Below are 57,671 nucleotides of genomic sequence, written 5' to 3'. Positions count from 1 at the left end.
CAAGGTTGTTCATTAATGTGCGATCAAAGTCTTTGCCAGTAGCGGCATCTTCAATTGCTTGGCGATATAATTGTGCGGTGCGCGCGACATAGTAAAAAGATTTAGTACGACCTTCAATTTTTAATGAATCAATCCCCATTCTGGTTAAACGATCCACATGTTGAATAGCCCGTAAATCTTTTGAGTTCATAATGTAGGTGCCATGTTCATCTTCAAACGCAGGCATATACTCGCCAGGACGACCAGCTTCTTGCAGTAGCACTATGTCGCTACTAGGTTGGCCCGAACCTAATGTAGGGCTCTCAAACTGTACGGTTGGAGCCACAGGGATGATATCGCCAGTCTCTGTTTGCTGTGCTGGGTGCACATCGTATTTCCAACGGCATGAGTTGGTACAGGTTCCTTGATTAGGATCGCGTTTATTCATGTAACCAGAGAGCAAGCAACGGCCAGAGTACGCCATGCAAAGTGCGCCATGCACAAACACTTCTAATTCAATATCTGGACAACGTTGGCGAATTTCTTCAATTTCATCCAATGATAATTCACGCGATAAAATGACTCGCTTGATGCCTTGTTGTTGCCAGAATTTAACCGATGCCCAGTTAATCGCATTTGCTTGAACCGATAAGTGAACCACTTGTTCAGGAAACGCTTCGCGGACCATCATGATAAGCCCAGGGTCAGACATGATCACCGCATCAGGTTTCATCGCGATCACCGGTTGCATGTCTTTAATATAGGTTTTTAGCTTGGCATTATGTGGGGCAATATTACTCACCACATACAATTTTTTACCGAGGGCGTGAGCCTCTTCAATACCGCTGGCAAGTGTCTCCATTTTGAAATCATTATTTCTAACTCGTAAGCTATAACGAGGTTGGCCTGCGTAAACAGCATCAGCACCATAAGCAAAGGCGTAACGCATATTTTTAAGCGTACCAGCAGGAGATAATAATTCAGGTTTAAACATGTTTTTTGACCTAATTGAACATTGTGTGATGAAAGGGTCGAAGCTTACTTAAGGATATTAGCGAGGACAAATATAGCCTTGGTATTTGTGAGGTTGGTTGTATTTTTATTGTATCGAAGGAATTTATAACTGTTAAATCAGCACAGAAAGATATAAATAATTGAGTTGTCGTCAGTTGAGTAATCGCAAACGTTATCGGTTTGGGTATATAATCCAACATTAGAGACTATTTATTTATGGAGAACCCATGTCTACGGAACATCAACTCTTGGTTGGACTATTAAAAAAGCTCAAAGATGATGCTTTAGTTTTACCAACATTACCTGAAGTGGCCATGCGTGTTCAAGAAGTGGTATCTCGTCAAGATTCGAGCCTTAAACAAGTAGCAGATATTATTGGACAAGATGCGGCTATTTCAGCCCGTATTATTAAAGTGGCAAACAGCGCTTTATATTCTCGTGGTAATAAAGCAGAAAGCATAAATGCCGCCGTTAATCGTATTGGTTTAGTGCAAATTAAATCCATTACCACGTCAGTTGCCATGGAACAGCTCTTTATCTCAACCAACGAAATGGTGTGGGAGGTGATGGATGAGGTATGGAAGACCTCTATTGAAGTGACAGCTTCATCTTGTGCGATGCTTGAAATGTATAACAAACGTCATCCCACTAAAAAACTAGACCGTGATACGCTTACCCTTGCGGGATTGGTACATAATATTGGTGCATTACCAGTATTAACCGAAGCAGAAGTTCACCCAGAATTGTTTAGCCGAATTGATGACTTACGAAGTCTCGTACGTAAAATGCAGGGGCCGATTGGTCGTGCGGTATTAAAAACGTGGGACTTTGCCCCAGAAGTTATGGAAGTGGTGGAGCGTTGGGCTGATCTTCATTATATGCCTGAAAAAGTGACTTATCTCGACTTTATTCGTTCTGCGGCATTTTATACTGGTGAACTTAGAGCCGGTGAAGAGTTAGAAGAAAGGTTAGGTGTCTTTGTCCTACGAGGTTTACCTGTAACACCAGAAGATCTTGCTAGTGATGAGTTTATTGATATGTACCATTCAATTAAGCAAAGTTACGAATAATGCTATGTTAAGTGAGTTTCACGGATATTAATCAATGAGTTAACATTAAATGATTAATATCTAAGTGAGATTTTTTTGATGTTTAAATAACCGATGACTAAAACTGTAACATGATGAATACTTAATGAATTATTTGCTAATAACAGTGTTATTTATGATTGTGATTATGCTGTGCACCATTGCATTTCTCCATTGGCGTCAGCATCGTTTTATTAAACAATTAACTCACTCGTTAGAATTACAATTACTCAATCAAGATTCATTTAACATAGATTCTCCTGCCAAATCGTTAAAACCGCTCATTAATGTCCTCCATCATTTACATCAATCAAGCCTATTTAGCACCGAACGAGATAAGTTAACCGGATTAGCTAATCGTGTCGGCTTTAAACGTAAAATGTTGTCAAAAATGCCTATTTCAGAAGGTATGTTAGTGCTGGTGGATATTCGACAATTTCGTTTTGTGAATGATTTATTTGGTTTTTTATTTGGTGACAAATTGCTGAAAGCTTTTGCCAAGCGGATAGATAACCTGAACTGTAAAGCACAGTTCATCGCACGTATGAACGGTAATGAATTTTTGTTGTTTTTCCAGCAACCGTTGACTGTCGAGCAGTTGCAAACGATAAAAAATGATTTACAAAGTCCATTTGAAATAGAACAACAGCCAATCAGTATCAAAATGCAGCTCGGAGTATTGTCGCTCAATGAGCATCATGCCGATGTCAGTTTGATGCTGCGCCGTTTAGATTTAGCACTGAAGAAAGCCAAAGCATTAAAACAGCCGATTGCTTTTTACGATCAAGATGATGATAAAGCACAATACCGAGAATTGTTGATTATTAATGGCTTGCCTAAAGGGTTAAAGCAAGGTCAATTATTTATGGTATTTCAACCAAAGCTAGACATAAAAAGCGGCCGATGTAAGCAGGTTGAAGCGTTAATTCGTTGGCAACATGAAGGCTTAGGATTAATTTCTCCAAATGAATTTATTCCATTAGCGGAACAGACTGGAATGATCGATATTCTGAGTAGTTGGGTGTTAGATAACGTATTGGCTCAACAAGCCAAATGGCGAAATATGGGGGTTTACGTTAATGTAGCCATTAATTTGTCATCTACTGATTTAGATAATCCAAACCTTGCTGCCGATGTCGCCACCAAACTATCTCAGTATCTGGTTCCTGCCGAAACCATTACCATTGAAATTACTGAAAGTGTGTTAATGAAATCGCTCGAGCAAACGATTGTTACCTTAAATCAATTACGTGATATTGGAGTTAAACTTGCGATTGACGATTTTGGTACTGGTCATTCTTCTTTAGCTTATTTGCGTCATTTGCCCGTTGATGAAGTGAAAATTGATAAAGCTTTTTTAGATGAATTTGAAACATCTCAAGCGGCGAAACAAATTGTTAAGACCAGTATCGAGCTGGCTAAAAATTTAGGTTTTGAAGTGACGGTTGAAGGGGTTGAATCTAAGTCTGTTTTAGATAGGTTACATCTTTTTGGAGTAGACACTATTCAAGGTGATTACTTTGCTAAACCATTGACAGCCAATGAGTTTGAACATCTTTATCCGCAACTTAATTATCAAAAAATTAATAATCCACACTTTAGTGATCCTAAAAGTTAATTTCTTCAACGTTAAATGTCGTTGTGTCTGATGGTTAATTACTTAAATCCTGCTGATAAATGAGCGATTAATTCTACAGGCATAGGTGCAAGTTGACGCTTCTGGTTCATGCAGACCATTTCAATTGTAGCGGTTACTGCAGGTTTTTTAGCATTAGGCCGCCATATTTGTTGTTTCCATACGGTACGATATTTACTTTCAAAATAAAATTGTGTGCGCACATCAATAATATCTGCAAACTCAACCCCATCGTGACATAACATATCGCTGCGATAAACGGCAAAACCCAATTGTTGTTGCTGCCAAAGTTGGCTGAGTACATCTGCGCCGATGACATGTTCACGCGCACGCTCGAAATATTTTAAGAAGTTAGGATGATATACCACACCAGAAAAGTCGGTGTCCTCATAATAAATTTGTACAGAAAAAGAGTGAACTGGGCTGTACTTGTGCTCTACAGAGGGGTGACTCATTACACTATGACCTTATATTATTGATATTGTGGTTATGTCGTTAATCATTTGAAGGCAGAAGCAGCTGTTGGTACTTACCTTGTCTTTGTAACGTTAGCAGCCCTTTGTCGAGTAATTGGCTAATGTGCTCTGCTTGAGGGTTAAGTTTAGAAAATGCGACGAAAATTTTACTGGTATGATTATTAAACTTAGCTTTTATATTACGGCTAACACCCATCTGTTCGATGTAAACATCAGCAACAAGGTCATACATAATGGCGGTATCAATTCTGCCTACTAATAATAAATTGATTAATTGGCGCTGGCTATTTACCGTGATGACGTGTAACTGCAGCTGTTCAACAAGCGTCGTAAATTCGTCGCCGTACTCATAACCACTCACAATACCAATCGTGCTTTTTATTGGGATCTGCCATTTATTATCCGCAATGGTAGGGTGTTCTTTGGCAAAGAAAAAAGAAGCTGTTACTGTAAACAAAGGTTCATTACCGAATATAAATCGGTTAATAGTGCTTTGCTCTTTTGTCACATTAAAAACGCCATCAACCGAACCTCGCTCGGTCATAATCAAACCACGAGTATAGGGTACGACAATAGTAGAAACGTCAACATCAACTTGCTTAAAAGCCTGTCTAATAAGGTTATGGGAAATACCATTACCCACTTCATCGGCAAAAGGAGGCCAACTATCTTCTGCCGCTAAAGTGATTTTTAGTGGTTCTGCCACGGCGATGGTCGAGTTAAATGTATATAAAACTCCCACTGATATGAATATCAATTGGATGAATAAACGAGCTCGTTTGGGCATGGGAATGTAATCAAAAATTAGTTTTTTGTAACGTATTAACGACATATAATCCTTTATAGAAGTGTCCTGCTACGGCCCAGCAAGAATAACACTTTTGCAAATAAAGTGATATTCCCAATCATGTGAGCCCTCTCATTATTGATTTAAATAATAACAATGTAATGCGATATGAATAAGCATTTCACAGGTAATTATCTGCCTTGAAATGAATGTGTCTTCGCATCAATAACGAGAGTTTAAGGCACCTTATTAGGGTTAGTTTAGAATACAGATTGATAGGTAACAGCATCGTTAGTGAAGGTTATGTGTGTTTGCAGACGTCGCAGTAAGTCGTTAACAGTTTGGGTGCTGCTTATGCATGAATCGCTAATAAGTTACCGCTCTCATTATTCGTTTTCAACTTCAACATATTCACATAAGGTTAACTTGTTATGTAGAAGACATACTTCTAATTGAGTGACATCAAGAGCATGACTGAATAAAAAACCTTGAACTATTTTACAATTATACTGTTTCAATTTAAGCAGCTGAGCATGAGTTTCGACGCCTTCTGCAATGACATCTAATTTCAGCTCATTACCTAAGGTAATGATGTTTCGTAATACTATATTGCTGGTTTCTTCAGGCAAAATACTGCTTAAAAACCCCTTATCAATTTTTAAAGTATCAATGGGGAACTGGGTCAAATAGTTTAATGACGAATAACCTTTGCCAAAATCATCTAGGGCAATACGTACGCGTAATTGTTTGAGTGCTAATAGAACGTCTTGTGCTGTTTTTAAATCTTTAATGAGTAATGACTCGGTTATTTCAAGTTCAAGATGATGAGCCGGGAAGGTGGTTCGTTCTAAAATGGCAGCAATGTCATCAACAATAGTCGGTTGTGATAATTGTACCGGTGAAATGTTAACCGAAATATTGCCTCTCAGTATCCCTTGTTGAAGCCAGCGATATCCTTGCTGACAGGCTTGTTCAAGTACCCATAATCCAATATCGATAATTAAGCCACTGTCTTCAGCTTGATCAATAAAGCGGCTAGGAGAAATCATCCCGTGTTGAGGGTGATTCCAACGAAGTAACGCCTCTAAACCGACAATCTCATGTGTATCAACGCAACATTTTGGCTGGTAATGCACTTCAAGTTGCGCATCTGACATGGCATTATTTAGCTGATCTTTAATCAATAATCTTTCTAATAGTGCCGTGGATAATGTTTCGTTAAAAAAGTAACTTCCGTTTCGCCCATTTTGTTTAGCTGCGTACATGGCGGTATCAGCATGTTTTAATAATGTTTTGGCATCTTTACCATCTTCCGGGAAGCATGCCACACCAATACTGGCAGAACTGTTTAGCCAATATTGATTAATTTGATAGCCTTTGTTGAGCGTTTGACGAACTCGTTCAATGATATTAACTAAATCTCGGTTCACGTCGGCCGCAACTTGCTCGTATGGAATGATTAAGGCAAATTCATCTCCGCCGAGTCGAGCCAATACATCTTGTTGGCTTAAACAATGCTGAAGCCGTTTACCAACTTGGATAATGAGCTCATCGCCTACGTCATGGCCCATAGAATCGTTAACTTCTTTAAAGTGATCTAAATCGATAAACACCACAGCGGCGGTGTTGTATGGATTAGACATAAGTAATGACAGTTGTTGATTAAAATGAAACCGGTTTGCCAATCCCGTTAAGCTGTCAAAGTTAGCCCGGCGACTGAGCTCTCTCATTTGTTTGATTCGAGATAACGCAAACAAAATCATAATCAATATAATCATGGTGCCCGAAGCAATTAATGCGTAATACCACCAGGCTTTTTTTATGTTAAATGCAAATTCTGCCTGTTGGTTGCTCCATATACCGTCGCTATTGGTGCTTTGTACTTTAAACACATAATCACCAGCGGCTAAATTAGTGTACATCGCCCGAGGTAATAATGTGGTCAGCCAATCCTGATCGAACCCGGCTAACATATATCGATATTGATTCCGTTCAGGGGCAGTATAGTCTAATGATGCAAATGAAAACTGGATCATGTTGTTGTCGTAATCAAGTATCGGCTTCGGGGGAGGGTTATGGCTGTTAATATTAATATACGATTTATTGGCTATTTTTGCCGAAGTGATATGCACCGGAGGCGCAAAATCATTTTGGCTAATAGTGTCGATATCTATCTGTATCACCCCTTTATTAGTACCTAATAGTAACTGGTGTTGATAAATGGCTATTGCGGCTTCATTAAAGGTTAAGTTGTCGGTGTTAATCACGCTGGGATAAACACTTATTTTAGCGGTTTTTGGGGTATATTTGATCAACGTATGCTGGCTCGTTAGCCATAAATTACCTTGGTCATCACCAATGACGGCTTTTAAACGGTTATCTGGTAGGCCTTGCTGACGTGTAATGTATTCAATGGTAAATCCCTGAGGTACATTTGATGTTGGAATTATTTTTGCTAACCCGAGACCTTGGGTTGCTGCCCATATAATGCCTTGTTTATCTTGGTAAATACCGCCTATTCGGATGTTCTCTCTTTCATTACCTAAGCTTAAGTGTGAGGTGATATCCGTTTTAGGATCGATAATGAAAATACCATTGGTGGTGGCTAACCATAACTCACCTTGGGTAGCGATTAAACTGTCGAAGGTGAAATTCCCACCTGAAGTATAAAGATTATCCGCATCGTTAAAATAATGTTTTATTAAACCTTTTTGCGGGTTAAATAGCATTACGCCAGCGTCTAAATAGCCAGTGATCCACACATTGCCTTCTTGGTCTGGGTCAACAGTATAGAAATCAGTATTAGGAAAGCCATAGGGATTATTCACTTTATTACTAAAGTGTTGCACAGTGTCAGAGCGTTGATCATAAAAACTCAGGCCTTCAGCGTCAGAAAACCACAGATTATTATCTTTGTCTGTTGTTACGTTCCAAATATTGTTTATTAATGATGGAGTGGTTTTATCTTTTAAAGGTCCTAATTCAACCGTTTTATTATCGATGTTTATCTTATCGATACCCTTATTTGTTGCTACCCAGGCATCACCTGATTGCGTTAAGGCTATTGCGTAAACATTGCCTCCTGATAGCTCTGATTGGCTGGCAAGGGGTTTATACAGTCGACTTGATTTTTTCAATGGCGTGTAAAAGGCCGCACCTTGGTTAGTCGCAAACCAAATGATTCCTGAATGGTCGATAAATACATCATCAACATCATTGGTCGGTAATGATTGTTGATTAAACGTTTGTGAGGTTAACCAGTCAAAATGTTCGGATGCGACAGTTAAATTTGCCGCACCTTTATCGGTACTAATCCAGATATGTTGATCGTCTTCAATCGCTATGCTGGAGATGTAGTTACTGGGAATTTGTCCAACCTTTGGTTGTTTTGGACTAAAAAAATGCTGGAATGTGTTGTCGTTAGGCATAAATTTAATTAAGCCAAAATGTTGGCTACCAAACCAAAGTTGACCATGATTATCTATTTGACTCGTCAGAATGTAATCATTAAATAAATCTGCCGTAGTAACGGCTGAACCTGTAGTGGATATTGCTTGTGCTTTATCTGATTGATATAGCTGCATTGTTGTACTGTTGGGTTCTAATAATGCGAGACCATGGTCGGTCCCTACCCAAATACGGTGTTGAGTGTCTTCAACTATGCTGTAAATAGATGTTTCTACAGGAGTATCTTGTTGGTTTAAATATAATGGAACCGAGATAAAATCGGTTCCATGCTCTGTTTTATATTGTAACCCACTGCCAGTACCTATCCATAGCTGGCGTTTTGAATCCAAGTATAAACGCATTATCCAATTGGTGTTTTGAGCGAAAGGCTGTTGTGAGGTGGGGTAGATGTTAAGTTCATCATCGACGGTGAGTTGATTAAGACCGTCTTCAGTAGCAAACCAGATATTGCCTTGGGCGTCTTCGATAATATCTGTCACAAAGTTATTCGATATATGTCTTTTGGATCCCGGTGAAAACTGAAAGTTTATAAACTCTTGGCCATCATAACGGCTCACACCAGCATCGGTTGCAAACCATAAAAATCCGTTTTTTTGCTGATAGATAGAGGTGATCATGGTTGACGGTAAACCGTCAGCAATATTGAGCCTATCTATTTGAAACTGTTCTGCGTTTGTGGCTGAAATAAAGGCAACTGAAAGAAGTAAGCATAACAGCGAGCATAACCATCTTTGGAAAAAGAACACCATCAGAGACCTTATTATTATTTTTATGAAAAACTGATTTTGATACCTATAATAACAGGATGATATATTGTAAATACAGTCACTATTTTACACAACAAAATAATAACATTGTTTGTGAATTTGGGATCTACTCATCTTCCTCTCATCAAATTTAAACCGTATTGATGAGAAGAAACTTGTGTAAATGAAGGCTTAATGGCTGAGGAATAAATCAAACTAATTTCTGTTGGTATCTATCTTAGCGATATTTTTGTCGTATGTGTTAGCTTTGTCGCTTGTGCTTAAAGTGGGTGATTATTGTCATTGTTTGTATTTAAATAAGAAGCGAGGCATCGATTGCGGTGAAGTGCTGGGCTTGATCGGTTAATGATTTTGCAGTGAGGCGCTCAACACTTAATACATGGGTGTAGCATGTGGTCGTTTGATTGATTTTTTTGAGTAACAAATCGAAATCACCATCACCAGACAGTAAAATAACCTCATCTACCGTGGGCGCTATCTCTAGCATGTCGATGGTAATCCCAACATCCCAATCTCCCTTGGCGGAACCATCACTGCGCTGGATATAAGGTTTGGTTTTAACCGTAAAACCAATATGTTTTAGTGCATCTTGAAATTTAACCTGACCGTCATCGGCTGGTGCTATAGCGTAAGCTATTGCGTGGCTAATAGTGCCCTGTGCCGCCAAATGTTTGTATAAAGCTCGGTAATTGAATGAACGGCCAAAACCTTGCTTACAGGTGTAATAAATATTTTGCACATCTACAAATACGGCAAGCGTTGTCATTATTACACCTGTGAAGATTAAGGCTGTTGCGCTTTTTGAGCGGCAATGGCGTCATTAAGTTGTGCTTCAACAAACCCTGGAGAGTGAGTTGACGAAGAAATAAGTCGGTACATTGCGGGTATCACCAATAGGGTGACAACGGTCGCAAATGCCATGCCGAAGAATATCACAGTTCCTACCGCAATACGGCTTTCACTCCCCGCGCCGGTTGATACGATTAATGGTATGGCACCAATAAGGGTGGTAAAGGCTGTCATTAAAATGGGTCTTAAGCGACGAGCCGATGCGTCAATAATGGCATTGTCGAGCGATAAGCCTCGGTCGCGTAGCTGATTAGCAAACTCAACGATTAATATACCATTTTTAGTTACCATACCAATCAACATGATCATGCCAATTTGGCTATAGATATTCATCCCTTGATGAGTGAGCACTAAGCCAATAAAGCCACCAAAAATCCCCATGGGAACGGTAAACATCACCACTGCAGGATTGATAAAACTTTCAAATTGAGCCGCCAATACCAGATAAGCAATCAGCAGTGCTAAAGCAAATACAATGAGCACCCCAGCTTGGTTCTCTTTAAAGTCTTTTGACTCACCCGTGTAGGCAATTGAAATATCGTTTGGCAGTAATGTTATTGCGCGTTGTTCTAAAAAGTCGAGTGCTTCGCCAAGGGTATAACCTTCGCCTAAATTTGCCTTGATGGTGATCGATTTTTGCTTATTGGTATGACTTAATCGTTGCGGCGAGGCAACTTCTTCAACTTTAGTGACGGTATCAAGGGTGATTAATTCGCCTTTGCTGCTTCTAAAGTAAATCTTACTGAGGTCTGTGACGCTGTTAAAGCTGTTTTCATCACCGCGAAGGTACACATCATATTCTTCGCCACGTTCAACAAAGGTTGTTTCACTGCGGCCGCCCAACATGATTTCTAAGGTTGTCGCTATTTCTGAAACGCTAATGCCTAACTCTGCAGCTCGTTGCTTGTCTACCGTCACAACAAGTTCTGGTGTGGTCTCTGCGTAATCTAAATCAGCCCCGTCCAGCATAGGGCTTGCATCGGCTTCTTGTTGTAGTACTTGAGCCCATTTAAATAACTCAGAATAGTCAGAGCCGCCCAATACAAATTGAACCGGTTCACTTGATTGGCCTCTAAATCCTGGCAACATTGGCCGTACCATGACATCTGGAATGTCTTTTAACGTTTGGCTGATTAACGCTAACGCTTGTTTAATATCGGTATCACGATCTTGCCAGTCTTCTAACTGGATAATCGCAAATCCGGTTTGATCTCCCGCTCGACCGCCAAATGCTGGCGCTTCAACGCTAAATGATTTCACTACTCCTTGACCCAATAGTGGCATTAATCGGTTTTCAACGATGTCCATATTGGCAACCATGCGATTATAACTGGTGCCTTCGGCGCCTTTAATAAACGCAAATAATACCCCGCGGTCTTCTTGTGGTGAGAGTTGAGAAGGGACTTGTTGCAAGAGTAAATAGCTACCACCGATGCAGGCGATAATAATGAATGGTGCTGCCATGCGCCAGTGCAATGCCCATTTGACCATACTACGATACCGTTGCTCTAAACGATTAAAGCCATTATCGATCGCAATGTTAAAACGATTTTTCTTCACATTGGCTTTTAATAGTTTACTGCTCATCACTGGGGTAAGGGTAAGGGCGATAAGGGATGAAAACAGCACCGACATTGCCAGCATCACGGAGAACTCAGTAAACAATAACCCGACCATGCCATCCATAAATGAAATAGGTAAAAATACCATCACCAGTACTAGGGTAGTTGATATCACAGCAAAACCGACTTCGCGAGTCCCTTTATAGGCCGCAAGTATCGGTTTTTCACCTTGTTCAATATGGTGGAAGATATTCTCAACCACAACGATGGCGTCATCAACCACTAGACCAATGGCTAGAATAAGCGCCATTAGGGTTAATAAGTTAATGGAGTAACCTAAGCTGTATGCCGCCATAAATGCGGCAATTAATGATACTGGTACTGTGACTGCAGGAATGAGTGTTGCCCGTACTTGACCGATAAAAATGTACAGCACAAGAATAACCAATACCCCAGTAATGAATAGGGTGTTGTAAACCTCATTAATCGAGCGCGCAATAAACACATTGGCATCATAATCGACAACCAACTGCGTTCCTTTTGGCAGAAAACTCTGCACTTTGTCGACTTCTTGTTGTACTTGCAATGATATATCTAATGGGTTGGCATCAGATTGCGGCACTATGCCTAGGCTTAGGTTAACGATGCCGTTACTTTTAAAGGTCGAGTTTTCATTTTCTGCCCCAATGAACACGCTAGCGACATCTTTAAGATAAATAGGCGTGCCATCGTCAGCAGTGTGGACAACTAAATAGTTGAAGTCTTCTGGGCTGTAATATAGCCGTTTTGTTCTGACTGACATGACGGTGGTGTCGTTACGGACTTCGCCACCGGGTGTTTCAAGATTTTCGGTATTTAACGCACTAATAATGTCGTTGGTAGTTACATTTCTACCGGCCATTAATTGCGGTTTTAGTTGTACATACATGACTTTGTATAAGCCACCAGAAATATTGACTGAGCTCACCCCAGTAATTAAGCTAAATCTGTCCTCTAATACCCGCTGGGCGTAATCAGTGAGTTGAGTACGATCCATATTTTCAGAGCTTAAGTTGACGTAAATCGACGGCTCACCAGTACCATTATCTTTAGATACAATCGGATCATCAGCTTCATCGGGTAAGCGACGTTGTGCTTTGGCAACGGCATCTCGTACGTCACTGACGCCTTCGGTTAAGTCCCAACCTAGTTCAAACTCGATTGAAATACGTGACATGCCATTTCGAGTGGTTGAGGTGATTTCATCAATACCGCTGATGCCAGTTAATTCATCTTCAAGGCTCTTGGTGATTTTACTTTCCATAATAGTGGCAGATGCACCGCTATAAGTGGTCATGACGGTCACTACCGGATTTTGTACGTCGGGCATTTCTCTAACCGACAGTTTAGAGAACGACACTAAGCCAAAAACACACAGTAATAAACTTAATACAATCGCAACTACAGGGCGCTTTACCGCCGTATCACTTAGCCACATTATTTTTGCTCCTGTTTAACAGGGCTTGTTTGAGCTTGCTTAGCTAAGTCTTTTACTTTGACACCATCACGCATATTTACCAGCCCTTGAACGACGATGTGGTCGCCGATATTTATGCCAGATTCCAGTAACACTTGGTCGTCAATTCTGGCGCCTAACATCACTTCGGTGCGTGTGGCGATATTGTCCTGGTTGATTACGTAGACATAACGTTTGGTACCAGAATATTCAAGTGCTTGTACCGGAACAATAGGGGAAGACACGCTTGGAAATACCAGTGTCGCTGACATCATCATACCGGGCTTTAATTGACCCTTTTGATTATCAAACTGACTACGAATATTGAGATTGAGTGTTTGTGAATTGACGCGTGGATCAATAGCGATAATCTTGCCAGTAAAAATGGTTTTATTCCATGCTCTGCTGGAAGCGTTTACCGACATTCCTGTACTTAACAAAGAGAGATAATGCTCCGGCACTTGTAAATCGAGCTGTAACACGGATAAATCATCAAGTGATAATAGTGACTCATTGATACTGACCATCTTGCCGCGGCTGAAGTTAACCAAACCAGTGTTTCCTGAAAATGGCGCGGCTAGAGTATGGTAATCCAGATCTGTTTTGGCTGATTCAAGGCGAGCGAAAGCGATATCAACACTGGACTTTTGCGCTTCTATTTCTGTTTGAGTGATGGCGTTAACGTGAATCAACTTGTTAAACTCATTAAGCTTACGCACTTCATCTTGATAATAGGCTTGCGCTTCGGTTACGCTGGCTTTTGCTTTGCGGTTATCAAGTGTCAGTAGTGCTTGGCCTTTATTGACGTATTGGTTAGATGTGACTGCTATGCTGTCTATTTTTCCTGCGACTTGTGGCGCTATCATTACCGAGTGAGTTGCCGCCAGTTTTCCTATTAAGGTAATTGATTGCGAAAGCTCATGTTGTTCAACGGTGGCGGTGACGACAGGAACCACTTTTTCAGCGCGAGGAGGTGTGGGCACGGCAACACCATTGGAAATAAACCCAACATATCCCATCATCAATACGGTAGTCGAAAAAAGACATTGGCTAAGTTTTTTGATCATTTAAGTACACATCTCTATAAGCAATAATTGATGATGTCGTTACAAGACGACATTGGCTAACGACTAGCCCGTGATTGATGCAAGCTTATTGTAATTATATTTGCTTAATTCAGCGTAAAGTAATGTAAATCTTTTAATTTTCTTTGTAACAAGGCGCATATCAATAGTGGGTTTTGATGATGCTATAGCAACAAAAAAAGCCATATCCGAAGATATGGCTTTGATTTATGTCAGCCAGGCTGAACAAATAGTTATGTTAAAACACTGGTTGAAACATTACTTCTCGATAGGCTCGTTAGTAAATTCAATGTTTTGCTTTTTATTGACAGGTGTAACACCCATAAAGTATTCATAACCTTTATCGGATGATTTCTTTTTGGCATCATCATCACTTAACTTAATACTGGTTTGGTCTGAAAACAAGGTGTATTTAGCCTTAGTTTTTTGGACTACAGGCTGCGGTTTAGCTGATGGTTTAAGAATACCTTTTGGGACTTCTGCTGTCACTGCTTTAGCTTGGTTGCTGGCTGTATTAGACGCAGCAACATTGGCAAATTTATAATTAAATACGCCATTGCCTTCAACATTTTCGACGCTTGATTTATCTTGATTTTGGTAAGACGCTAAAATGCCGTGTTTCCCTAAAGGGATCTCGTGAAAAAGTTTTTTACCCGTGCCTACTTTGGTGCCATTGATATACCAATCTGCTGGTACGTTACTGATTAAGGTAACCATCGCCGACTTAAGGCCTAATTCTTCATTTAACATTGAGTCAATTTTATCGTTATAAGAAGGCTTAAAGTTCATCGCCACTTTATAATGCAAATCGCCTCTCATATTCATATTGGCGTCGATAACTTCATATGACAATAAAACACTTTTGTCATTTAAAAACGGCGACTCATTACGAGTATTGGATAAAATGCTGCTTTTAGACTCTTTCAAACAATCTGCGATAGTTTGATATTTTGAACACTCAGTCGAACCATTAATATTGACTGGCAGTGTGCTGCTTGATTTAGATAAATCTGCAATTAAACGATTAGTAATATCAGTTTTGAGTTTAAATAGTTGCTGACTTTTAGCGGCACGTTTTTTATTTATCGCCTCATATTCAGTTAATATTTCAACCTTTTCAGTTTCAAGGCGTTTACTGTCTTCTTCTGCCTTTAGGGTTAATTCATCGACTAAATTGACAGACTCTTCAATTTGTATATAGGTTTCTGGAAGCCCTGTTTTAGCCCGAATAACCTTAGGTAATTCTGTAATAAGCTCATCGTAGCGCTGCTGTTCTGAAACAATTGTTTTTTTCAGACCTTCAACGTCATAGGCTTTTTTATTAAGCTGTGAGAATTTGTCATTAACAGTGATTAGCAGAGAATCGATATCGTATTGATTTTCAATTTTATTGAGAGTCTGCTTTTCTGATGTGGTAATGACTTCGAGTGCCGCAAATGAGTTGCTTGCGTATAAGCACAATAAAGCAAGGCTAATTGAACCGTATCTCACTGATATCTCCATTAAATTTCTCTACAAGCTGGAACCATCGACACTCTGTATTGCGCTGAGTGTAATCAGCAAAGAGTAAAATAATCCGTTAATAATTTATAATACTGAAGTTATTTTGGCTTTACAAACAGATTGTGGTGCATTGCTCACAATAAATTGACAAATTTTTGACACTTGTCGAGATTTCGATCGTTAGTTTTGTAATAATCTTTTAAATAATGGCTAATATAATAAAGCAGAGCGCTGAGGCTCTGCTTTATTATTCAACACTTTATTGCAGACGAATTATTTATTTAAACGCTTGTATTTTAATCGATGCGGTTCTACTACATCGGTGCCTAAGGTGGCTTTTAACCAAGTTGAGTACTCAGTATAGTTACCTTCATAGAAGCTCACTTTACCTTCATCACGGTAATCCAAAATATGGGTCGCAATACGGTCAAGGAACCAACGGTCATGGGAAATAACCATTGCACAACCAGGGAACTCTAATAACGCTTCCTCTAACGCTCGTAAAGTTTCAACGTCCAAGTCGTTGGTGGGTTCGTCGAGTAATAATACGTTGCCACCGGCTTGTAATAACTTAGCTAAGTGAACTCGGTTGCGCTCACCACCCGATAATGAACCAATTATTTTCTGCTGATCGCCACCACGGAAGTTAAAGCGGCCTACGTAAGCACGGCTAGAAATTTCAGTGTTGTTGATGCGCATAATATCTTGGCCGCCTGAAATTTCTTGCCACACGGTGTTTTTGTCATTCATCGAATCACGGAACTGATCAACCGACGCAATTTGAACCGAATCACCGACAGAAATAGAGCCACTGTCTGGTTGTTCCTCGCCTGAGATCATTTTGAATAAGGTTGACTTACCCGCACCGTTAGCACCAATAATGCCGACGATAGCGCCCTTAGGAACCGTGAATGTCAAATCATCAATCAGTATGCGGTCACCATATGACTTGGTTAAATTAGTCACTTCAATGACTTTGTCGCCTAAACGAGGCCCTGGTGGAATAAACAGTTCATTAGTCTCGTTACGCTTTTGGTAATCGTTGGTGTTCAATTCTTCAAAGCGAGCCATACGGGCTTTACCTTTTGATTGACGACCTTTAGCACCTTGGCGTACCCACTCTAATTCTTTAGCAATGGTTTTTTGGCGGGCGCTTTCTGTGGACGATTCTTGGGACAAGCGCGCATCTTTTTGTTCAAGCCAAGATGAATAGTTACCTTCCCATGGAATACCTTCACCGCGGTCAAGTTCTAAAATCCAGCCAGCAGCATTATCTAAGAAGTAACGATCGTGGGTAATCGCCACCACAGTGCCGTTATATTCTTGTAAAAAGTGCTCTAACCACGCCACTGACTCTGCATCCAAATGGTTGGTTGGTTCGTCGAGTAATAGCATTTCCGGTTTTTCAAGCAATAAGCGACAAATGGCCACTCGGCGTCGTTCACCACCAGAGAGTACGGCAATTTTCTCATCCCAATCGGGCAGACGTAATGCGTTAGCTGCACGTTCAAGAATATGATCAAGATTATGCGCATCTTGAGATTGGATGATGGCTTCTAATTCGCCTTGCTCTTTTGCAAGTGCGTCGAAGTCTGCATCGGGCTCAGCATAAGCAGAATAGACCTCGTCTAAGCGTATTAGTGCATTTTTAGCTTCGCTTAGGGCTTCTTCGACGGCTTCGCGCACAGTTTGTTGTTCGTTTAAGCGCGGCTCCTGCGGTAAGTAGCCAATCTTTAACCCAGGCATTGGGCGTGCTTCACCTTCAATTTCGGTATCTATTCCCGCCATGATGCGCAGCAATGTTGATTTACCCGAACCGTTTAACCCGAGCACACCAATCTTAGCGCCAGGAAAGAAGCTTAACGAAATGTCTTTTAATATTTGCTTTTTGGGTGGGACAATTTTACCCACACGAAGCATGCTGTATACAAATTGAGCCATAATTATACTGTCTAATTGTCAACAAAGATGGTGATAATTCTACTGTATTATGTGCTGAACTCAACAGGCAATTGTGTGATTTTATCTAGCGTGCTTTTTAGACTCAATTCGCTAAACAATCTGCTAGCTTGGTGTTATCAACATGAATCGTTTTGTATTCAGAACACAGTGAATTTCATGTTGTTTGTACTGTAAATCATTATCGTTGCAGAGTAGAATACCGCGCAACCCTACTATATAGATAATGATGTTGGAGCTACCATGTTGAAGAAAGCGATGAATATTGCGGATTATGATCCAGAATTATTTAAAGCCATTGAAGATGAAACTTGTCGTCAAGAAGAACACATTGAATTGATTGCATCTGAAAACTATACCAGTCCACGTGTGATGGAAGCGCAAGGTTCTCAGTTAACTAACAAGTATGCTGAAGGTTATCCAGGCAAGCGTTATTATGGTGGGTGCGAATACGTTGATGTTGTTGAAACATTGGCTATTGAACGCGCAAAAGAATTATTTGGTGCAACTTATGCCAACGTACAGCCTCATTCAGGCTCACAAGCAAACAGCGCAGTGTTTATGGCGTTGTTACAACCGGGTGATACTGTTTTAGGGATGAACCTTGCTCATGGTGGTCATTTGACCCATGGTTCACCAGTGAATTTTTCAGGCAAGCTTTACAACATCATTCCTTACGGTATCGATGAAGCTGGCAAAATTGATTATGACGAAATGGAGCGTTTAGCCATTGAGCACAAGCCTAAGATGATGATCGGCGGTTTTTCGGCATTTTCAGGCATAGTCGATTGGGCTAAAATGCGTGAGATTGCTGATAAAGTTGGTGCTTATTTGCTTGTTGATATGGCTCACGTTGCTGGCTTAGTGGCTGCAGATGTTTATCCAACGCCAGTCCCACATGCACATGTGGTCACCTCAACAACTCATAAAACATTAGCGGGTCCACGTGGCGGGATTATTATTTCTGCTGCCGATGATGAAGTGTTGTATAAAAAGTTGAACTCAGCGGTATTCCCTGGTGGCCAAGGTGGCCCTTTAATGCATGTAATCGCAGGTAAAGCGGTTGCATTTAAAGAGGCATTAGAGCCAGAGTTCAAGGTATACCAGCAGCAAGTGGTTAAAAACGCTAAAGCTATGGTTGAAGTATTTTTAGCTCGCGGTTACAAAATTGTTTCTGGCGGTACAGAAAACCATTTAATGTTGGTTGATTTAATTGGTCGTGATTTAACCGGTAAAGAAGCAGATGCTGCATTGGGCAATGCCAACATTACCGTCAACAAAAACTCAGTGCCTGATGATCCACGTTCACCGTTTGTCACCTCTGGTGTTCGTATTGGAACGCCAGCAATTACTCGTCGTGGTTTTAAAGAAGCAGAAGCGAAAGAATTGACCGGTTGGATTTGTGACATTCTTGATGATGCATCTAACGCCGAAGTGGCTGAACGAGTGAAAGGTCAAGTGTTGGCATTATGTGCCCGATTCCCTGTATACGGTTAATCGTCACTTGATGCCTGTTGAAAAGGTTTAGGTTAACCTTGCTCAACAAATAGGATAAACTTTAATGGCCGCTAATTGTTAGCGGCCATTTTGTTTTTTTCTGCAGGAGGTTCAATGCATTGCCCTTTTTGTAGCGCGACCGATACCAAAGTTATAGATTCTCGATTAGTGGCTGATGGTCACCAAGTACGTCGCCGCCGGGAATGTACCGAATGTCATGAACGTTTCACCACGTTTGAAGGCGCAGAATTAGTCATGCCTAGAGTCATCAAACGTGACGGCACTCGACAACCATTCGATGAAGAAAAATTGCGTGGCGGCATGCTACGTGCGGTCGAAAAACGCCCAGTCTCAATTGATGAAATTGAACAAGCATTGACTAAAATCAAATCAACACTGCGCGCGACAGGTGAGCGTGAGGTGAATTCTGAAATGATTGGCAATCTGATGATGGAACAGTTGATGAGCCTTGATAAAGTGGCATATATCCGCTTTGCATCGGTTTATCGCGCATTTGAAGATGTATCCCAATTTGGTGAAGCCATTGCTAAATTGCAAAAGTAATGCTGCTTAATAATATCTGTTTTAATGGTTTTAATGGCATTTAAGCAATAAGAGATTATCTCCCATGTCTAACTGGTCTACCTTTGACACCCAAATGATGAGCCGTGCCATCGCGCTTGCCGAGAAAGGCCGTTATACCACTCGGCCAAATCCTTGTGTCGGTTGTGTCATTGTTTATCAGAATAAGATTATTGGTGAGGGTTATCATCAACGTGCTGGCCAAGGGCATGCCGAAGTTAATGCGCTGAAAATGGTGCATGATAATGGCTTGTCTGCTGAAGGTGCCACGGCGTATGTCACTCTTGAACCTTGCAGTCATTATGGCCGCACACCACCTTGTGCTTTAGGCTTAATTAATGCCAAAGTTGCCAGAGTTGTGGTATCGGTGACCGATGCAAATCCACAAGTGTCTGGTCGCGGTATAACCCTGTTACGTGAGGCTGGTATTAACGTTGATGTTGGATTGCTCAGCGAACAAGCCTATGACCTTAATCTGGGTTTTATGAAGCGGATGAAAACAGGACTTCCTTGGATAACGGTAAAGATAGCAGCCAGTTTAGATGGTAAAACGGCTCTGTCTAATGGCGTGTCGAAGTGGATTACTGGCAGTGCAGCAAGAGCTGATGTGCAAAAATACCGCGCTAGCCATTGTGCATTAATCACTGGTGTTGAAACCATTCTTGTCGATGACCCAAGCCTTAATGTGCGCTATGAGGCGTTAGGTGAGTTAACCACTCGCCATACAAAAGATGAAATCTTCCAACCTCTAAGGGTTGTGCTCGACAGTCGCGCAAGATTAACAGCAACACAGCAATTATTTTCAATTCAAAGTCCTATTTTACTGGTTTCTGGCTGTAATTATCCCGAAAGCACCAAAGCTGCATTTCCAGATCACGTATCATTTCTTCAGTTAACGTGTGACTCGTCAGGCAGAATCCCATTGTTAGCTTTGCTAACATATTTAGGTCAGCATACTAATTCTGTTTTAGTTGAAGCCGGTGCTACCTTAGCCGGAGCATTTGTCGCCCAAGGGCTCGTTGATGATATTGTGCTTTACCAGGCGCCTAAACTATTAGGTAGCCACGGACGTAATATGTTGCAGTTACCTAATTACAGTACAATGGAGCAAGCGCCGGCACTGCAATTAATTGATGAACGCAACGTTGGACAAGATAAGCGTTATATCCTCAGATATAATCAACCCTATTAATGTGCGTGTTGTTCAGTCCAAAACCTGAACAACAGCAACGTTTAACTGCAAAAAGTGAGTATTATGTTTACAGGAATAATCGAAGCCCTTGGCACATTACGTAAAATTGATCGCAAAGGTAACGATATCCGCTTAACAGTTGCCAGCGGTAAGCTGGATTTAACGGATGTAAAGCTAGGTGACAGTATAGCAACCAATGGCGTGTGTTTGACCGTTGTTGAGCGTTTAGGTGATGGTTACGTTGCTGATATATCAGCTGAAACCGTTGACTTAACTGGCTTTAGTCGTTATCAGGTCGGTCAAAAGGTTAATCTTGAGAAAGCGGTTACGGCAACCACTCGATTAGGTGGACACATGGTAAGTGGACACGTCGACGGCATTGCAAAAGTTGAGCAATGCGCTTACAGAGGTAAATCAATAGAGTTTTGGTTATCAGTACCGGCCCAATTAAGTCGCTATATTGCTCACAAAGGCTCGATCACCATCGATGGTGTGAGCCTGACTGTTAATGAAGTCGATGGTGCTCGTTTTAGATTAACGATTGTACCTCACACTGTAGGTGAAACCACGCTGGTGGATTTAAAAGTAGGCGATAGTGTCAATATCGAAGTCGATTTAATCGCGCGTTATTTAGAACGTTTAATGCAACCGGAAACTAACCATGTGCAGCCTTCATCGGGCGTGACCATGGAGTTACTCGCTAAATCAGGTTTTTTACGTTAATCGCGACAGTAAAATACCATTTGTACCCTATACATAATATGCAATACCAATAGATTTAATGCCTAAGGTTTAAATCAAACACTTACTAAATAAAGGTCTGACAATGGCGCTACATAGCATAGAAGAAATCATTGAAGATATTCGTCAAGGTAAGATGGTTATCTTGATGGATGATGAAGACAGAGAGAATGAAGGTGATTTGATCATGGCCGCTGATAAAGTGACGCCAGCAGCAATCAATTTCATGGCAACCTATGGCCGTGGATTAATTTGCCAAACAATGACCAAAGAGCGTTGTCAGCAGCTTAATTTGCCTTTAATGGTTACCAATAATAATGCCCAGTTCTCGACTAATTTTACTGTATCAATTGAGGCGGCGACCGGAGTCACAACAGGTATTTCTGCTCATGACCGTGCAGTGACCGTACAAGCTGCCGTTGCAAAAGACGCCAAAGCCTCTGATTTAGTGCAACCTGGACATATTTTTCCGTTGATGGCACAAGAGGGCGGAGTATTAACCCGCGCTGGCCACACTGAAGCGGGTTGCGATTTAGCGCGCTTAGCTGGCTGTGAACCTTCAGGCGTCATTGTTGAGATTTTAAACGAAGATGGCACCATGGCGCGCTGTCCAGACTTAGAAATATTCAGTGAAAAACATGGGATTAAAATCGGTACTATTGCCGATTTAATCGAATACCGTAACACTAACGAAACTACCGTTGTACGTGAAGCTCAGTGTAAATTACCCACTCGTTTTGGTGAATTTACTATGGTGACGTTTAGAGACACTATCGATAATCAATTACACTACGCCTTGGTTAAAGATGAAGTAAAACCGAATTGTTTGGTGCGTGTGCATTTGCAAAACACCTTTAATGATTTGCTGCATTCTGAACGTGATCAAAAGCGCAGTTGGCCATTAGAAAAAGCCATGGAGCGGATTGCTTCCGAAGGTGGCGTTTTAGTACTACTGGGTAATGATGAACATACAAGTAATTTATTGGCCAAAGTAAAAGCCTTTGAAGCTGAAGATAATGGTCAATCTCCTGCGCCAGCAATGTGGCAAGGAACATCTCGTCGTGTTGGCGTAGGCTCTCAAATTCTGTCGAGTTTAGGTGTCAGCACTATGCGTTTACTCAGTTCGCCAAAACGTTATCATTCACTGTCTGGTTTTGGTTTAGAAGTGACTGATTATATAGCTGAATAATTTTGGCTTATGGTAAATTTAACAAATTCATTAATTGCATAGCGCTCAGGGCTTTTGGCTGTGATATCATAACGCCTCTTTTTGCCCCGAGCCGGGTGCTTTAGCTAATTTAGGTAAGATAGAATGAACGTAGTTCAAGGTAATATCGAAGCGAAAAATGCCAAAGTGGCGATCGTAATATCGCGATTCAATAGCTTTTTAGTTGAAAGTCTGCTTGATGGTGCAATAGACACATTAAAGCGTTTCGGCCAGGTCAGTGACGACAACATTACTGTTGTTCGCGTACCTGGTGCAGTTGAATTACCGCTTGCAGCAAAACGTGTTGCAGCAAGTGGAAAGTTTGACGGTATCATTGCATTAGGTGCTGTCATTCGTGGCGGTACACCTCATTTTGAATTTGTTGCTGGTGAATGTAACAAAGGTCTTGCACAAGTTGCATTAGAGTATGATCTTCCTGTTTCATTCGGTGTATTAACTACTGATACCATTGAGCAAGCTATTGAGCGCTCGGGTACTAAAGCAGGCAATAAAGGTGGCGAAGCAGCCCTTAGTTTGCTTGAAATGGTTAATGTACTGCAACAACTAGAACAACAGCTGTAATAGTAGGAAAAGTATGAAACCTTCAGAGCGCCGTAAGGCCCGCCGTTTAGCCGTTCAAGCCATTTATTCATGGCAGTTAAGTAAAAACAAAGTTGCTGACGTAGAACATGAGTTTTTAACTGAACAGAACACTGACGGTGTTGATGTCGCTTATTTTCGTGAGTTGTTAACTGGTGTAGCATCAAAAACATCGCAAATTGATGAGCTGTTAAAGCCGCATCTTGATCGTAATTTTGAAGAAGTGTCACCAGTAGAAAAAGCCATTGTGCGTCTGGCAACTTATGAGTTGACCTTCCGTAAAGATGTGCCGTTTAAAGTGGCGATTAACGAAGGTATCGAGTTAGCGAAAGCGTTTGGTGCTGAAGATAGTCACAAATTTGTCAACGGCTTGCTTGATAAGTTAGTGAAGCATAAGTAACACCAGAACGGTATCTTCGGATACCGTTTTCATTTGTTATTAATTGTTTCAAAATTGAGGTGGACGGTTTACCGTACCAGACTGAATGTGAAAGAATTCCAACTCATTGAATATTACTTCCGCAATAAAGGCCTAAAAAGGCGCGATGTAGAGTTAAGCATCGGCGATGACTGTGCGTTAGTGAATCCTGCAGACAATAAATCGATAGCGATTTCTTGTGATACCCTCGTTGAAAATGTCCACTTTTTAGCAAGCATTCCTGCTCATGCTTTAGGTTATAAATCGTTAGCGGTTAACCTTTCTGACCTCGCCGCCATGGGAGCAGAACCAGCCTGGTTTACCTTAGCACTGACGCTCCCCAATGTTGACCAGCCTTGGTTAGCACATTTTAGTGAAGGCCTGTTCGAGATTGCAGAATATTATGGTATTGCCTTAATTGGTGGTGATACTACCCGTGGACCTCGCAGTATCAGTATTACGATTAATGGCCAAGTTCCTAAAGGTACTGCATTAACTCGTGATGGTGCAAAAATTGGTGATTGGGTCTATGTCACCGGTACTTTAGGTGACTCAGCTTTAGGTCTTGATATCCTCAGAGGCGTTAAAACGGTTAACACTGAAGATAAAGAATATCTGATTAATCGTCATTATTATCCAACGCCTCGTGTTTTAGCTGGCCAAGCTCTGCGTACACTTGCCACCAGTGCTATCGATTTATCTGATGGCTTAATGTCTGATATTGGACATATATTAACGGCATCGAAAGTGGGCGCCATCATCGATGTGAATCTAATTCCGTTATCAAACTCAATTAAAGCCAATCTTAGTCATGAAGATGCATTAAGCTATGCACTCACGGGTGGTGAAGACTACGAGTTATTGTTTACGGTTCCAGAATCACAACGCGGCGCAATTGATACCGCGTTAATTCATGCAGGTGTCAAATTTGTAAAAATTGGTCAAATCTGTGCAGGTGATAAATTAAAATTAGTCGAAAATGGGCTGGAATTTAACCCGATTTCACGTGGCTTTGTGCATTTTTAATTGAAGTACTATGAGATTATTAACCCAAGATAAATTCGTAAAAAAGCTGTCTTTAGCCCATCCAATTCACTTTTTGGCATTAGGCTTTGGCAGCGGTAAAGCGGCAAAAGCACCGGGTACCTTTGGTACCTTAGCCGCGGTGCCCATAGTGTTGCTCATGCAACAGTTAAGCTTAACTAATTACCTGACCATTACCTGTATTTGCATGCTCGCTGGCTTTTATATTTGTGGCAAAGCAGCTAAAGATATGGGCGTACATGATCATGGTGCTATTGTGTGGGATGAAGTGGTTGGGTTGATGATCACCATGATTGCAGCGCCTTTAGGTTTTATGTGGTTAGCACTTGGTTTTGTACTATTTCGCTTTTTTGATATCGTCAAACCATGGCCTATTCGCTGGCTCGATGCCAAAGTGCATGGCGGTTTTGGGATAATGATTGATGATGTATTGGCGGGAATCTTCTCGTTAATAGGTGTGCAGCTTGCGGTCTATTATCTATAACTGATTATCTATAACTGATTATCTATAACTGATTATCTATAACTGATTATCAATACCTGATTATAAGTAACTGATCATAATCAACGATTAGCAAAGAATTATAAATGCACTTATAAATCGTACCTAATACATAAAAAGAGCACATTTGTGCTCTTTTTATGTCGATAATACTCATACTAAATCAGTTGCAGCTACTTACTAGGATGATTTTGCGGTAAGTAGATTGGTCCGCAATTGCTCTAACTCTGTATTCATATTGGTTAAACGTTGTTTGTAATCTGTTCCATAAACAGTGCAATTAAATAGTTTACCAATCGGATTGTAGCGTAACATCCATAATTGCTGAAAATAATTGTCGTTAGCACAATAATTTGGTTCTTTGAGCGTGTGCATCGAGGTCGTTGAAACTGGTTCCTTTACTAAGCTGACAATATACTCAGCCATAAGATTGTCACTGTCTGTTGGCTTAAGCAACGCATAGGCTAACCATTTCTCATAAAAAGCCACGCTATCAGACTGCACTTCAATTAACATTTGTTCTGTAACGTTATGGGCAAAAAGCCATTCTCCAGAAAATATCCGTTCAAAATCACTATCAGTTAATTCGAAAGATGTTTGCCAAGCTGTGACTTTGGTTGCAACAGCTGCATCAGTGGTTTTAGCTAAGGTGCTAGCTAAATTAAGCTGATATTTGATCATGTTAACGGCAATCATATGATTGAGTGTTGTGCGAGATGAGTGATAAACCATATTCCAAAAATGTGCATCTTTGTTTAAAAATGCCACTGTAGCTTGTTGGTCAAGTTTGTTGTCAGATGTATCTACACTTATTATCGCAGCAAGCTGACGAACATCTCTTAACTTAAAAAGCAGACCCCAATGAGCTTGATTGTTTGGGGTTAAAGACTGTGGTTCTTCTTGCCAATAAGGCATATCTAATAATGTATTATATTGTTGTATATTGGCATTATGAGCGCCAATGACATTTCTAATACTATCGCTATTATCGCTAATAAATTGACTGCATATTATCAAATCCGTTTGATAACAAGCCGTTTTAAAGTTGTCAGTTAACTCAACTTCTTGCTCGCTGAAGCTGATTAATGGCTTTTTATCATTTGTTTTATCGTCTCCTATTGTGCCTACGATAGTAATTGCATACTCATAGCCATTTTCGCTAGGGTCGATAGGTTGCTGTTTTAGCCAGTTTTCAACTAAAAGAGTGTTAGGTGACTTTGTTCTGTCTGTTGCATTAATGGCCACTAAACAGACAACGGTAAATACCAGTAAGCTGCATATTAGCCCGACAAAAATACCCAAGCCCTTTATTACTTTCATCATTATGATTTATCCGTAAATCTATTTTAACTTTACGTTAACATATTGATTTGCTTTTTATAAGTGCATAACGATTATTGCAACAACTCACGGGCATTCGCCAAGGTATTTTCGGTAATGACATCACCACCTAATAAGCGCGCAAGTTCATTCACCCGTTGATCTTTATCCAACGTCTGCATGGTCGTTTCGGTGTTGCCACCTTTATTAAATTTATTCACAAACATATGTTGATGACCATTACCTGCAACTTGCGGCAAATGGGTGACACACAATACTTGAGTTGATTCGCCAAGGCTGCGTAACATACGACCGACTACCGATGCTGTTGGTCCAGAAATACCCACATCAACTTCATCAAATATCAGTGTCGGAGTGGCGACTTTTTTAGCCGTGATCACTTGAATCCCTAATCCAATACGCGATAACTCACCGCCAGAGGCAACTTTAGAAATCGGTTGTAATGGTTGCCCAGGGTTTGTGGTCACCATAAATTCAATGCTATCGCAGCCATTAACTGAAATGTTGTCCGGATTATGATTAATCTGAATGGTAAATTTACCCTTAGGCATATTGAGCTCATGGATAGACTGGGTGACTAGCTTGTCCAATTCTTTGGCATAACGGCTACGACTTTGACTCAGTTTTTGTGCATTGGTTAAGTAGGCATTTCTGGTGGCTTCAAGTTGTTGTCTTATACCATCTAATTTAGTTTCGTCGTCAGCAAGTTCGGCTAATTCACTCATCAATGCTTGATGATGTAGCGCCAGCTTATCAGCACTCACATGATGTTTGCGCGCCAATTGCATTGCGGTTGAAAGACGTTTTTCTAAATAGGCAAAATGTTCTGGATCAAGCTCTAAACTGCTTAAATAACTTTCAATTTCGCTAGCGCTTTCTTGTACTTGAATTAACGCATCGCTGATCATAGTGCTGATAGGCGCAAGGGATTCATCATATCCTTGAAGCGTATCAGCAATACTGGCCACTTTATTAAGCAGAGATTCTATATTGCCTTCATCACTTTCGGTCAATAAATGCAAACCTGCTTGGCAACGTTCAATTAAATCTGTGCCATTGGCTAAGCGTTTGTGTTCTTGTTCTATTTCATCAAATTCTTCCAAGCCTAAGTTGAACTCATTAAGCTCTTCTACTTGATATTGCAGTAGCTGTTGACGCGAAATACGTTCGTGCTGAGCTTGTTCAAGATGCTTTAGCTCGTTTTCCACTTGTTTGCAGCGTTGATAGCTAGCGCTAACGCTATCGAGCAGTATTTTGTGGTTAGCATAGTGGTCGAGTAGGTTTAATTGATGCTCGCTTTTAAGCATTGCGTGATGAGCATGCTGGCCGTGAATACCAATCAATAAGTGACCGATGGCTTTTAATTGCGTCACGGGCACAGGATTACCATTAATGTAGGCTCTTGAGCGGCCATCACTGTTAATGGTTCGACGTAATATGCACTCATCTTCAGCATCAAGATCGCTATCTTCAAGCCAGCGTTTGGCTAAAGGTACATCATGAAGGGTAAATCGTGCACTCACTTCGGTTTTGGAGGCTCCAGGCCTGACAGTGTTGGCATCACTTCGATTACCAAGGCATAACCCAAGCGCATCGATAGCAATCGATTTGCCTGCACCTGTTTCGCCGGTGATGCTTGTCATACCGGCTTTAAAGTCGAGCTCTAAAAAACGCACGATAGCAAAATTGTTGATGCTGAGTTGGCAAAGCATAATAAATTCCTGTCAATGAAACTACCAAACCACTGTATTGATAAACAGTATATACTGATTTTATATACAGTAAAGTGGTTGAGGAATAATTATCGCTGACTATTTTATCATCTAGATTTGATTGTTCATTAAGCAATGGATTTTAAAAGTGTTTCTATTATCGGCAAACTGATAAAAGTGATTAATGTGCCATATAAAATACCTTGGGCGCTGACATTGGCGTTAATTTGGTAGCGGTCGGCCAAAAGGTACACACTTGCTGCTGTCGGTAACGCTGCCAAAATGACTCCCATGGTCAGTAATTCCTTTTCTACGCCGAACAGTTTGAGTAAACCAAAGGCAATTAAAGGTTGAATAATTAGCTTGAGTAAATTGATTAAATTCAGTTCCGCAATCAAACCAACACTGAACATTTTTGTGCCAGATTGATGTCTTAATGCTTTGGCAAGTACCATTCCTATAGCAAACAGTGCACATGGGCTAGAGGTATTTCCCACCTGATGTAGCATTAAGGCCAAACTATCCGGTAAGGTAATATGCAGTGCTGATAAACCGATGCCAATAACACTGCCAACCACGATTGGATTTTTATACAGGGCATTAGCCATGATGACGATGGCATGGTCGGTTGATTGTTTATCACGGCTGGCTAGCTCAATTGATACTAAAGCAAAAGCAAACATGAACACCGACAACAAGCTGGCAATCGCTGCAGCGACTAATGCCATTTTATGACCTGGGAATAATAAACTCAGCAATGGAATGCCAATAAATGCGGTATTACCAAACGTAGCATTTAATGCGCGCATGGCGGCAACTGCTTGTTTTTTAGGTGTGCGAATTAGTGATACAACAATCACTAAAGCATAAGTGATGATCATCGCCAGACTAAACCCACCGATAAAGCCCCATTGAATAATGTCTTCAATGCGCGTTTCAGCTAGCACAATCAGTAATATAGCGGGGAAAGCAATGTAATAAACAAACTGATTGAGGATCAAATCGGTGTCTGCTGGCAACAGTCGCATTTTTTGAACAATACTGCCGAGCAGCATAATAATAAATACAGCGATTAGCGGGGTAAGAATACTGGACATCCCTCGCAATTCCTTAGCAAAATGATAATAAGGTCACTTTACTGCTTTTCGATAGGCGGATGCAATTAGGCTAAAGTTAAACGAGTGATTATTTGTCAGATTTTAAGGCTAAATTCGCTTTTGATATTTTCGGTGGAGGTAATATTCCAAGTTCAGAAAAAAAATGCACTTGCCGCCTTAACTCAAATAACGAACCCACTCGTACTTGATTGCCAATCACTAGCGTCCAGTTATCAGTTTTACCATTGGTGTTACTGAAAGTGAAACCTTGATAAAAAATTCTTCTCATGGCGCGACACCTAATAAAAAGCCTGAATAATTTCAGGCTAAATGACGTTTATTGGCAGTAACCGATCCGTGCTACAAGTTTTTGCTACAGGCTAATACCAATATTAGACACACCGGCTTCGATAATATCTTTACGTAAACCTTTAACCAGTTCGCTGGTTATGTCTGGATTAGCTTCGACAATGTCGAGTAACATGCCTTGTAATTCTTTTTCTTGTTCCATTACTGGGTGAGAAAAAACAAACTCATCGAGTTCTTCATCCATTAATGACTCATCGCTAATAGCTTCAATATAATTGGCGACAGTACTTGATGATAACTTACTGATGTTAGTAATATCTTCTTCAATTTTTCCATCTATCGCACCCATTAAGGTGGCAATGGCTACAGCCGCATCCATGGCGGGATAAGCACCATAGGCTTCAAACTCGCTAGGATCAGGGGTGTTTTCATCGAGGCGCTGTAAATGCACATCAATATTGAACTTAAGCTTTTTGTCATATTGGCTTTGCCATAATAACTCTAGCGCAGTACTTAATACCTGCGGTTGGCCAAATTCACATACTTCAGAAAATAATTGATAGTTTGGGAGCATTCTTTGACACAGTGCGAGTGCAAAAAGTTGCTTCTGAGGTAACGACAATGCCTTTAGGCGTTTAAAAAAACCGGTTTTACTGGTCATTGGGAACATCCACTGATAGCTGGTTTATCACTTGATTTGCAGCTGATTCTACCTTAGTTAACTCATCAAGTAACTCTAGTATTTCAGGTTCTAGGTCATCGATGTCAATTTTATGCTTTAATGCTGACTCAATATCCCGGCAGAGCTTTTGTGTTGTCGGTACACCGCAATAACATGTTGCACCATGCAGTTTATGCACTGCCTGCAACAGTGTCTCTGCATCTCTGGCTATTAATGCTTTATCGATAGTTGCGGTTGTTTCCGGTAATGAATTAACTAACATCTTTAACATGTCTAAGGCTAAATCAGTTTTCTGGTTTGCTTGGGTTAAACATAAATCCCAATTGAGAACATGGGTGTCGAAATGAGTAAATTGAGGTTTAATTATCCAGCGGCTGATAACGCTTTTTAGTGATAATTCATCAATCGGTTTAGGCAAGAAACCATCCATACCGCTAGCTAAAATATTCTCACGTTCTTCGGCTATAGCATGTGCCGTTACTGCAATAATCGGCGTATTACGGTTGAGTGATTCTGAACGTATTTGCTGTGTTGCGGTTATGCCGTCGGTTCCTGGCATTTGAATATCCATGAAGATTAGGTCAAATGCTTGTTTTTTAGCTTGTTGAATCGCATCGGCGCCATTATTAACGGTCACCACATTGTCGACTAGTTCTTTGAGCAAAGTATCAATTAACTTTAGATTGGCCATGTTGTCGTCAACGGCTAATACTGATGCATTGAGGCGTTGTGTTACATCAAGATTTATTTGCTCAGGTAAACTGACAAAAGTAGAAGGTACTGGTGGATATATTAAATGATGCGCTAGGGTAAAATCGCTCACTGGGGTGCTGAGCAACACATCTGCGTTGACTTTTAGCACATTGATTATCATGTCTTGATCTAGACAGTCATGTAATAAAATCAGGCAGTCAGTATGTTGTTTGGCTTGCTGTAATAAATGGATAAAAGACGCATTGTCGGCAAAACCATGGCAGCTCATGATGATGTAATCAAATTTGCTGTTTTTAGTTTGTAACACGGAGGTGAGATTTTCTGGATTGGCCACATTAGTGATAATTAATTGCCACGACACTAAGCGGCGATTTAATGTATCGCGGGTTAATTCCCGTGGTTCATATAATAAGACTGATTTATGTTGCAATGCATCAACCGGCAACACTTCGCCAATTTCAAATTGACTGATCCCAAGTGGCAGAATAAACCAGAAATTTGAACCTTTATTGGGGGCCGAGGTAAAGCCTATCTGGCCACCCATCTGGTTGATTAAGCGTTTAGTAATCACTAAGCCCAATCCTGTGCCTCCAAAGCGACGTGAAATGGATGAGTCGGCTTGACCAAATGCTTGGAATAAATATTCTTGCTGACTCTCATCAATACCAATACCGGTATCAATAACTTCGCAGCGCAGGGTAATGTTATCTTCGTCCTGACCCACTAAGTGTATTTTGAGTATGACACTGCCTTTGTCGGTAAACTTAATAGCGTTACCGACTAAGTTAGTAATAATCTGGCTGACTCTCATCGCGTCGCCACTGACACTTTCTGGCACATTAGCATCAATGTCGATAACCAGTTCTAGGCCTTTCTCTTGTGCACTACCGGCAATAATAGTCAGGGTTTCAGTTAGCGTTTCTCGCAGTGCAAAAGGCATTTTTTCTAATATCATTTTACCGGCTTCAAGTTTAGAGAAGTCGAGAATATCGTTAATAATACCGAGTAGGTTACTGGCGCTGCGTTCAATGGTTTTTATGTAGTCGAGCTGGCTAGTATGCAGAGGTGTTTTTAATAACTGTCTTGCAAATCCTATGACACCATTGAGTGGTGTACGTAACTCGTGCGACATGTTGGCTAAGAATTCTGATTTTATCCGACTCGCTTCAAGCGCGCGTTTTTTGGCAATATCGAGCTCAACGTTTTGAATTTCAATCTGCTCGAGGGTTTCGCGTAAATCAGAGGTTGCTTGATCAATATTTTGCTGCATTTCATCGTGATATTCTGACAATGAACTTGCCATTGCGTTGATCCCTCGTTTGAGTAGATCCAGTTCCCCAATCAAGTTGCCTTCTAGGCGAGTGTCGAGTTTACCTTCACGAATTTTGGCTACCACTCGCACCATTTCGGTAATGGGGTAGTTCACGTGTTTGACTAAGCGGAAGGTAAAAAATAGGTTAAATTGCACGCCGATTAATACGATAATAAACGCCGCTATAGCCGCTCGATGTTGTTCGAGCAAGGCGTTCTCTTTATTTAGTAATACTGATATGTAGCCTAATATTCGCTCTTGTTGATTATTGTAAATTGGCGCAACGACACCATTGGTAGAGGCATTATTATCGATGTCGCTGTTACTTTGACGATTTATACTGGCAACATGTTTTTGTTCTAACCCAGTATGGGATATTATTGGCACACGAATGACTAAGGTATCGCCAATCGTTTCATGTTCTGTACCGATTAAGTTTGCCAGCGTTTGTTTGTAACGCATCGTTTCAAAATCTTTGTGGTAGTGCGAAGTGACAAAGAGTTGGTTTTCGGCATCAAAAACAGCAATAGATAAGATTAGCGATGCATTGTTTATCTGCGAGGCGGCGAGTAAAAGTTTAGTTGATTCACGGTCTTGAGTGATAATACCAAATTCACTGGCAATGGCTAATGGCTCAACAATGTTGCTGCCTTTTTCAATTAAGGTTTGTTCCAATTCATAAAAGCGGTTTATCGTGAAATAACTTCCAAGTAGAATACCCACTACAATAGTGGGCGCTAACGCAAGTACCAGAACCCAAGAGCGTAGGCTGTATTTGGTCATATTGTTGGCACTTTTCATGGCTGTTAGGTATATCCCTGTTACTAAATCGCTGTTATTCCGTCTAGACTGCCAGATATGGCGCACTCTTGACTAGTTTTTTATTCAATACCTGAGGCCGAAATGGCACAATTTTTCCAAGCAAAACCGAACAAATCTAAGCAATTATCAGCAAAGTTAAGCCTCAGTGTCACTCAACTTGACCATTTAGGTGCAGGCATAGCGCAACATCAAGGCAAAATAGTGTTTATTCCGGGAGTGTTACCGGGAGAGACCGCTACGGTGCAATTTGTCGAACAAAAGAAAAGCTACGCTAAAGCCAAGCTCATCACTATTGAGTCTGCATCGGCTAATCGAATCAAACCTCATTGCCCACATTATCAACAATGTGGCGGTTGTGATTTGCAGCACATGGACACTAATGCGCAACGCGAGCATAAGCAAACTGCCTTGGTTGATTTAATCAGCAAGCTGTCGAGTGCTAAAGCCATTGATGCTGATATTATCGCTGACCCTATAGTGGGTGAGGCCTGGCATTATCGCCGACGCGCAAGATTGGCCACATTATTTGATAAAAATACTCAGCGGTTACAACTTGGGTTTCGCGCCGGAAATAGCAATAAAATTGTTTCCATTCAGCAGTGCCCAGTGTTATCTGAGTCATTGTCTGCTTTGATTACTCCATTAGCGGCTAATTTAAATCAACTTAAAGCTAAGGCCAGTTTAGGGCACGTTGAACTCACCCAAGCTGATAACGGTAATTTTGCGGTACTAAGAGTGACTAAAGTATTACCGGCTTCCGATATTCGCTGGTTAACGGGTTTTGCCGAAAAACACCAGCTTAACTTATTATTGCAAGATGATGCTGGTCAATTAACCCAATTGTTCCCCTTGCTGCCTGTTGTTGATGCCGCGGGTGATGAAGCTGTCGCGTTACCTTATTATCATCTTGCACAGGAGGCTGTTCGTTGTTCATTCACTCCTGGTAATTTTGTCCAAGTTAATGGTGCTATTAATCAGGCCATGGTCGATCAAGCCATCGAATGGTTAGACCCTCAACCAGGTGAGCGTATTTTAGACCTATTCTGTGGTGTGGGTAATTTCAGTTTACCGTTGGCATTAAAGGCAGCAGAAGTCATTGGTGTTGAAGGTGTGCCTGAAATGGTGCAACAAGCCAAGCAAAACGCTGTCGACAACCAATTGGATAATGTGACTTTCTATCATGCGGATTTAAGTGCTGATCTATCGACACAAACATGGTTAGGCAAAATTGATAAACTGTTGCTGGACCCTGCTCGAGCAGGTGCTTTTGAAAGTTTACAATGGTTACAGAAAATGCAACCTAAAAAAGTGGTGTATGTTTCATGTAATCCGGCAAGTTTAGCGCGTGACAGTAGTGTATTATTAGCCAGTGGATATCGAATTGCCCAAGTAGGATTAGTCGATATGTTTCCGCAGACGCATCATATTGAAGCCATGGTGTTATTTGAATTAAATATTTAAACAACGATTTTTTAGCCGCTTACGATAGGTATGCTAAAAAATTGGCCAACTGAACGCTATTGAATTGACAAAATAATATTGCGCTTCAAGATAGGTTGTTCAGTTGGTGTTAACACCATATATGCACACTATGCCATGTGCATATGGTTGGATGTCAGTCGGTCATGCGGCTAAGGAAGGGTTCATGGTATCTGTTCGCGAAGCACATTTTAATACGCAAGTATTCCAATTAGATGAGTGGGTCGCTCGTTATCTCGACGACAAAGATGATGCTCAGAAGTTATTGGTATTGATCCAGCAAGTTGAGGCCTTACCGGTTAGAAACAAACTGGCCCATACTGAGCTGCTTGCGCGTGCTCGCGAAATGATCGAAATCTTAGCGCCGCTGAATATGGACATCGAAACGCTACAAGCCGCAGTATTATTTTTGCTATTCGATGCTGGCGTTCTCAATGACGAACAAATCCTAGAGCAATACGGTGAAAACCTTGCAAGGTTAGTTGCCAGCGTTGTGACCATGAATGCCATTGGCGCATTAAAAGTCAGTCAAAATTCGCGCGATGCCGAACCTCAAATAGATAACATCCGAAAAATGTTATTGGCCATGGTTGAAGATGTTCGTGCCGTAGTGATCAAATTAGCCGAACGTGTATGCTTACTGCGTGCGGTAAAAAACGCCGATGAAGAAACTCGGGTATTATTAGCACGAGAAATTGCTGATATTTATGCGCCATTAGCAAACCGCTTAGGCATTGGTCAATTAAAGTGGGAGCTTGAAGATATTTCTTTTCGCTACTTGCATCCAACTGTTTACAAAGACATTGCCAAACAGCTTGATGGTAAACGTGTCGACCGCGAAGTGTTTATCGACAAGTTTGTGACTCAGTTGCAGCAGCGTTTAGATAGCGATGATATTCGCGCCAAAGTGTACGGCCGCCCGAAGCACATTTACAGTATTTGGCGAAAAATGAAGGGCAAAGATCTCAAGTTTGATGAGCTTTTTGACGTCCGAGCTGTACGTATTGTCACCGAAAGATTACAAGATTGCTATGGCGCGTTAGGGGTTGTGCATGACCTTTGGCACCACATTCCGCGTGAGTTTGACGATTACGTTGCAAATCCAAAACCGAACGGCTATCAATCTATTCATACCGTAGTTGTTGGTCCTGAAGGCAAAACCGTAGAAATTCAAATTCGTACCGAGGCGATGCATCAAGATTCTGAACTTGGGGTTGCCGCGCACTGGAAATACAAAGAAGGTGCCAGCAATACCAAACAAACGGGTTACGAAGAAAAAATTAACTGGTTGCGTAAAATTTTACAGTGGCAAGAAGATGTCGCTGAAAGTGGTAATTTGGTTGACGAAGTCCGTAGCCAAGTATTTGAAGACCGAGTCTATGTATTTACCCCAAGTGGTGAAGTCGTTGACTTACCTTTAGGTTCTACCGTACTCGACTTTGCTTATTATATTCACTCTCAAGTGGGTCATAAGTGTATTGGTGCAAAAGTCGACGGCCGCATTGTGCCATTCACTTACCAAGTTGAAACGGGTGAGCGCATTGAAATTATCACGTCAAAAACACCCAATCCAAAACGTGACTGGCTCAATCTTAATTTAGGTTATATCAAGTCGTCACGTTCGCGTTCAAAAATTCAACATTGGTTTAAGCAACAAGACCGCGATAAAAATATTGCCGCGGGTAAAGAAATGCTTGAGTCTGAATTAGCCCGAGTGGGTCTTAAAGTTAAAGATGCGGCAGTGGCGGTAGAGCGCTTTAATTTAAACTCTATGGATGACATGCTGGCGGCTATCGGTGGCGGCGATTTACGCTTAAATCAAGTGGTTAATTTTACCGATACCAAAATTCGCAAAGTAGAAGACACTGACGAAAACTTACTTGAAGACATTATAAAGAAAGCGTCGCATAAGCCTAAAAAGTCGAGTAAAGGCCAAGTCGAAGTTAATGGTGTGGGTAATTTAATGAGCCACATTGCGCGTTGTTGCCAACCCGTTCCCGGCGATGAAATTTTTGGTTATATTACTATGGGACGGGGTATTTCTGTGCACCGTAGTGATTGCGAGCAAGTGAAAGAATTAATGCGTGCCCACCCAGAACGCAGTGTCGATGTGATTTGGGGTGAAAACTACTCTGGTGGTTATCGTATTCGCGTTAGAGTACTTGCCCATGATCGCAGTGGCTTATTACGAGATTTAACCACAGTGCTAGCGGCAGAGAAATCCAATGTGATGGCCATGAGTTCATCTTCTGATGTTAAAAGCCAAACGGCCACCGTAGAGCTTGAGCTTGAATTGTATAATTTAGATGGCTTATCACGGATTCTCGGTAAACTGTCGCTTGTTGATGGTGTGATTGAGTCACGCCGATTATAACGTAATTAACATCATGGACTTACCTTGAAGGCATCTACTTGTTAGGTGCCTTTTTATTAGATTTTATCTTTACAAAAGAGGACCGTTTCTGTGGCAGATATCCAATCGTTACTGACCATCATGCAGCAATTGCGCAACCCCGAGTCTGGTTGCCCTTGGGACCAAGCGCAAGATTTTGCCAGTATTGTGCCCTTTACCTTAGAAGAAGCTTACGAGGTTGTTGATACTATTGAACGACAAGCATGGGAAGAGTTACCTGATGAACTGGGCGACTTATTGTTTCAGATAGTGTTTTATTGCCAATTAGGGCAAGAGCAAGGTAAGTTCGATTTTTCGACGGTAGTGGCGCGAATTAGCGATAAGCTCATTCGCCGTCACCCACATGTATTTGCTCAGTCAGAAAACAACGTTGTTGGTGCCATCACCAATACTCACGATTTAAGCCAAGCGTGGGATGCGTTAAAAGCCAATGAACGTCAGCAAAAAAAATTGCACTCAGCGTTAGATGATATCCCTCAAGCATTACCCGCGTTATCTAGAGCACGAAAAATTCAACATCGAGTGGCTAAAGTTGGCTTTGATTGGGCCGAGCTTGAGCCTGTTGTTGCCAAAATACATGAAGAAATGGATGAAGTACTGGTAGAAGTTAATCTACGACATCAAGACCCTGAATTTTATCAACCGAGAATTGTTGATGAAATGGGCGATTTATTGTTTGCTGTAGTGAACCTTGCTCGTCATTTAAACGTTGATCCTGAACAAGCACTACGTCAAGCCAATCATAAATTTGAACGTAGATTTAGAGGGGTTGAGCAATGTGTAGACAATAGTGGAAAACCGATACAACAGCATAGCTTGGAAGAATTAGACCACTACTGGAATGTGGTAAAACAACACGAAAACATAAATTAAGCTAAAATTAGCGCGTTTAAGTTTGTCGAAACGAGGTGGCTTTGCTATAATATCGCCCCGTCCTAGTGCTTTCTTACAAGCACGTTTTTTCCAACACATTTTCTCAGGTTCAGCATGACTACAAGGTATATCTTCGTTACTGGTGGCGTTGTTTCATCACTAGGTAAAGGCATTGCAGCAGCTTCGCTCGCGGCAATTTTAGAGGCGCGTGGCCTCAATGTAACCATTATGAAACTTGACCCCTATATTAACGTCGATCCGGGTACCATGAGCCCAACTCAGCACGGTGAAGTTTTCGTGACTGAAGATGGTGCTGAAACCGATCTCGATTTAGGTCATTACGAACGTTTCATTCGTACTAAAATGAATCGTCGCAATAACTTTACTACTGGTCGTATTTACGAAGAAGTGATTAGTAAAGAACGTCGTGGTGATTATTTAGGCGCAACCATTCAGGTTATTCCACACATTACTAACGCGATTAAAGAAAAAGTGTTAGCTGGTGGTGAAGGCCATGATGTCGCGATTGTAGAAATCGGTGGCACGGTAGGTGACATTGAATCATTGCCGTTTCTTGAATCTATTCGTCAATTAGGTTCTGAATTAGGACGCGAACGTACACTATTTATGCATTTAACCTTAGTGCCGTTCTTAGGCGCTGCAGGCGAAATTAAAACCAAGCCGACGCAACACTCTGTTAAAGAGTTGCGTTCAATTGGTATTGCACCGGATGTACTGGTTTGTCGTGGCGACCGTGCAATTCCTGCCAATGAAAAAGCTAAAATTTCGTTATTCTGCAACGTAGAAGAACGTGCGGTTATTTCATTAAAAGACGTTGATAGCATCTACAAAATCCCAGCGTTATTACGCTCGCAAGGATTAGATGATTTAGTCATCAAACGTTTTAATTTAGCGTGTAACGAAGCTGATTTGTCTGAGTGGGAAAACGTTATTTATCAAGAAGCCAATCCAAATGGTGAAGTCACTATTGGTATGGTAGGTAAGTACATTGAACTCCCTGATGCATACAAGTCGGTGAATGAAGCATTAAAGCATGCAGGCTTAAAAAACCGTGTAACAGTGAACATTAAGTACATTGATTCACAAACAGTTGAAGCTAAAGGCGAAGAAGTATTGCAAGGCCTAGACGGTATTTTAGTACCAGGCGGCTTTGGCGAACGTGGCGTAGAAGGCAAGATTTTTGCTGCCAAATTTGCTCGTGAAAACAATCTTCCGTACTTTGGTATCTGTTTAGGTATGCAAGTAGCATTAATTGAATTTGCTCGCCATGTAGCAGGTTTAGAAGGTGCGCACTCAACTGAGTTTAATCCACAGACACCTTATCCGGTAGTGGGTTTAATTACTGAGTGGATTAATGAAGAAGGGGATGTCGAAACGCGTCATGAGTCTTCAGATTTAGGTGGCACTATGCGTTTAGGCGCTCAGCTATGTCATTTAAAAGAAGGCACAAAAGCGGCATTAGCCTATGATTCTGCAACCTGTGTTGAACGTCATCGTCACCGTTACGAAGTGAATAACAACTACATCGATCGCCTAGAAAAGGCCGGCTTAGTGTTTAGTGGTTTATCATCTGATCGTAAACTGATTGAGATGATTGAATTGCCTAATCACCCATGGTTCGTTGCGAGTCAATTCCACCCGGAATTCACCTCAACACCGCGCGACGGTCATGCATTATTTGAAGGGTTCATAGCCGCTTCTTATGCGTATCAAAAACGCGATATCGATTAATGAATCAGCCGCTAATGTATCCATTAGCGGCTTTTTTATTCAAGATACTTGCGTTAGATCATATAATCGCATTGATGGCGTGTAACTGCAGTGAAAACTAAGTTGATGCAAAGTCTAATTCGATTTATCCTAAGCACTAACCGATTTAAAATTACTAAACTGAAAGTTATATACCAATAAATCTGCTTTTTTAAGTCTGTTATGTATTTTTATTGGTATTAATTTTTTATTTCTTTTAATTTTTTAATTTACTTACACAAAGTACGAGGGAATTATGGCTAACATCATTAAAGTGATTGGTCGCGAGATTATGGATTCGCGCGGTAACCCAACTGTAGAAGCAGAAGTGCATTTAGAAGGCGGTTTTATTGGTATGGCTGCGGCACCATCTGGCGCATCAACCGGTAGTCGCGAAGCATTAGAACTGCGTGATGGCGACAAAGCACGTTACTTAGGTAAAGGGGTTCTTAAAGCGGTTGCTGCTGTTAATGGCCCAATTGCTGAAGCACTTAAAGGTAAAGATGCATTGGCTCAAGCTGAACTTGACCAAATCATGATTGACTTAGACGGTACCGAAAACAAAGCAAAATTTGGCGCTAACGCCATTCTTGCTGTTTCTCTAGCAGTTGCAAAAGCTGCCGCTGCTGCTAAACACGTCCCTTTATATGCTCATATTGCTGATCTAAACGGTACACCAGGTGTTTACTCTATGCCTCTTCCAATGATGAACATCATCAATGGTGGCGAGCACGCCGATAACAGCGTTGATATTCAAGAGTTTATGATCCAACCTGTTGGCGCTAAAACTTTCCGTGAAGGCCTACGTATGGGCGCGGAAGTATTCCACAGCCTTGCTAAAGTACTTAAAGCTGACGGTCACTCAACTGCGGTTGGTGATGAAGGTGGTTTTGCTCCAAACTTAGCATCTAACGAAGCTGCACTTGCTGCAATCAAAGTTGCTGTTGCCAACGCCGGTTACGAGCTAGGTAAAGACATCACGTTAGCGATGGATTGTGCTGCTTCTGAATTTTACGACAAAGAAGCCAACATCTACGATCTTAAAGGTGAAGGCAAGAAGTTTACTTCTGAAGAATTTAACTTCTTCTTACAAGGTCTTACTGAACGCTACCCAATCGTTTCTATCGAAGATGGTCTGGACGAGTCTGACTGGGATGGTTTTGCTCACCAAACTAAACTAATGGGCGATAAAATCCAATTAGTAGGTGATGATCTATTCGTAACAAACACTAAAATCCTTAAGCGTGGTATCGACAACGGCATCGCTAACTCTATTTTAATTAAATTCAACCAAATCGGTACCTTAACCGAAACATTGGCTGCAATTAAAATGGCTAAAGATGCAGGCTTTACTGTTGTTATCTCTCATCGTAGTGGCGAGACAGAAGATTCAACGATTGCTGATTTAGCTGTTGGTACAGCGGCTGGCCAAATCAAAACGGGTTCACTAAGTCGTAGTGACCGTGTTGCCAAATATAACCAATTGCTACGTATCGAAGAAGCTCTAGGTTCAAAAGCACCATACAACGGTCTTAAAGAAGTGAAAGGCCAAGGATAATATTTTTGCTTTAGCTTAAAAAGGCCACCACTCGGTGGCCTTTTTTGTTGTACTATAACGGACATATTTTCTAAGGATTACTTCGACATAAGTTAATATTATGAAGCAACTAATATTTTTACTGATTTGTTTATTGTCACTTTTACAGTACCGGCTTTGGTTGGGCGATAACAATTTGTCAGAATATGTCTTATTGCAAACCCAAATAGCAGGCCAAGAACAAAGTAATGGCAAGCTTGTCGCTCGAAATCAAATTCTTAAAGAAGAAATTATCGATTTGAAAAGTGGCACAGAAGCCATTGAAGAACGTGCCCGTAACGAATTAGGTATGGTGAAAGACGGCGAAACGTTTTATCGGGTCGTGGGTAGCGAACTACGTGAACGGAACCCATTTAATCGTTAACGCAGGTTGCACAGCAGGTTTAACCCTCAGTCATATTACTTTAAATATTGGTACTGCATATATGTCAAACAATCCTCGTTCCATTATTGCAATTGTGCCTGCTGCAGGTGTTGGCAGTCGCATGGGGGCTGACAAACCTAAGCAATATTTAATGCTTGGCCAACAAAGCATTCTCGGCCATACATTAAATACATTGTTAGCTCACCCTGATATCGCTCAGGTTATTGTTGCATTGCATCCACAAGATAATTATTTTAGCCAATTGCCACAATCTAAACATCCTAAGTTAACCCAAGTTGTTGGTGGTGGAGAGCGTGCTGATTCTGTTTTAGCTGCGTTAGACTATGCGCATAGTCATAATCCAGATGCGTGGGCTCTTGTTCATGACGCGGCAAGACCTTGTGTAACCCACCAAGATATTACCCAATTGATTGAGTCGGTAGCTATTCATCCTCAGGGTGCCATTCTTGCTGCACCCGTTCGCGACACCATGAAGCGCAGTAACGCCAGTGGTCATATTGTTCATACTGTCGACCGCTCGTTGCTATGGCATGCATTAACGCCGCAGTATTTCCCGGTCTCGATTTTACGAACCCACTTATCGGCAGCATTAGCGGCGCAGGTACCTATTACTGATGAAGCCAGTGCCATGGAATGGGCTGGTATTATGCCGGGATTGGTTAATGGCCGAATGGATAATATCAAAGTGACTCATCCAGATGATTTACAGTTGGCAACTCTGTTTCTGGCGCAACAATAATTAACTGAAATAACCACACTCGTTAATATTAGTTCAAAGCAAGTTAAGATAAGGTTTTTAAATGAATATTCGTATCGGTCATGGTTTTGATGTACATAAATTTGGCGGTGATAGCCCATTGATTTTAGGTGGTGTTACTGTTCCTTATGACTGTGGACTGATTGCCCATTCTGACGGTGATGTTGTACTGCATGCCATTAGTGATGCGATATTAGGGGCGATGGCGTTAGGTGATATAGGTAAACATTTCCCTGATACTGATGCTAATTTTGCCGGTGCCGATAGTCGAGTGCTATTAAGACACTGTTATCAACTTGCACTGCAAAAGCTGTTTGTTTTAGGTAATCTAGATGTCACCATTATTGCTCAAGCACCTAAGATGGCACCCCATATTGAAGCCATACGTCAGTGCTTAAGTGCTGACTTACAAACAGATATCGATAATATTAATGTTAAAGCGACGACTACCGAAAATCTCGGTTTTACTGGACGTAAAGAAGGCATTGCTGTTGAAGCTGTTGTGTTGATGAAGAGCCAATAACCTACAAAATATAGAGAGTTCTGTCACATGAAAGAATTACATTACCTATTTGGTAAACCAATAAGCCAAGCTGATTTACGTACCAATAACAGCGACTTTATTGTTAAAGAAATTTTGCCTTTTACCCCAACAGGGGAAGGCGAGCATCATATGCTTCATGTACGTAAAAATGGCATGAATACCGTATATATTGCTGAAATATTAGCTAAATTTGCTAAAGTGCATCCCAAAGAAGTGACCTATGCCGGTCAGAAAGACAAAAATGCTATTACTGAACAATGGTTCGGCATACGTATTCCTGGTAAAGAAACGCCAGAGTGGACAGAGCTAAATGACGATAAATTAACCATTCTGTCGAGCAGTCGTCACAGTAAAAAACTGCGCATCGGCGCCTTACTTGGAAATCGATTTGTACTGACATTGCGTAATATCAATGATACTGCTGATGTCGAATCTCGTTTACAGCAGATAGCCAAACTCGGTGTCCCCAATTATTTTGGTGAGCAACGCTTTGGTCATGATGGTAAAAACCTGATCTTAGGTCGACAAATGCTCAGTGGTGGTCGAAACATAAAAGATCGCCATAAGCGCAGCATGTATTTATCGGCCGTGCGTTCCAATATATTCAATCAGGTAGTGTCATTTCGTTTAGCTAATCATCAGGTCGATACCGTCGCTGGCGATTGCGTGATGTTAGCTGGCAGTAAAAGCTATTTTACCGCCGAAGTATGGGATGATGTTCTCAACAGCCGCTTAGCTGAAAAAGATATTCAACTTTCAGCTCCTCTTTGGGGACGGGGAACACCATTAGCACAAGGTGAGGCATTAGCTTTAGAGTTAACGCCATTAGCTGAATTATCGGCCGATTTACAGGGACTTGAAGAAGCGGGTTTATCGCAAGAGAGACGGCCATTACTACTTGAGCCTCAAGGAATGAAATGGCAGTTTGATGCTGATACGCTCACACTTGAATTTGTGTTACCTGCAGGGAGTTATGCCACCTCGGTGCTACGCGAGCTCGCTGATTACCAAGATGTCCAAGAGTCGCAACGAAAAGTCATGGTTGCTGAGCAACAAGCACAAACAAATGAAGAGTGTTAATTAATGATTAATATTTTAGTCAGTAATGATGATGGCGTAAGAGCCCCCGGTATCATTGCATTAACCCACGCATTGAGTGAGTTTGCGCAAGTATTAACTGTTGCACCGGATCGTAATTGCTCTGGTGCGAGCAATTCATTAACCTTGACTAATCCATTAAGAATTAATAACTTAGAAAATGGCTATGTTTCGGTTAATGGTACACCGACAGATTGTGTACATCTCGCGATTAGGCAATTGTGTCAAACCGAACCTGATATTGTCGTTTCTGGTATTAATGCCGGGGCGAATATGGGGGATGACACTTTATATTCAGGCACTGTTGCAGCCGCAATGGAGGGACGTTTTTTAGGTTTACCTGCCATTGCTGTGTCACTGGTTGGAAAATCATTAATCCATTACGATACAGCAGCTGTTTACGCAGCCAAAATTGTAAAAGGGTTGCTGCAACATCCTATTAGTCGTGATCAAATTTTGAATGTTAATGTTCCAGATTTACCTTTAGCACAAATTAAAGGGATTAAAGTTACCCGTTTAGGAGCGCGACATAAAGCCGAAGGTATGATAAAAACCCAAGATCCAGCGGGTAAAGATATATACTGGCTTGGTCCTGTTGGCAGTGAACAAGATTCCGGTGAAGGGACTGACTTTGGTGCTGTAGCTGCGGGATATGTATCTATAACGCCACTCACGGTAGACTTAACGGCATACAATCAACTTGATGGATTAGCCGATTGGATAATAAAAATATGACTCGTGTAGCTTCTACATCAGCAATGAATTTGGCCAAAAAACTGGCCGAGGCAGGGATTCGACATCCTGCGGTATTGCATGCTGTAGCAACAACACCACGTGAATTGTTCCTTGATGGTGCATTAGCTCATAAGGCGTATGAGAATACGGCATTACCTATCGGGCAGGGACAGACAATTTCGCAGCCTTATATTGTGGCTCGAATGACTGAACTACTGCTGCAACATAATCCCCAAAAAGTGTTAGAAATTGGCACTGGTTCAGGTTACCAAGCCGCTGTTTTAGCATCGTTAATTCCAGAGTTATTCACAATTGAGCGTATAAAAGCATTACAAATACAAGCTCGTCAAAGACTAAAACGTCTAGATTTACATAATGTCGCATTCAAATATGGTGATGGTTGGCAAGGGTGGTCAAACCGTGGACCATTTGATGGCATAATGGTGACCGCTGCTGCTGCGACAGTACCTCAAGCATTGCTTGAACAATTATCCGAACATGGAGTATTGATTATTCCGGTAGGAGAAGACACCCAGCAATTACTCAAAATTACCCGCATCGGACAGACATTCAAATCTGAGATAATAGAGGCCGTTAAATTTGTTCCTCTCATTAATGGAGATTTGGCTTAGTTAACACGATACAAATGATTTTTATCCATTATTGATATTTTCGTTTGGAGTAAGCTTATTTAGCTTAACAAGCACCTATTTCCCCGTTAAGGACTTTGTTTGATGAATACCGGTTGGCCCAACTTTGTGGTCTTAGCAATCATGCTCACTGGATGCAGCTTTCAAGCTGATCATCCCGCACCGGTAGACAGCTTATCGTCAAAAAATCATGGTCCTCGGTATCATAAAGGCTCATTAAAAACCGATAAATATAAAGTACAGAAAGGTGACACACTTTATTCGATAGCTTGGGGGGCTGGACGTAATTTTGTCGAAGTTGCCCGTTTGAATCGTTTATCGGCTCCTTATACTATTTATCCTGGGCAAACGCTTAATTTAGCCACTACAAATAATAGTCAATCGGCACCTGCTCGAGCATCCCAACCTTCTGTTAATTCAGTACAAACCCAAGCCGTTACTAAACCCTATATTTCGAGTTCGAATAGTTCTATATTAAAAACAATCAAACCTACGGTTGCGCCAAACCCAGTCCCAGCAGTCGTTTCAGTCAGAACGAAAAAAGATCTTGATCACAAAGTGAAGCCTGCGTATTCTGTAACAACTACCCAACAAACAATTAACCAAAGTGCGAGTGGTTCTGTCGCTAATTTGCCACAGCAAGTTCAGCAATGGCACTGGCCAGTTAGAGGCCGAATAGTTGGATATTTTTCGGCATCAGAACAAGGCAATCAAGGTATAAAGATTGCTGGTAATCGCGGCGATATTATTAAAGCCGCAGCAGATGGGAGAGTCGTGTATGCCGGTAATGCACTGCGCGGGTATGGCAACTTAGTTATTATCAAACACAATGATGATTTTTTAAGTGCTTATGCGCATGCCGACACGATATTGGTTAAAGAAAAGCAATATGTGAGTGCAGGACAAACAGTTGCAAAAATGGGCAGTACCGGGACACACCAAGTTATGCTTCACTTTGAAGTACGATTTCATGGTAAGTCTGTCAACCCATTACGATATCTACCTAAACAGTAATTGTTTAGCAACATAAATAACGGAGGATAAGCAAGTGAAGTAGATTAAATACCACAAATTAGGTTTGGGAGAGCAATTATGAGCCGCAAAAATAATACTGCTTCAGCAGAATATCTTGTCGATCTAGCTAAACAACCACCAGAAGTTGCAACCGGTAAACGCGATTTGGTGCAACAACTTGATATTGAAGAAAAAGTCCAAGATGACTTACAAAAAAACTTAGACGCTACTCAATTATATTTAGGTGAAATAGGTTTTTCTCCGCTACTGACAGCAGAGGAAGAAGTGTTTTTTTCACGTAAATCCCTCAAAGGCTGCGAAAAGTCTCGCAACCGCATGATAGAAAGTAACCTCCGTCTTGTTGTTAAAATTTCCAGAAGATATAACAATCGTGGTTTAGCGCTGCTCGATCTGATCGAAGAAGGCAATTTAGGCTTAATTCGAGCGGTTGAAAAGTTTGATCCTGAGCGTGGTTTCCGTTTTTCCACTTATGCAACGTGGTGGATCAGACAAACCATTGAACGGGCGATCATGAACCAGACTCGCACTATCCGTTTACCAATTCATATTGTAAAAGAATTAAATGTGTACTTGCGTACAGCAAGACAGCTTGTCCAAAAACTTGATCACGAACCGACCGCAGAAGAAATCGCCGAAAAGTTAGATGTGTCGACCGGTGATGTTAGCCGTATGCTGAAGTTAAACGAAAGAATTACTTCGGTAGACTCGCCTCTGAGTGGCGATAATGAGAAGGCATTATTAGATGTTATTGCTGATGATGATTCCGTTGGCCCTGATTATCGGGTACAAAATGAAGATTTATCTAATTCGATAGTAGGCTGGTTAAACGAATTAAATACTAAACAACGCGAAGTGTTAGCAAGACGTTTTGGTTTACTCGGATATGAACCTTCAACATTAGAGAATGTCGGTGCCGAAATTGGTTTAACACGTGAGCGTGTACGTCAAATTCAAGTCGAAGCGCTTAAACGCTTAAAAGACTTACTTGGGGCGCAAGGACTGTCGGTTGAAGCATTATTCAGAGATTAATGGACAGTGAACGTTTATTGTGAATATTAGGCGGTTGACTATCATCAACACACAAATGATATGTCATCATTAATGTGTCAATAAGGTCAATTAAGGTATTGCGATATTAGGGTTAAAACCTATATGAGCATTTTAATTTTGCTCATGCGCTTAGGTTTATCCTACCAATCGCCAACTTAATTTAAGCGTTGTGTAGTGGCAACTTGACGATATAACCTAGGTATTACTGATAGTATTTTCATACTGTTGGTTCATTTCATCGTATTTCAGGGGCGTTACTCGTTTGATGTCACACCTAATACGTCATTGAAATGGAAGCCTTTGCAGGCTTCCACAGTTCAATAATTCACTTGGCCAGTTAATTTCGGTGCTCGGTGTTCGTGTGACTTAATCGCTTTAACTCATATAAATAATCTAACGCTTGTTTAGGTGTCAACTCGTCTGGATTAATTTTGGCTAACTTTTCCAACACGGGTGAGGTCTCTGGTATCGGAGGTAATAAGTTCATACTTACTTGAGTTGGGTTCTGTTGAGATAATGTCATATCTCGGTTTTCAAGTTGATGAAGCTTATGTTTTGCCGCTTTAATGACTGATGCAGGCACACCCGCTAGGGCCGCAACTTGTAGGCCATAACTTTTACTTGCCGCACCTTCTTGTACCGAATGCATAAAGGCAATTGTGTCGTCGTGTTCTATTGCATCTAAGTGAACATTAATGACTGACGGTAACAGCTCGGGCAATTGGGTTAACTCAAAATAATGAGTAGCAAATAATGTCAGTGCACTGACGTTTTTGGCTAGATATTCAGCAGCAGACCAAGCGAGCGCTAAACCATCATAAGTCGAGGTGCCGCGACCTATTTCGTCCATCAACACTAAACTGTTTGCAGTAGCATTATGTAAAATATTAGCCGTTTCGGTCATTTCAACCATGAAGGTTGATCGGCCCGATGCCAAATCATCTGATGCACCAATACGGGTGAAAATCCGGTCGATTTCACCAATTTGAGCATGGTCTGCTGGAACGAAACAGCCGATATGTGCCATCAATGTAATCAATGCAACTTGACGCATATAGGTAGATTTACCGCCCATATTCGGGCCTGTGACAATAAGCATTTGGCGCTGTGGTGTTAACGCTACCGGATTAGCAATAAATGCTGCTTGGCTAACTCGTTCAACGACTGGATGGCGGCCCGCTTCAATATTAATACCAATATCGTGGGTCATTTGTGGGCATTGATAATTAAATAATTGTGCTCGTTCGGCAAAGTTACTTAATATATCTAACTCGGCAGCAGCCGTTGCAAACTGCTGTAATTCTTGTAATTTAGGTAACAATAAGTCAAAAAGTTGTTCCCACAGTTGTTTTTCAAGCGCGAGTGCTTTGCCTTGGCTTGAAAGTACTTTTTCTTCGTATTCTTTCAATTCTGGGGTGATATATCGTTCGGTGCCTTTGAGTGTTTGACGACGCTGATAGCTCAGTGGCACTCTATCTGACTGTAAACGGCTAACTTCAATATAGTAACCATGAACTCGGTTATAGCCGACTTTTAAGGTGTTAATCCCCGTTTGTTGTTTCTCACGAGCTTCAAGTTCGACTAAATAATCACTGGCGCCTTCACTCAACTTACGCCATTCATCTAACTCATTATTATAGCCAGTACGGATAACGCCACCATCACGAATTAACATGGGAGGGTTGTCTACAATAGCGCGTTCTAATAAATCATGTTGTTCAGGGAATTCACCCAGTAATTGCACTAACGTATTTAATCGAGGTTGTTGGCATGTTGCTAATGTTTGCTGGATTTCTGGCAGAAGCGTTAGTGCTTGCTTTAAACGTGAAAAGTCACGTGGTCTGGCACTGCGTAGTGCTAAACGAGCCATAATACGTTCGATATCACCTAAGCTTTTTAGTTGCTCATGTAAGGTTTGATATAAGTCTTGTTCAATGAGTTCACTGACTGCGCTATGGCGATATTGAATAGTTTGACGATTGCGTAATGGTTCATGGATCCAGCGTTGTAACATACGGCTACCCATAGGGGTTGCGGTATTATCTAATACCCATGAGAGGGTATTTTCTCGCCCGCCAGATAAATTTTGAGTTAACTCTAAATTACGTCGAGTTGCGGCATCTAAAATAATAGATTCAGATTGATTAAAGCGCACAATCGAGTTGATATGTGGTAACGCCATCTTTTGGGTATCTTTTACATACTGCATTAAACAACCTGCAGCTTGTAACGCCAATCGTGCATCAGTAATACCAAAACCGTGCAAATCTTTGGTGCCAAATTGATTGAGCAGTAAATTAATACACGTGTCGTAATCAAACTCCCACTCTGGGCGACGACGGATACCTTTCATGTTATTGATTAATAACATGTCAGCAAAATCTTCACTGTAAAGTAACTCTGCTGGATTAGTCCGCTGCAATTCGGCTTCTAAAGCTTCACGAGTGGGTAATTCTGCAACAACAAAACGACCAGACGAAATGTCTAAAGTCGCGTAACCAAAACCGCTTTTACCCTGATACAGTGCTGCCAATAAATTGTCTTGTTTTTCTTGCAGTAGAGCTTCGTCAGTTAAGGTGCCAGGGGTAACAATGCGCACCACTTGGCGCTCAACAGGGCCTTTTGATGTGGCTGGATCACCAATTTGCTCACAAATGGCTACAGACTGACCAATGTTAACTAATTTTGCTAAATAGCCTTCGACAGCGTGATATGGAATGCCTGCCATGGGAATCGGGTCACCGCCGCTTTTTCCACGAGCCGTCAGTGAAATACCCAGCATTTCAGAAGCGCGTTTAGCATCATCGTAAAACAGCTCATAAAAATCACCCATTCGATAAAACAATAACATATCAGGATGGGCCGCTTTTAAGCCCAAATACTGGCGCATCATCGGGGTGTGTTTTTCTAAATCGCTGGTATCAATCACTGTCATTATGAACACTTCACTATTAATCAATCGTAGGACGTAAATCTTATGGGGCTAATCTTAACAATATTTGCCCCCAGCGTATAAATAGATTCAAACAAAAAATTTTATGAGGATAAAATATTGATGTAAATGATCAATTCTCAAAGGTTTAAAAAAAAATCAGCTCAGCACTTGATACTGTATGACTATACAGTATACTGATGAACATATTGAAATGATTCACGTCACTTCACCTAAGTCGAAATAGCATTTTACTAAACGTATTGAATGCCTTAAGAGGGTTTTATAATGAAGGTTGATCCAAATAAAGAGAAAGCACTAGCCGCCGTTTTAAGCCAAATTGAAAAGCAATTTGGTAAAGGCTCAATTATGAAGTTGGGCGAAGATCGCACAATGGATGTTGAAACTATCTCTACCGGTTCGCTTTCATTGGATATCGCACTCGGTGCGGGCGGTTTGCCAATGGGACGTATCGTTGAAATTTACGGTCCAGAATCATCAGGTAAAACGACGTTAACTCTTGAAGTGATTGCCGCAGCGCAACGCGAAGGTAAAACTTGTGCGTTTATTGATGCTGAACATGCTCTTGACCCAATTTATGCGAAAAAGTTAGGCGTAGATATTGATAACTTACTTTGTTCACAGCCAGATACTGGCGAACAAGCGTTAGAAATTTGTGATGCGTTAACTCGTTCTGGTGCTGTAGACGTTATTGTGGTCGATTCTGTTGCAGCGTTAACGCCAAAAGCTGAAATTGAAGGTGAAATTGGTGATTCACATATGGGCCTTGCCGCTCGTATGATGAGCCAAGCTATGCGTAAGCTGGCTGGTAATCTTAAGCAATCAAATACTTTGCTTATTTTTATTAACCAAATTCGTATGAAAATTGGTGTGATGTTTGGTAGCCCAGAAACAACTACCGGTGGTAATGCACTAAAGTTCTACGCTTCAGTACGTTTAGATATTCGTCGTACCGGTGCCATTAAAGACGGCGATGAAGTTGTCGGTAATGAAACCCGCGTTAAAGTGGTTAAAAACAAAATTGCGGCTCCATTTAAGCAAGCTGAATTCCAAATCCTTTATGGACAAGGTATTAACCGTACTGGTGAATTAGTCGATCTAGGTGTTGCGCACAAGTTAGTTGATAAAGCGGGTGCTTGGTATAGCTACAAAGGCGAGAAAATTGGTCAAGGCCGTGCTAATGCAGGTAAATTCTTGACTGAAAACCCCGTCATTGCCAGTGAAATTAATACCACTTTACGTGCGATGTTATTGAATGGTGGTGCTAATGCATCAGATTCTAAAACAGAAAGTGATGAGAATATTGACCTTGAAACGGGTGAAGTATTCTAAGCTAGTCAGTCAGTTACATCTATCGCGGTAGCGCATCTTGCGCGCCGCGAATATTCCTCGCTAAAAGCCCCTGTTGTTATACCCTAAAAACGATAACCCTAAAAACGATAACGCTAAAATTATAACGCTAAAAACTGCAACGTTAAAAACTGCAACGTTAAAAACTGCAACGTTAAAAACGTTGATATGTGAAAAATCTCTAGTACTCGATTATTGTCAATCTCAGGGTTATTGAGTCATATCCGCTACTCTGCGTTACTTTGAATAATCCCACATAGCTTTAATGCCCATACTTTTAATGATTTAGTTCTGAATTATTTAGCATTTAAAATCACACTGTTTGCCAAACAATCTATTAGTTCTGCAGTTACCTTCTTCAATTGGTTTAAAAGCTAATTTGTTACTATAACCACGCTCTTTTTATCGTGATAGCGGAGGTTTATCTGGTTAAATTAGACGGCATTTAGCTCACTTCAAATGTGGATAACAGACCGAACACTCGACAACAAAGGTTTGTTATTAATCTGCAATCTCAAGCTGACCATTTGCTTACTCACAAGGCAGTCTTGCCGCCAGCAACGAGCCAATTGCCTTTTAATTTAACGTCGTTAGTTGGGTAACGGGCTGTTCGGGAGGTGTTTATTAGCTCGAGTTGAGCTTAGTTAATCTTAGTCGGTGAGATCGCTTATCAATAACTATTATTATCGGTTTATGCTCAGAGGATAATCGAGCCACTCATCTCGCATGTTGACGTAAATTCAGTATATAATGCTTACATTTACAGGCTTGCATGCCAAGCTCGTTACTTTCGTATTTTCTATATTCAGGGCCATTTCATGTTTCAGACTACAGCAGAGTTAAGAAGCGCTTTTTTAAAGTACTTTGAAGATAACGGACATCAGGTTGTTGATAGCAGCTCGCTTGTTCCCACAAATGACCCAACACTGTTATTCACCAATGCGGGTATGAACCAGTTTAAAGATGTGTTTCTCGGCATGGATAAACGCAATTACACCCGAGCGACAACTTCACAACGTTGTGTGCGCGCAGGTGGCAAACATAACGATTTAGATAACGTGGGTTATACCGCTCGTCACCATACTTTTTTTGAAATGTTAGGCAACTTTAGTTTCGGCGATTATTTCAAAGAAGATGCAATTCGTTTTGCATGGACCTTCCTAACCGAAACACTCAAACTGCCAAAAGAACGCTTATGTGTCACTATTTATGAAACCGATGATGAAGCATATGATCTTTGGACTCAAAAAATAGGCGTGCCAGCGGAAAATATGATCCGCATAGGTGATAACAAAGGCGGGGCTTTTGCGTCAGATAACTTCTGGCAGATGGGTGACACTGGTCCTTGTGGTCCTTGTAGTGAAATTTTCTACGATCATGGTGATCATATTTGGGGTGGCCGTCCTGGCACGCCTGAAGAAGACGGTGACCGCTTTATTGAAATTTGGAACATTGTATTTATGCAATACAACCGTCAGGCTGACGGTGAAATGTTGCCATTGCCAAAACCTTCTGTTGATACTGGTATGGGTATTGAGCGTATTGCTGCGATTATGCAAGGCGTGCATTCAAACTACGAAATCGATATTTTTAAACAACTTATTGCCAAAACAGCTGAAATTATCGGTGTAACTGATTTAGAAAATAAATCTCTGCGCGTTATTGCTGACCATATTCGTTCATGTGCATTTTTAATTGCTGATGGTGTTATGCCATCAAATGAAGGGCGTGGTTATGTGTTGCGCCGTATTATTCGTCGTGCAGTCCGTCATGGTAACAAGCTGGGTGCTAATGACGCATTCTTCTACAAACTTGTGCCAACACTTATTAGCGTAATGGGCGATGCCGCCATTGGCTTAAAACAAACTCAAGCTATTGTTGAAAAAGCCTTAAAAGCGGAAGAAGAGCAGTTTGCTCGCACTCTTGAGCGCGGTTTAGTTATTTTAGACGGCGCGTTGAATAGCTTGCAAGGTGATACTTTAGATGGTGACACCTTATTTAAACTGTATGACACCTATGGTTTTCCTGTCGATTTAACTGCAGATGTTTGCCGTGAACGTGATATTAACGTTGATGAGGCAGGTTTTGAGGTAGCAATGGCTGAGCAAAGAAGCCGTGCACAAGCGGCGGGTAACTTTGGCGCTGATTATAATAGCCAATTAATTATCGATGCAGAAACCGCATTCAGTGGTTATACCGAGTTAACTGGTCAGCCTAATGTGATTGCTTTATATGTTGACGGTAAAGCGGTTGATACCGTGATAGCGGGTCAAGATGCCGTCGTCGTACTAGACAATACTCCATTTTATGCAGAATCTGGTGGACAGGTTGGTGATAAAGGTCTGCTGACCGCTGATGGCGTAGTATTTACCGTTGCAGACACTCAAAAATTTGGTCCAGCTTCGGGGCACCAAGGCCAATTAGCTCAAGGTCAATTAGTTATAGGCCAGCAGTTAACCGCGCAGGTGGATAAAAAGTTACGTCATCGTACGCAATTAAATCATTCTGTTACCCACTTATTGCATGCTGCATTACGTCAGGTGTTAGGCTCACATGTGTCCCAAAAAGGTTCACTTGTTAATCCTGAGCGTTTACGCTTTGACTTCGCTCATTTTGAAGCGGTTAAGCCATCGGAATTGAAAGCTGTAGAAGATTTAGTTAATACCCAAATTCGTCGAAACCACGAACTTTGTACCACTGAAATGGGCATTGATGAAGCCAGAGAAAAAGGTGCAATGGCATTGTTTGGTGAGAAATACGATGACCAAGTACGTGTTGTCACTATGGGTGATTTCTCTATCGAACTGTGTGGTGGTACTCATGTTGGCCGCACTGGTGATATTGGTTTATTTAAAATTACTTCTGAGAACGGTATTGCCGCAGGTGTGCGTCGTATTGAAGCTGTTACGGGTATTGCTGCAATGGCTTATATTGCCGAACAGCAATCCATGTTGGATGAAGCCGCACAACTGTTGAAATCCGATAGTGCTTCAGTAGTGGCTAAGTTAAAAGCTCAGCTAGATAAAGTGAAGCAATTAGAAAAAGATTTATCTCAATTAAAAGATAAGTTAGCCGCCGCTGCCAGTGCCGATATGGCCGGTGATGCGGTTGAGATCAATGGTGTTAAACTTTTAGTTAAGCAGCTTGATGGTATTGACCCAGGTTCACTCCGTGGTTTACAAGATGAGCTGAAGCAAAAGTTAAAATCTGCGATTATTGTGCTCGGTACTGCTAAAGACGGAAAAGTTAATTTAATTGTTGGGGTCAGCAACGATTTAACCAAGAAGGTTAAAGCGGGTGAGTTAGTCGCAATGGTTGCACAGCATGTTGGCGGTAAAGGCGGTGGACGTCCTGATATGGCACAAGCTGGCGGTACTCAACCTGAGAATTTAGCCGCAGCGTTAGCCCTTGTAGAGCCCTGGGTAAACGAACGTTTAAGTTAATGAAATCTGTAGATTAGCGTTTTTTATGGCAATTGAGTTATAAAGTCTAAGATATGTGACTTTATAACTTGAGTGCTATGAGTAGATTTGGCATAGTGAACTAACTTGCTAACAGTAAAAGCGTTTAAAAAGATTGTTAGCGTTGGACAATGCTTATTATTGTACTTATGTGTAGTACTCTAATGTAATATTGCTTTTCAATTCCTATCGTTTTTGTTGTTGGTTTGCCGTATTGGATTGTTTAGCTACTGAGTCTTATACCGTTAATGTTAATAATTTACGGTAATCTCGTTTTAAAAGACGACTAATCGTCAAGTTTTATGATTTCCTAAGAGAATTTGCTTTATAAACTGATGTATTCAGAAATTGATACTATGATTTTATGTAAAGCAGACCTTATAATGAGCGCATATTACGGACAAAGCGTGTTATGCAGATTGAACTTAAAGGAGCTTTCGAATGCTAATTTTGACTCGTCGAGTAGGCGAAACATTAATGATCGGTGATGAAGTCACCGTTACTGTACTAGGTGTTAAAGGTAATCAGGTACGAATTGGTGTAAATGCACCTAAAGAAGTATCTGTTCACCGTGAAGAGATCTACCAACGTATTCAGTCTGAGAAGTCAGGTACCCCTTCTGAAGGTGGTAATTACTAACTTCGACAGATGATGTCGATATCATTAAAGCCAGCATTTGCTGGCTTTTTTGTTTTTGTATTGTAGTGGCATTACCGCTTTAGTTTAATCAGCCCTTATTCGTTAACCTCTGCTCGGAATTTTCACTGTCATCAAACGGTCCTTTGTTTATGCGATTGCTTCAATTAAAAGACCCGCTAGTTACGTGTCATTTCGCTGGGTTAACCCAAATGCAGAGCTAAATTTAGAACCAAATTCAAATAATAACGAGTCAATTTAAATATGAGTGACCAGTAAACATTCTACGTTTATCAATTTACCCATCTGTTATTCTGCGTTGAGGTTACATTAGCTCTAGCGTAGAGTACCTCACAGCTCCAATTTAAGGTTATTGGTGTAAGCAGGACAATTTCCCCTTAAGTTGATACAAGACTGAAGTGGAATGAATGAGGCTCTCACAAAGCACTTTTTAACACACTGATTCAGTTTGTTAAACGCATCCATAAATGAGTCGTCATTTATTTACATCCGACTAACGTATTTATTTTACTCGTGTTGAATTATCACTGGATGCTATTTGTAGCTAAAAATTGGTATCAAACCATTTTTTTTAACGAGTCATTATTTAAATGTGCTTAATTCATCTTGATTATAGCGTTGTAATGGGAATCGTTGATCAATACAAATCCCATCGTAATCTCGTGCAAGCTATAGCAAATTAATCTTCCTAAATGGCATTCTGCGGCTATTGTCGATATTGGTTAATATGATGTTGAATTGTAATAGTGAGTATAAATCACCCAATGACTAGGCTAGGTTGTTTAAATCAACGATGTGTTTAATTATATCTTTGGTTAAAAACCTTAAAACGCTTGTCGGACGAACAGAGGTTTAATGAGATTATGTCTGTAAATTAAAAAGAATATTCATCAAAAAACGACTGTTTTCATCAAGATTTGAGTCTATTATCTCCAATGTGCTTAAAAACACTCCAAATGAAGTTAGGTTTCCTAAAAAGGGTTTGACTTATTTTCATCAAACAGTAATATGTGCGCCAAGAAACGGAGAGGTGGCCGAGTGGCCGAAGGCGCTCCCCTGCTAAGGGAGTATGGGCTTTAAATCCCATCGAGGGTTCGAATCCCTCCTTCTCCGCCATTTCTTACAATAGATATACGATGCGGATGTAGCTCAGCTGGATAGAGTACCTGGCTACGAACCAGGCGGTCGGAGGTTCGACTCCTCCCATCCGCACCATTATCTATTAAAGTGTTAAACATGAATGCGCGTGTAGCTCAGCTGGATAGAGTACCTGGCTACGAACCAGGCGGTCGGAGGTTCGACTCCTCCCACGCGCACCATTTCATGTTTCACTAAAAACCCAATTTATGCGCGTGTAGCTCAGCTGGATAGAGTACCTGGCTACGAACCAGGCGGTCGGAGGTTCGACTCCTCCCACGCGCACC

The 57,671-nt window shown here is 41.1% G+C and carries 43 protein-coding genes and 4 tRNA genes (1 of these 47 running past the window's edge); 31 read left to right on the top strand and 16 right to left on the bottom strand.

What is annotated here, in order from left to right; all coding sequences use genetic code 11:
- A protein-coding gene (gene trhP / locus AAEY94_RS05095) for a prephenate-dependent tRNA uridine(34) hydroxylase TrhP (RefSeq protein WP_101085695.1) crosses the window boundary here: on the bottom strand, window positions 1-973 show its 5' portion. 392 nt of this gene lie to the left of the window's left edge; only the first 973 of its 1,365 coding nucleotides appear in the window; the start codon lies at window positions 971-973; its stop codon lies beyond the left edge, outside the window.
- A gap of 247 nt (window positions 974-1,220) precedes the next feature.
- On the opposite strand from trhP, the gene AAEY94_RS05090 reads away from it, so the two are divergent.
- Window positions 1,221-2,063, top strand: a complete 843-nt coding sequence (locus AAEY94_RS05090; protein ID WP_101085693.1) for an HDOD domain-containing protein — start codon at window positions 1,221-1,223, stop codon at window positions 2,061-2,063.
- Window positions 2,064-2,187: 124 nt separating this feature from the next.
- Entirely contained in the window at window positions 2,188-3,699 is a 1,512-nt protein-coding gene (locus AAEY94_RS05085) for a putative bifunctional diguanylate cyclase/phosphodiesterase (RefSeq protein WP_101085691.1), read from the top strand.
- 38 nt (window positions 3,700-3,737) lie between these two features.
- Here the strand turns inward: AAEY94_RS05085 and AAEY94_RS05080 are convergent, their stop codons facing one another.
- From AAEY94_RS05080 to ettA, 8 genes are all read right to left on the bottom strand, one after another.
- On the bottom strand, window positions 3,738-4,172 hold the full coding sequence (locus AAEY94_RS05080) for an acyl-CoA thioesterase (RefSeq protein WP_101085689.1): 435 nt from the start codon (window positions 4,170-4,172) through the stop codon (window positions 3,738-3,740).
- Window positions 4,173-4,212: 40 nt separating this feature from the next.
- Window positions 4,213-4,899, bottom strand: coding sequence for a substrate-binding periplasmic protein (locus AAEY94_RS05075; protein ID WP_242445095.1), 687 nt, complete (start codon window positions 4,897-4,899; stop codon window positions 4,213-4,215).
- Window positions 4,900-5,366: 467 nt separating this feature from the next.
- Complete coding sequence (locus AAEY94_RS05070) at window positions 5,367-9,197, bottom strand: EAL domain-containing protein (RefSeq protein WP_350977740.1); 3,831 nt, start codon at window positions 9,195-9,197, stop codon at window positions 5,367-5,369.
- Between the two features lie 310 nt (window positions 9,198-9,507).
- Window positions 9,508-9,981, bottom strand: a complete 474-nt coding sequence (locus AAEY94_RS05065) for a LabA-like NYN domain-containing protein (RefSeq protein ID WP_350977738.1) — start codon at window positions 9,979-9,981, stop codon at window positions 9,508-9,510.
- 17 nt (window positions 9,982-9,998) lie between these two features.
- On the bottom strand, window positions 9,999-13,103 hold the full coding sequence (locus AAEY94_RS05060) for a multidrug efflux RND transporter permease subunit (protein WP_350977735.1): 3,105 nt from the start codon (window positions 13,101-13,103) through the stop codon (window positions 9,999-10,001).
- Complete coding sequence (locus tag AAEY94_RS05055) at window positions 13,103-14,140, bottom strand: efflux RND transporter periplasmic adaptor subunit (RefSeq protein WP_350977965.1); 1,038 nt, start codon at window positions 14,138-14,140, stop codon at window positions 13,103-13,105. Before AAEY94_RS05055 ends, AAEY94_RS05060 begins: the two co-directional genes overlap by 1 nt.
- Before the next feature lie 324 nt (window positions 14,141-14,464).
- The gene (locus AAEY94_RS05050; protein WP_101085677.1) at window positions 14,465-15,697 is read right to left on the bottom strand and encodes a hypothetical protein; all 1,233 of its coding nucleotides are present in this window, start codon (window positions 15,695-15,697) and stop codon (window positions 14,465-14,467) included.
- Between the two features lie 285 nt (window positions 15,698-15,982).
- The gene (gene ettA / locus AAEY94_RS05045) at window positions 15,983-17,650 is read right to left on the bottom strand and encodes an energy-dependent translational throttle protein EttA (RefSeq protein ID WP_101085675.1); all 1,668 of its coding nucleotides are present in this window, start codon (window positions 17,648-17,650) and stop codon (window positions 15,983-15,985) included.
- A gap of 261 nt (window positions 17,651-17,911) precedes the next feature.
- On the opposite strand from ettA, the gene glyA reads away from it, so the two are divergent.
- The 9 genes from glyA to AAEY94_RS05000 all read left to right on the top strand — a co-directional run bounded on the left by glyA (window position 17,912) and on the right by AAEY94_RS05000 (window position 25,433).
- A complete protein-coding gene (gene glyA / locus AAEY94_RS05040) occupies window positions 17,912-19,165 on the top strand; it encodes a serine hydroxymethyltransferase (protein WP_101085673.1) in 1,254 nt (417 codons plus the stop codon).
- A gap of 114 nt (window positions 19,166-19,279) precedes the next feature.
- Window positions 19,280-19,729: a transcriptional regulator NrdR gene (gene nrdR, locus AAEY94_RS05035; RefSeq protein WP_011636508.1), complete on the top strand. Its 450-nt coding sequence runs from the start codon at window positions 19,280-19,282 to the stop codon at window positions 19,727-19,729.
- A gap of 64 nt (window positions 19,730-19,793) precedes the next feature.
- Window positions 19,794-20,939 (top strand): bifunctional diaminohydroxyphosphoribosylaminopyrimidine deaminase/5-amino-6-(5-phosphoribosylamino)uracil reductase RibD, encoded by a 1,146-nt coding sequence (gene ribD, locus AAEY94_RS05030; protein WP_192114437.1) that lies wholly within the window; start codon window positions 19,794-19,796, stop codon window positions 20,937-20,939.
- A gap of 63 nt (window positions 20,940-21,002) precedes the next feature.
- Entirely contained in the window at window positions 21,003-21,662 is a 660-nt protein-coding gene (locus AAEY94_RS05025) for a riboflavin synthase (protein WP_350977728.1), read from the top strand.
- Window positions 21,663-21,765: 103 nt separating this feature from the next.
- Complete coding sequence (gene ribBA / locus AAEY94_RS05020; RefSeq protein WP_101085667.1) at window positions 21,766-22,869, top strand: bifunctional 3,4-dihydroxy-2-butanone-4-phosphate synthase/GTP cyclohydrolase II; 1,104 nt, start codon at window positions 21,766-21,768, stop codon at window positions 22,867-22,869.
- 123 nt (window positions 22,870-22,992) lie between these two features.
- On the top strand, window positions 22,993-23,469 hold the full coding sequence (gene ribH / locus AAEY94_RS05015; protein ID WP_011636512.1) for a 6,7-dimethyl-8-ribityllumazine synthase: 477 nt from the start codon (window positions 22,993-22,995) through the stop codon (window positions 23,467-23,469).
- Window positions 23,470-23,482: 13 nt separating this feature from the next.
- Window positions 23,483-23,887 carry a transcription antitermination factor NusB gene (nusB, locus tag AAEY94_RS05010; protein WP_101085664.1) on the top strand — a complete coding sequence of 135 codons (405 nt, stop codon included), beginning with the start codon at window positions 23,483-23,485 and terminating at the stop codon, window positions 23,885-23,887.
- 87 nt (window positions 23,888-23,974) lie between these two features.
- Complete coding sequence (gene thiL / locus AAEY94_RS05005; protein WP_350977722.1) at window positions 23,975-24,931, top strand: thiamine-phosphate kinase; 957 nt, start codon at window positions 23,975-23,977, stop codon at window positions 24,929-24,931.
- Window positions 24,932-24,941: 10 nt separating this feature from the next.
- Entirely contained in the window at window positions 24,942-25,433 is a 492-nt protein-coding gene (locus tag AAEY94_RS05000) for a phosphatidylglycerophosphatase A family protein (protein ID WP_350977719.1), read from the top strand.
- 198 nt (window positions 25,434-25,631) lie between these two features.
- Here the strand turns inward: AAEY94_RS05000 and AAEY94_RS04995 are convergent, their stop codons facing one another.
- The 6 genes from AAEY94_RS04995 to barA all read right to left on the bottom strand — a co-directional run bounded on the left by AAEY94_RS04995 (window position 25,632) and on the right by barA (window position 33,401).
- Window positions 25,632-26,774, bottom strand: a complete 1,143-nt coding sequence (locus AAEY94_RS04995) for a hypothetical protein (protein WP_101085655.1) — start codon at window positions 26,772-26,774, stop codon at window positions 25,632-25,634.
- A gap of 71 nt (window positions 26,775-26,845) precedes the next feature.
- Window positions 26,846-28,504, bottom strand: coding sequence for a DNA repair protein RecN (gene recN, locus AAEY94_RS04990; protein ID WP_182743618.1), 1,659 nt, complete (start codon window positions 28,502-28,504; stop codon window positions 26,846-26,848).
- A 128-nt stretch (window positions 28,505-28,632) separates the two neighbouring features.
- A complete protein-coding gene (locus AAEY94_RS04985; RefSeq protein WP_101085650.1) occupies window positions 28,633-29,601 on the bottom strand; it encodes an AEC family transporter in 969 nt (322 codons plus the stop codon).
- An 88-nt stretch (window positions 29,602-29,689) separates the two neighbouring features.
- Entirely contained in the window at window positions 29,690-29,890 is a 201-nt protein-coding gene (locus tag AAEY94_RS04980; RefSeq protein ID WP_101085648.1) for a DUF3319 domain-containing protein, read from the bottom strand.
- Window positions 29,891-29,974: 84 nt separating this feature from the next.
- A complete protein-coding gene (locus AAEY94_RS04975) occupies window positions 29,975-30,571 on the bottom strand; it encodes a YjaG family protein (RefSeq protein WP_101085646.1) in 597 nt (198 codons plus the stop codon).
- Window positions 30,561-33,401 (bottom strand): two-component sensor histidine kinase BarA, encoded by a 2,841-nt coding sequence (barA, locus tag AAEY94_RS04970; protein ID WP_502959382.1) that lies wholly within the window; start codon window positions 33,399-33,401, stop codon window positions 30,561-30,563. Before barA ends, AAEY94_RS04975 begins: the two co-directional genes overlap by 11 nt.
- A gap of 120 nt (window positions 33,402-33,521) precedes the next feature.
- Here barA and rlmD point away from each other — a divergent pair, with 120 nt between their 5' ends.
- The 13 genes from rlmD to rpoS all read left to right on the top strand — a co-directional run bounded on the left by rlmD (window position 33,522) and on the right by rpoS (window position 47,805).
- Window positions 33,522-34,901, top strand: coding sequence for a 23S rRNA (uracil(1939)-C(5))-methyltransferase RlmD (gene rlmD, locus AAEY94_RS04965; RefSeq protein WP_350977714.1), 1,380 nt, complete (start codon window positions 33,522-33,524; stop codon window positions 34,899-34,901).
- A 184-nt stretch (window positions 34,902-35,085) separates the two neighbouring features.
- Window positions 35,086-37,293: a GTP diphosphokinase gene (gene relA / locus AAEY94_RS04960; RefSeq protein ID WP_182743621.1), complete on the top strand. Its 2,208-nt coding sequence runs from the start codon at window positions 35,086-35,088 to the stop codon at window positions 37,291-37,293.
- 60 nt (window positions 37,294-37,353) lie between these two features.
- Window positions 37,354-38,205, top strand: a complete 852-nt coding sequence (gene mazG / locus AAEY94_RS04955) for a nucleoside triphosphate pyrophosphohydrolase (RefSeq protein ID WP_350977962.1) — start codon at window positions 37,354-37,356, stop codon at window positions 38,203-38,205.
- 114 nt (window positions 38,206-38,319) lie between these two features.
- Window positions 38,320-39,957 (top strand): CTP synthase, encoded by a 1,638-nt coding sequence (pyrG, locus tag AAEY94_RS04950; protein ID WP_101085637.1) that lies wholly within the window; start codon window positions 38,320-38,322, stop codon window positions 39,955-39,957.
- A 274-nt stretch (window positions 39,958-40,231) separates the two neighbouring features.
- Window positions 40,232-41,533: a phosphopyruvate hydratase gene (gene eno / locus AAEY94_RS04945; protein ID WP_101085635.1), complete on the top strand. Its 1,302-nt coding sequence runs from the start codon at window positions 40,232-40,234 to the stop codon at window positions 41,531-41,533.
- A gap of 100 nt (window positions 41,534-41,633) precedes the next feature.
- Window positions 41,634-41,936, top strand: a complete 303-nt coding sequence (gene ftsB / locus AAEY94_RS04940; RefSeq protein WP_101085633.1) for a cell division protein FtsB — start codon at window positions 41,634-41,636, stop codon at window positions 41,934-41,936.
- Between the two features lie 61 nt (window positions 41,937-41,997).
- Complete coding sequence (gene ispD, locus AAEY94_RS04935) at window positions 41,998-42,696, top strand: 2-C-methyl-D-erythritol 4-phosphate cytidylyltransferase (RefSeq protein WP_350977959.1); 699 nt, start codon at window positions 41,998-42,000, stop codon at window positions 42,694-42,696.
- Window positions 42,697-42,757: 61 nt separating this feature from the next.
- A complete protein-coding gene (gene ispF, locus AAEY94_RS04930; RefSeq protein ID WP_350977708.1) occupies window positions 42,758-43,237 on the top strand; it encodes a 2-C-methyl-D-erythritol 2,4-cyclodiphosphate synthase in 480 nt (159 codons plus the stop codon).
- 27 nt (window positions 43,238-43,264) lie between these two features.
- A complete protein-coding gene (gene truD, locus AAEY94_RS04925) occupies window positions 43,265-44,338 on the top strand; it encodes a tRNA pseudouridine(13) synthase TruD (protein ID WP_350977705.1) in 1,074 nt (357 codons plus the stop codon).
- Window positions 44,339-44,341: 3 nt separating this feature from the next.
- Window positions 44,342-45,091: a 5'/3'-nucleotidase SurE gene (gene surE / locus AAEY94_RS04920; RefSeq protein WP_162022554.1), complete on the top strand. Its 750-nt coding sequence runs from the start codon at window positions 44,342-44,344 to the stop codon at window positions 45,089-45,091.
- A complete protein-coding gene (locus AAEY94_RS04915; protein WP_101086297.1) occupies window positions 45,088-45,723 on the top strand; it encodes a protein-L-isoaspartate(D-aspartate) O-methyltransferase in 636 nt (211 codons plus the stop codon). Before surE ends, AAEY94_RS04915 begins: the two co-directional genes overlap by 4 nt.
- Window positions 45,724-45,822: 99 nt before the next feature.
- A complete protein-coding gene (locus AAEY94_RS04910) occupies window positions 45,823-46,755 on the top strand; it encodes a peptidoglycan DD-metalloendopeptidase family protein (RefSeq protein WP_392343484.1) in 933 nt (310 codons plus the stop codon).
- Between the two features lie 78 nt (window positions 46,756-46,833).
- Complete coding sequence (gene rpoS / locus AAEY94_RS04905; RefSeq protein ID WP_350977697.1) at window positions 46,834-47,805, top strand: RNA polymerase sigma factor RpoS; 972 nt, start codon at window positions 46,834-46,836, stop codon at window positions 47,803-47,805.
- A 358-nt stretch (window positions 47,806-48,163) separates the two neighbouring features.
- Here the strand turns inward: rpoS and mutS are convergent, their stop codons facing one another.
- On the bottom strand, window positions 48,164-50,761 hold the full coding sequence (mutS, locus tag AAEY94_RS04900) for a DNA mismatch repair protein MutS (protein ID WP_350977694.1): 2,598 nt from the start codon (window positions 50,759-50,761) through the stop codon (window positions 48,164-48,166).
- Between the two features lie 285 nt (window positions 50,762-51,046).
- On the opposite strand from mutS, the gene recA reads away from it, so the two are divergent.
- The 7 genes from recA (at window position 51,047) to AAEY94_RS04865 (ending at window position 57,669) form a co-directional block, all read left to right on the top strand.
- On the top strand, window positions 51,047-52,111 hold the full coding sequence (recA, locus tag AAEY94_RS04895) for a recombinase RecA (protein WP_059746422.1): 1,065 nt from the start codon (window positions 51,047-51,049) through the stop codon (window positions 52,109-52,111).
- Window positions 52,112-52,947: 836 nt separating this feature from the next.
- A complete protein-coding gene (gene alaS / locus AAEY94_RS04890; RefSeq protein ID WP_350977691.1) occupies window positions 52,948-55,572 on the top strand; it encodes an alanine--tRNA ligase in 2,625 nt (874 codons plus the stop codon).
- Window positions 55,573-56,031: 459 nt separating this feature from the next.
- Window positions 56,032-56,229 (top strand): carbon storage regulator CsrA, encoded by a 198-nt coding sequence (csrA, locus tag AAEY94_RS04885; protein ID WP_011636538.1) that lies wholly within the window; start codon window positions 56,032-56,034, stop codon window positions 56,227-56,229.
- A 1,042-nt stretch (window positions 56,230-57,271) separates the two neighbouring features.
- Window positions 57,272-57,363: transfer RNA gene (locus AAEY94_RS04880), tRNA-Ser, on the top strand.
- A gap of 22 nt (window positions 57,364-57,385) precedes the next feature.
- A tRNA-Arg gene (locus tag AAEY94_RS04875) sits at window positions 57,386-57,462 on the top strand.
- Window positions 57,463-57,489: 27 nt separating this feature from the next.
- Window positions 57,490-57,566, top strand: a tRNA-Arg gene (locus AAEY94_RS04870).
- A 29-nt stretch (window positions 57,567-57,595) separates the two neighbouring features.
- Window positions 57,596-57,669: transfer RNA gene (locus AAEY94_RS04865), tRNA-Arg, on the top strand.
- Window positions 57,670-57,671 lie beyond the last annotated feature (2 nt).

Source organism: Shewanella sp. AC34-MNA-CIBAN-0136, assembly GCF_040309945.1.
Taxonomy (GTDB): domain Bacteria; phylum Pseudomonadota; class Gammaproteobacteria; order Enterobacterales; family Shewanellaceae; genus Shewanella.
This window is presented reverse-complemented; position numbering and strand designations above follow the sequence as displayed.

Excerpts from the sequence above, each read along its gene's own strand:
- recA (WP_059746422.1), top strand. The coding sequence starts at position 51,047 with ATGAAGGTTGATCCAAATAAAGAGAAAGCACTAGCCGCCGTTTTAAGC.
- ftsB (WP_101085633.1), top strand. The coding sequence starts at position 41,634 with ATGAAGCAACTAATATTTTTACTGATTTGTTTATTGTCACTTTTACAG.
- truD (WP_350977705.1), top strand. The coding sequence starts at position 43,265 with ATGAAAGAATTACATTACCTATTTGGTAAACCAATAAGCCAAGCTGAT.
- AAEY94_RS05025 (WP_350977728.1), top strand. The coding sequence starts at position 21,003 with ATGTTTACAGGAATAATCGAAGCCCTTGGCACATTACGTAAAATTGAT.
- ribD (WP_192114437.1), top strand. The coding sequence starts at position 19,794 with ATGTCTAACTGGTCTACCTTTGACACCCAAATGATGAGCCGTGCCATC.
- AAEY94_RS04975 (WP_101085646.1), bottom strand. The coding sequence starts at position 30,571 with ATGACCAGTAAAACCGGTTTTTTTAAACGCCTAAAGGCATTGTCGTTA.
- AAEY94_RS05055 (WP_350977965.1), bottom strand. The coding sequence starts at position 14,140 with ATGGGATATGTTGGGTTTATTTCCAATGGTGTTGCCGTGCCCACACCT.
- nrdR (WP_011636508.1), top strand. The coding sequence starts at position 19,280 with ATGCATTGCCCTTTTTGTAGCGCGACCGATACCAAAGTTATAGATTCT.
- surE (WP_162022554.1), top strand. The coding sequence starts at position 44,342 with ATGATTAATATTTTAGTCAGTAATGATGATGGCGTAAGAGCCCCCGGT.
- rlmD (WP_350977714.1), top strand. The coding sequence starts at position 33,522 with ATGGCACAATTTTTCCAAGCAAAACCGAACAAATCTAAGCAATTATCA.
- AAEY94_RS05080 (WP_101085689.1), bottom strand. The coding sequence starts at position 4,172 with ATGAGTCACCCCTCTGTAGAGCACAAGTACAGCCCAGTTCACTCTTTT.
- AAEY94_RS05085 (WP_101085691.1), top strand. The coding sequence starts at position 2,188 with ATGAATTATTTGCTAATAACAGTGTTATTTATGATTGTGATTATGCTG.
- rpoS (WP_350977697.1), top strand. The coding sequence starts at position 46,834 with ATGAGCCGCAAAAATAATACTGCTTCAGCAGAATATCTTGTCGATCTA.
- recN (WP_182743618.1), bottom strand. The coding sequence starts at position 28,504 with ATGCTTTGCCAACTCAGCATCAACAATTTTGCTATCGTGCGTTTTTTA.
- AAEY94_RS04980 (WP_101085648.1), bottom strand. The coding sequence starts at position 29,890 with ATGAGAAGAATTTTTTATCAAGGTTTCACTTTCAGTAACACCAATGGT.
- AAEY94_RS04985 (WP_101085650.1), bottom strand. The coding sequence starts at position 29,601 with ATGTCCAGTATTCTTACCCCGCTAATCGCTGTATTTATTATTATGCTG.
- AAEY94_RS05090 (WP_101085693.1), top strand. The coding sequence starts at position 1,221 with ATGTCTACGGAACATCAACTCTTGGTTGGACTATTAAAAAAGCTCAAA.
- ribBA (WP_101085667.1), top strand. The coding sequence starts at position 21,766 with ATGGCGCTACATAGCATAGAAGAAATCATTGAAGATATTCGTCAAGGT.
- ettA (WP_101085675.1), bottom strand. The coding sequence starts at position 17,650 with ATGGCTCAATTTGTATACAGCATGCTTCGTGTGGGTAAAATTGTCCCA.
- ribH (WP_011636512.1), top strand. The coding sequence starts at position 22,993 with ATGAACGTAGTTCAAGGTAATATCGAAGCGAAAAATGCCAAAGTGGCG.
- AAEY94_RS04995 (WP_101085655.1), bottom strand. The coding sequence starts at position 26,774 with ATGATGAAAGTAATAAAGGGCTTGGGTATTTTTGTCGGGCTAATATGC.
- ispD (WP_350977959.1), top strand. The coding sequence starts at position 41,998 with ATGTCAAACAATCCTCGTTCCATTATTGCAATTGTGCCTGCTGCAGGT.
- AAEY94_RS05070 (WP_350977740.1), bottom strand. The coding sequence starts at position 9,197 with ATGGTGTTCTTTTTCCAAAGATGGTTATGCTCGCTGTTATGCTTACTT.
- AAEY94_RS04915 (WP_101086297.1), top strand. The coding sequence starts at position 45,088 with ATGACTCGTGTAGCTTCTACATCAGCAATGAATTTGGCCAAAAAACTG.
- barA (WP_502959382.1), bottom strand. The coding sequence starts at position 33,401 with ATGACCAAATACAGCCTACGCTCTTGGGTTCTGGTACTTGCGTTAGCG.
- nusB (WP_101085664.1), top strand. The coding sequence starts at position 23,483 with ATGAAACCTTCAGAGCGCCGTAAGGCCCGCCGTTTAGCCGTTCAAGCC.
- alaS (WP_350977691.1), top strand. The coding sequence starts at position 52,948 with ATGTTTCAGACTACAGCAGAGTTAAGAAGCGCTTTTTTAAAGTACTTT.
- AAEY94_RS05065 (WP_350977738.1), bottom strand. The coding sequence starts at position 9,981 with ATGACAACGCTTGCCGTATTTGTAGATGTGCAAAATATTTATTACACC.
- eno (WP_101085635.1), top strand. The coding sequence starts at position 40,232 with ATGGCTAACATCATTAAAGTGATTGGTCGCGAGATTATGGATTCGCGC.
- ispF (WP_350977708.1), top strand. The coding sequence starts at position 42,758 with ATGAATATTCGTATCGGTCATGGTTTTGATGTACATAAATTTGGCGGT.
- AAEY94_RS05060 (WP_350977735.1), bottom strand. The coding sequence starts at position 13,103 with ATGTGGCTAAGTGATACGGCGGTAAAGCGCCCTGTAGTTGCGATTGTA.
- relA (WP_182743621.1), top strand. The coding sequence starts at position 35,086 with ATGGTATCTGTTCGCGAAGCACATTTTAATACGCAAGTATTCCAATTA.
- pyrG (WP_101085637.1), top strand. The coding sequence starts at position 38,320 with ATGACTACAAGGTATATCTTCGTTACTGGTGGCGTTGTTTCATCACTA.
- AAEY94_RS05000 (WP_350977719.1), top strand. The coding sequence starts at position 24,942 with ATGAGATTATTAACCCAAGATAAATTCGTAAAAAAGCTGTCTTTAGCC.
- glyA (WP_101085673.1), top strand. The coding sequence starts at position 17,912 with ATGTTGAAGAAAGCGATGAATATTGCGGATTATGATCCAGAATTATTT.
- csrA (WP_011636538.1), top strand. The coding sequence starts at position 56,032 with ATGCTAATTTTGACTCGTCGAGTAGGCGAAACATTAATGATCGGTGAT.
- mutS (WP_350977694.1), bottom strand. The coding sequence starts at position 50,761 with ATGACAGTGATTGATACCAGCGATTTAGAAAAACACACCCCGATGATG.